36 protein-coding genes, 2 tRNA genes and 1 pseudogene are annotated in these 42,394 nt (G+C 53.5%); 13 read left to right on the top strand and 26 right to left on the bottom strand.

All coding sequences use genetic code 11. From position 1 onward, the window contains the following. Positions 1-579, top strand: a 579-nt coding sequence (locus G7Y52_RS09120) for a hypothetical protein (protein ID WP_165070713.1), incomplete at its 5' end; no start/stop codon positions are given. Here the strand turns inward: G7Y52_RS09120 and G7Y52_RS09115 are convergent. Next, a tRNA-Ser gene (locus G7Y52_RS09115) sits at positions 558-652 on the bottom strand. The genes G7Y52_RS09120 and G7Y52_RS09115 overlap by 22 nt on opposite strands. A gap of 278 nt (positions 653-930) precedes the next feature. Between G7Y52_RS09115 and G7Y52_RS09110 the strand changes: the two genes are divergently transcribed. Together G7Y52_RS09110 and G7Y52_RS09105 are read left to right on the top strand one after the other, a co-directional pair. Further along, positions 931-2,664 carry a glutamine--tRNA ligase/YqeY domain fusion protein gene (locus G7Y52_RS09110; RefSeq protein WP_165070709.1) on the top strand — a complete coding sequence of 578 codons (1,734 nt, stop codon included), beginning with the start codon at positions 931-933 and terminating at the stop codon, positions 2,662-2,664. Positions 2,665-2,812: 148 nt separating this feature from the next. Beyond that, positions 2,813-2,888, top strand: a tRNA-Lys gene (locus tag G7Y52_RS09105). 353 nt (positions 2,889-3,241) lie between these two features. Here the strand turns inward: G7Y52_RS09105 and G7Y52_RS09100 are convergent. From G7Y52_RS09100 to G7Y52_RS15300, 5 genes are all read right to left on the bottom strand, one after another. Further along, entirely contained in the window at positions 3,242-3,859 is a 618-nt protein-coding gene (locus G7Y52_RS09100; RefSeq protein ID WP_206215248.1) for a hypothetical protein, read from the bottom strand. Positions 3,860-3,876: 17 nt separating this feature from the next. Next, positions 3,877-4,605, bottom strand: coding sequence for a hypothetical protein (locus G7Y52_RS09095; protein WP_206215247.1), 729 nt, complete (start codon positions 4,603-4,605; stop codon positions 3,877-3,879). Between the two features lie 317 nt (positions 4,606-4,922). Then, positions 4,923-5,075, bottom strand: a complete 153-nt coding sequence (locus G7Y52_RS14975; protein ID WP_206215246.1) for a hypothetical protein — start codon at positions 5,073-5,075, stop codon at positions 4,923-4,925. Between the two features lie 74 nt (positions 5,076-5,149). Continuing rightward, positions 5,150-6,964: a hypothetical protein gene (locus G7Y52_RS09090; RefSeq protein WP_165070702.1), complete on the bottom strand. Its 1,815-nt coding sequence runs from the start codon at positions 6,962-6,964 to the stop codon at positions 5,150-5,152. An 85-nt stretch (positions 6,965-7,049) separates the two neighbouring features. After that, entirely contained in the window at positions 7,050-8,033 is a 984-nt protein-coding gene (locus G7Y52_RS15300; protein ID WP_241159683.1) for a class I SAM-dependent methyltransferase, read from the bottom strand. Positions 8,034-8,105: 72 nt separating this feature from the next. Here G7Y52_RS15300 and G7Y52_RS15295 point away from each other — a divergent pair, with 72 nt between their 5' ends. After that, entirely contained in the window at positions 8,106-8,660 is a 555-nt protein-coding gene (locus G7Y52_RS15295) for a hypothetical protein (RefSeq protein WP_241159682.1), read from the top strand. Here G7Y52_RS15295 and G7Y52_RS09080 read toward each other — a convergent pair. The 15 genes from G7Y52_RS09080 to G7Y52_RS09010 all read right to left on the bottom strand — a co-directional run bounded on the left by G7Y52_RS09080 (position 8,633) and on the right by G7Y52_RS09010 (position 28,761). Then, positions 8,633-10,480 (bottom strand): cobalamin-dependent protein, encoded by a 1,848-nt coding sequence (locus tag G7Y52_RS09080; protein WP_165070697.1) that lies wholly within the window; start codon positions 10,478-10,480, stop codon positions 8,633-8,635. The genes G7Y52_RS15295 and G7Y52_RS09080 overlap by 28 nt on opposite strands. Continuing rightward, on the bottom strand, positions 10,477-11,601 hold the full coding sequence (wecB, locus tag G7Y52_RS09075; protein WP_165070695.1) for a UDP-N-acetylglucosamine 2-epimerase (non-hydrolyzing): 1,125 nt from the start codon (positions 11,599-11,601) through the stop codon (positions 10,477-10,479). The genes G7Y52_RS09080 and wecB overlap by 4 nt, the downstream gene beginning before the upstream one ends. 2 nt (positions 11,602-11,603) lie before the next feature. Continuing rightward, positions 11,604-12,932, bottom strand: a complete 1,329-nt coding sequence (locus G7Y52_RS09070; protein WP_206215245.1) for a radical SAM/SPASM domain-containing protein — start codon at positions 12,930-12,932, stop codon at positions 11,604-11,606. Between the two features lie 106 nt (positions 12,933-13,038). Then, positions 13,039-16,494 carry a heparinase II/III family protein gene (locus G7Y52_RS09065; protein WP_165070690.1) on the bottom strand — a complete coding sequence of 1,152 codons (3,456 nt, stop codon included), beginning with the start codon at positions 16,492-16,494 and terminating at the stop codon, positions 13,039-13,041. Next, the gene (locus tag G7Y52_RS09060) at positions 16,482-18,083 is read right to left on the bottom strand and encodes a methyltransferase domain-containing protein (RefSeq protein WP_165070687.1); all 1,602 of its coding nucleotides are present in this window, start codon (positions 18,081-18,083) and stop codon (positions 16,482-16,484) included. Before G7Y52_RS09060 ends, G7Y52_RS09065 begins: the two co-directional genes overlap by 13 nt. Position 18,084: 1 nt before the next feature. Further along, positions 18,085-19,374: a glycosyltransferase family 2 protein gene (locus G7Y52_RS09055; RefSeq protein WP_165070685.1), complete on the bottom strand. Its 1,290-nt coding sequence runs from the start codon at positions 19,372-19,374 to the stop codon at positions 18,085-18,087. A gap of 4 nt (positions 19,375-19,378) precedes the next feature. After that, a complete protein-coding gene (locus tag G7Y52_RS09050) occupies positions 19,379-20,038 on the bottom strand; it encodes a transferase (RefSeq protein ID WP_241159681.1) in 660 nt (219 codons plus the stop codon). After that, entirely contained in the window at positions 20,038-20,790 is a 753-nt protein-coding gene (locus G7Y52_RS09045; RefSeq protein ID WP_241159680.1) for an SDR family oxidoreductase, read from the bottom strand. Before G7Y52_RS09045 ends, G7Y52_RS09050 begins: the two co-directional genes overlap by 1 nt. Then, positions 20,787-21,008 carry a phosphopantetheine-binding protein gene (locus tag G7Y52_RS09040; protein ID WP_165070682.1) on the bottom strand — a complete coding sequence of 74 codons (222 nt, stop codon included), beginning with the start codon at positions 21,006-21,008 and terminating at the stop codon, positions 20,787-20,789. Before G7Y52_RS09040 ends, G7Y52_RS09045 begins: the two co-directional genes overlap by 4 nt. Beyond that, positions 21,008-22,114, bottom strand: a complete 1,107-nt coding sequence (locus G7Y52_RS09035) for a ketoacyl-ACP synthase III (RefSeq protein WP_165070679.1) — start codon at positions 22,112-22,114, stop codon at positions 21,008-21,010. The genes G7Y52_RS09040 and G7Y52_RS09035 overlap by 1 nt, the downstream gene beginning before the upstream one ends. Positions 22,115-22,164: 50 nt before the next feature. Next, positions 22,165-23,412, bottom strand: a complete 1,248-nt coding sequence (locus G7Y52_RS09030) for a glycosyltransferase family 4 protein (protein ID WP_165070677.1) — start codon at positions 23,410-23,412, stop codon at positions 22,165-22,167. Next, positions 23,405-24,283 carry a hypothetical protein gene (locus G7Y52_RS09025; RefSeq protein ID WP_165070675.1) on the bottom strand — a complete coding sequence of 293 codons (879 nt, stop codon included), beginning with the start codon at positions 24,281-24,283 and terminating at the stop codon, positions 23,405-23,407. Before G7Y52_RS09025 ends, G7Y52_RS09030 begins: the two co-directional genes overlap by 8 nt. 3 nt (positions 24,284-24,286) lie before the next feature. Beyond that, entirely contained in the window at positions 24,287-25,576 is a 1,290-nt protein-coding gene (gene wecC, locus G7Y52_RS09020; RefSeq protein WP_206215244.1) for a UDP-N-acetyl-D-mannosamine dehydrogenase, read from the bottom strand. 11 nt (positions 25,577-25,587) lie between these two features. After that, positions 25,588-27,603 carry a glycosyltransferase family 2 protein gene (locus G7Y52_RS09015; RefSeq protein ID WP_165070672.1) on the bottom strand — a complete coding sequence of 672 codons (2,016 nt, stop codon included), beginning with the start codon at positions 27,601-27,603 and terminating at the stop codon, positions 25,588-25,590. Positions 27,604-27,648: 45 nt separating this feature from the next. Further along, on the bottom strand, positions 27,649-28,761 hold the full coding sequence (locus G7Y52_RS09010) for a DegT/DnrJ/EryC1/StrS family aminotransferase (RefSeq protein ID WP_165070670.1): 1,113 nt from the start codon (positions 28,759-28,761) through the stop codon (positions 27,649-27,651). A gap of 945 nt (positions 28,762-29,706) precedes the next feature. Between G7Y52_RS09010 and G7Y52_RS09005 the strand changes: the two genes are divergently transcribed. Next, positions 29,707-30,729 carry a DUF1848 domain-containing protein gene (locus tag G7Y52_RS09005; RefSeq protein WP_165070667.1) on the top strand — a complete coding sequence of 341 codons (1,023 nt, stop codon included), beginning with the start codon at positions 29,707-29,709 and terminating at the stop codon, positions 30,727-30,729. Between the two features lie 323 nt (positions 30,730-31,052). Next, positions 31,053-31,712 (top strand): YigZ family protein, encoded by a 660-nt coding sequence (locus G7Y52_RS08995; protein WP_165070665.1) that lies wholly within the window; start codon positions 31,053-31,055, stop codon positions 31,710-31,712. A 65-nt stretch (positions 31,713-31,777) separates the two neighbouring features. Here the strand turns inward: G7Y52_RS08995 and G7Y52_RS08990 are convergent, their stop codons facing one another. Then, on the bottom strand, positions 31,778-32,860 hold the full coding sequence (locus G7Y52_RS08990) for an efflux RND transporter periplasmic adaptor subunit (protein WP_165070662.1): 1,083 nt from the start codon (positions 32,858-32,860) through the stop codon (positions 31,778-31,780). 534 nt (positions 32,861-33,394) lie between these two features. Here G7Y52_RS08990 and speA point away from each other — a divergent pair. Further along, entirely contained in the window at positions 33,395-35,311 is a 1,917-nt protein-coding gene (speA, locus tag G7Y52_RS08985) for a biosynthetic arginine decarboxylase (protein ID WP_165070659.1), read from the top strand. A gap of 2 nt (positions 35,312-35,313) precedes the next feature. On the opposite strand, the gene G7Y52_RS08980 is transcribed toward speA, so the two are convergent. Beyond that, positions 35,314-36,297, bottom strand: coding sequence for an ABC transporter ATP-binding protein (locus G7Y52_RS08980; protein ID WP_277424300.1), 984 nt, complete (start codon positions 36,295-36,297; stop codon positions 35,314-35,316). Beyond that, positions 36,291-37,427 (bottom strand): nicotinate-nucleotide--dimethylbenzimidazole phosphoribosyltransferase, encoded by a 1,137-nt coding sequence (gene cobT, locus G7Y52_RS08975; RefSeq protein WP_165070653.1) that lies wholly within the window; start codon positions 37,425-37,427, stop codon positions 36,291-36,293. The genes G7Y52_RS08980 and cobT overlap by 7 nt, the downstream gene beginning before the upstream one ends. A gap of 354 nt (positions 37,428-37,781) precedes the next feature. On the opposite strand from cobT, the gene G7Y52_RS08970 reads away from it, so the two are divergent. The 5 genes from G7Y52_RS08970 to G7Y52_RS08950 all read left to right on the top strand — a co-directional run bounded on the left by G7Y52_RS08970 (position 37,782) and on the right by G7Y52_RS08950 (position 41,392). Next, the gene (locus G7Y52_RS08970) at positions 37,782-39,167 is read left to right on the top strand and encodes a trypsin-like peptidase domain-containing protein (protein ID WP_165070649.1); all 1,386 of its coding nucleotides are present in this window, start codon (positions 37,782-37,784) and stop codon (positions 39,165-39,167) included. A gap of 210 nt (positions 39,168-39,377) precedes the next feature. Further along, positions 39,378-39,566, top strand: coding sequence for a ferredoxin (locus G7Y52_RS08965; RefSeq protein ID WP_165070646.1), 189 nt, complete (start codon positions 39,378-39,380; stop codon positions 39,564-39,566). Positions 39,567-39,700: 134 nt separating this feature from the next. Next, positions 39,701-40,369, top strand: coding sequence for a YkgJ family cysteine cluster protein (locus G7Y52_RS08960; protein ID WP_165070644.1), 669 nt, complete (start codon positions 39,701-39,703; stop codon positions 40,367-40,369). A 10-nt stretch (positions 40,370-40,379) separates the two neighbouring features. Then, entirely contained in the window at positions 40,380-40,772 is a 393-nt protein-coding gene (locus G7Y52_RS08955) for a hypothetical protein (RefSeq protein ID WP_165070640.1), read from the top strand. Further along, entirely contained in the window at positions 40,769-41,392 is a 624-nt protein-coding gene (locus tag G7Y52_RS08950) for a tetratricopeptide repeat protein (RefSeq protein WP_165070636.1), read from the top strand. The genes G7Y52_RS08955 and G7Y52_RS08950 overlap by 4 nt, the downstream gene beginning before the upstream one ends. A 164-nt stretch (positions 41,393-41,556) precedes the next feature. Here the strand turns inward: G7Y52_RS08950 and G7Y52_RS15505 are convergent, their stop codons facing one another. Next, a complete protein-coding gene (locus G7Y52_RS15505) occupies positions 41,557-41,826 on the bottom strand; it encodes an aldo/keto reductase (protein ID WP_206215243.1) in 270 nt (89 codons plus the stop codon). Beyond that, positions 41,721-42,110, bottom strand: a complete 390-nt coding sequence (locus tag G7Y52_RS15500) for an aldo/keto reductase (RefSeq protein ID WP_165070622.1) — start codon at positions 42,108-42,110, stop codon at positions 41,721-41,723. Before G7Y52_RS15500 ends, G7Y52_RS15505 begins: the two co-directional genes overlap by 106 nt. Before the next feature lie 66 nt (positions 42,111-42,176). Between G7Y52_RS15500 and G7Y52_RS14970 the strand changes: the two are divergent. Then, positions 42,177-42,394, top strand: a pseudogene (locus tag G7Y52_RS14970) (LysR family transcriptional regulator); the annotation flags it as partial.

Raw genomic sequence — 42,394 nt, 5'->3', positions numbered from 1 at the left:
GGTTATGGCCGCACGAGGCGTAACAGTACGGCTTTGCAGCGCTCCGCGAAGGTCGGCAGCCGTATCGCGCTCGGCGCGGCCCGTGGCAATGGCATACCGGAAAATGAGAGAGCAGATGCCGCGTACACGATAAGCCTGATCAAGAGCGCCGCGAATTTCAATTTTGCGAAGAACAGCCAGCAATTCAGGGGGAGTGATTTCAGCAATAGGACGATCGCCAAGATACGGGAAGATATTTTGGGCAATCCGCTCCATCACGTCCCTGGCGTAATTTGCTGTCCAGACAAAAATCTGGTTGGCGTGCCATTCCCGTGCACAGCCTCAAAGGAAGAGGCCATTGCCGTCAAAAAGTTTTTGCGGCGTATCAAGGGGCTTAACCGCACGAATGGCGGTATCGGCAAGGGACATGGGGGTATTCTCCTGGCAAGGGATTCATATACCCCTAAAACTGGTGGATATCTATGGCGTTTACTCCTCTCGGTCGGACAGTCCATTTCGCCTCATCCCTTGCCAGGAAAGACTTTTTGGACTGTACCGAACCAAGATGGAGTGAAATCTGGCGGAGAGGGAGGGATTTGAACCCTCGATACAGGTTTAAGCCCGTATACTCGCTTAGCAGGCGAGCTCCTTCGGCCGGCTCGGACACCTCTCCGCATGATCCGGCGCATATATGCCGCCAGATCGTGAAGACGCACGTTAGCTCAGACCGGCATCGCTGTCAACCCGCCAGGCCTGCATTGACCGCAGGTGCGACTTGGCGTATTTTTTCAGATTATCATTACCGCAACAGCCGGGCAGTGCGGCGCTACACGCGGATCGCCCGCAAGGAATGTGCTTTCTCCCTGACGCGCCGCAGAGGGCCGCATGGCGATCTTTCGGCTGATGCCTCGCAATCTGCGCCGCAATCGGCGTAATGGAATGGAGCGGAATATGTCTTCAAACACAGCCCCTGATGCGCTCCCGAACGACACTGCAACCCCGGCCAGGGAGGCGGCCAGGCCCGGCCTGGACTTCATCCGGGCCCGTATCCGGGAAGACAACGCGTCAGGCCGTTTCGGCGGGCAGGTGCATACGCGTTTCCCGCCGGAACCCAACGGCTATCTGCATCTCGGGCACGCCAAGTCCATTTGCCTTAATTTCGGCGTGGCCCGGGAATTCAGCGGGCTGTGCAATCTGCGCTTTGACGACACCAATCCCGTCAAGGAAGAAAGCGAGTACGTGGAATCCATCCGCGAAGATGTGCGCTGGCTGGGCGGGGAGTGGCAGAATCGCGAATTTTACGCCTCCGATTATTTTGAAAAACTTTACCAGTACGCCGAGCAGTTGATCCGCATGGGCAAGGCCTATGTGGACGATCTTACGGCGGACGAGATCCGCGAGTACCGCGGCACGCTCACCCAGGCAGGGCGCGAGAGCCCGTACCGCAACCGCAGCGTGGAGGAAAACCTGGATCTCTTCCGCCGTATGCGCGCCGGAGAGTTCCCGGACGGAGCGCGGGTGCTGCGCGCCAAAATCGACATGGCCTCGCCCAATCTGGTCATGCGCGATCCCACGCTTTACCGCATCCGTCATGCCGAGCATCACCGCACGGGCAATGCCTGGTGCATCTACCCTATGTACGATTACACCCACTGCCTGTCCGATTCGCTGGAGGGCATCACGCATTCGCTCTGCACCCTGGAGTTCGTAAACAACCGCGAGCTGTACGACTGGGTGCTGAACGCCCTGGGCCTGTATCATCCGCAGCAGATCGAGTTCGCCCGCCTTAATCTGACCTATACCGTGCTTTCCAAGCGCAAGCTGATCCAACTGGTCAGGGAGGGGCACGTTACGGGCTGGGACGACCCGCGTATGCCCACGCTGAGCGGCCTGCGCCGCAGGGGCGTGCCGCCCGAAGCGCTGCGAGAGTTCTGCGCCAGAGTGGGACTGGCCCGGGTCAATTCCACGGTGGAGTATTCCATGCTGGAATTCTGCATCCGCGAATACCTGAATGCTCATGCGCCGCGCGTCATGGCCGTGCTCGATCCGATCAAGGTGGTCATTGAAAATTATCCCGAACATCAGGTGGAAGAGTTCGAGATGCCCTACCATCCCGAGGATGCCTCCCACGGCAGCCGCAAGGTGCCCTTTTCGCGCGAGTTGTATATTGAGCGGGACGACTTCCGGCTGGAGCCGCCCAAAAAATTCCACCGGCTTTCGCCCGGAGCGGAAGTGCGTTTGCGCTACGCCTATTTCATCACCTGCCGCGAGGCCGTGCTGGACGAGGCAGGCAACGTCCTGGAGCTGCGCTGCGAGTATGACCCCCAAAGCCGGGGCGGCCAGAGCCCTGACGGCCGCAAGGTCAAGGGCACGATCCACTGGGTTTCGGCGGCGCACGCCATCCCGGCGGAAGTGCGCCTCTACGATCAGCTCTTTGCCGTGGAGAATCCCAACGCCGTGCCCGAGGGCAAGACCTTTCTGGACTACCTGAATCCCGACTCCTTGCGCGTGGTGCAAGGCCTGCTGGAACCGGCCCTGACCGAAAGCAAGCCCGGCGATCGCGTGCAGTTCGAGCGCCTGGGGTATTTCTGCAAAGACAAGGACAGCACAACGGAGCTGCCGGTGTTCAACCGCACGGCCACGTTGCGCGACACATGGGCCAAGCTGGAAAAAAAGGGCGCTTAGAGCCTTTCCTGTGAAAATGCTCCCGCGCCGCGCGCGGATAACGGCCCGCGCCGCGCGGGCTTGCGGCCCAGGGCTGAAAAACCAGGCGCGGACCCGGGGATACGGCCTTGACAATCTTGCCGCTTGCCGCTATTTTGTCGGTCTCAACGGGTCGTTAACTCAGTAGGTAGAGTATCTGCCTTTTAAGCAGAGAGTCGCAGGTTCGATCCCCGCACGACCCACCAGTTTTTCAAGCCCTTACGGCGACAGCCGTGGGGGCTTTTCTCTTGGGCACATGCCATTGGGCACACAGCGGAACTCCGGGAGGGCGTTGACCGCGGCCCGCTTTTGGCTGTCCATGACGCACTGGTAGTCGTCGGCGTCGGTCTTTTTATGGATGCGATTTTCATAGAGCAGATTACCTTTGACTTTTTATGAAAGTCAAAGGTGGCATTCAGGTGAAAAACGCGGTTTTCGCCTGAATGTACGCCGCGTTGCGGCGGCTGCCGCTTTCGCGTCAGCAGAGCATTTTCAAAGGTAATCTGCTCTGGATTCGCTATGGTTCGTTGACACCCTCCATTCAGAAACAATCCCCACTTTACCCCTTGGGCATGGCCCTGTTAAGTTGTTGCAAATTACGTTCGAGGGTCATAACCCAGATAAGTTTTTGGGCAGTGGTGTTTATATTTGAAATTTTTCTTGTCGAAAGAGAATGGGTATACGTTACATCAAGCATATTTTTGAAAGTTGCAAGAAGAGTATTGCGCTCAAACAAATTCCAGGCGCAACTTTTTGAAGAGCACATTTCCAACAGTTCTTCTCCGCGCCCCATTTCCCAACAGGTTGGATAGGCTATATAGAAGTCTTCGATTTCATCACTTTTCAATTCATGAAAAAATGGCGCTTCTTTCCATGCCGGCAGAAATGAGCCCACAACATCGCGCACAAAATAAGAATGTAGTTTTGATTCTATACGTTGATTGAATCCATTGAGAGCATAGGGGTATACTGTGAGCGGAGTTTTATGATCAAAAGCGCCGTTGGCTCCGGGCCATTGGCGGTTGAGGCAAAGATCAAAACAGAGAAAGTCGAGATGATAAAATCCATCCAGGCCTGCTGCATGAGATTTTTTTACGACATTCCGGCGGATGTTTTCCCTGGCCTGCTGCCCGCAAAAGTCTGTCACCCCAAAGCTTTTAACTGATATGGTATCCACTAAGCCTTCAAGCCGTTTCAGTGAAGGCCGCATCCCCTGACCGGTTCTTTCCCAGGCCTGTTCCTGCGCAAAGAGTTGAGGCGTATAATAACAGTTATGCGCGACCTCGCCCTGATCACCACAGACATACAAAATCCCGAGTCAATATCTGAAATAGCCAGAGGCCAGCTAAAGAAAAGCTTGACGGAAATATTGCTGTTCTGAGTGCGCAAAAAATCATCGGCAATCTCAAGCAGGCTGCCCCGCGCGGCATACCAGGCCTGAATCTCCTGCCGCCTGTTTTGATGCTTGACCTGGGCATCCACCTGAGCCAGTTTCAGAAGCTGCCGGGCCAGTTCGGCATCTTTGGCAGGGGGGCTGCACAGGGCAATCTCACAATCCAGATCCGCGGCGAACAGAGCCGCGGCAACTATGCGTGAATCACGCCCCCCGGAAAGGTTCAGCCGGAGAGTGGACGTATTGAAAAAGCGGAGTTCTTCCACCCAGCGGCGTATGGCGGCATGGGCTTTTTCCAGCGCATCCGGTTCCACTTCCCTCCGAATCAGGCCGTCAGCCGCGGGGCTCAGTGCTGCAGTCGTCATTGTGCCTGAGAGGCTATCAACCTCAAGAAAGGAACCGGGGGCAACGAGATGCAGGTTTTTATAGCCGGTACCGCTCCCGCTGAACATGCCGCAAGCCGCCATGTCGGCAAGGGATTCTTCATCCAGCTGAGCTGGTATGCCCGCAAACATGAGGGCCGCTGCCATCTTGTTTGACCAGACCGTACCAAAGGCCGTTTTGTATTCATAAAGCCGCCCAAAGCCGCGCCAGTCATTACACAAGGTCAGTTTATGCTCCTGACAATCCAACTGACACAGAACTTGCGGCGGCGCCAGGTCAAAAAGCGTCTGAGGCGACTTGCGCAAAAGTTGCAGCAACTGAGGCAGGTACTCGCCACTTCGCAGTGCCTGCCTGTCGGCAAAAGCACTTGCCCCAAATGGTAGCTAGGCGGAAGTACTTAATTTATTTGGATCTTTGTAAATCAAAGGGATAGTGAAGGAGTTACGCCTGCAGTCTGCAAACGCTAGACCGCAATGCCGTCTGAGACAAGCTGAACGCCAAACCGATCCGCGTCATCAAGATGCAGAAAACGGAAAATCGCCTGCAAACGCTCTTCCACAGATGCTCTGGACAGGGGATATTGAGCTGCCCAGGCAATAGAGACAGGCATCAGCATGGCTCAGAACCTCCGGATTTACGCAATAGCAAATAGTATCAAATCAACAACACTACAATGACTTTCAATAGTACTTATGAACTAAAAGTACTAATTACTTCATTAATCTCTTTTAACTCTTGCATGAAGGCCACCATCCACACATGGCGCTGCGCACAACGATTGCAAAGCTCGCGAAAAGCAGTTTCGCGGGGAGTAAGTTTTGATGATAATTTTTGCTGCCAGAGATATGCAGATTCAAGTACCTGCTTCTTTTCAAAAAATTTCCATAGCTCAGGGTGGGAATCATATATCTCCAACAAGTCTTTCCCTCGCCCTAATTCCCACCATGTAGGACGACGTACATGAAAATCATGACGTTTCTCTTCAGGAAACTCATGAAAAAATGGAACATCACGCCATTGAGGCATTACAAAAGATATTATTTCTTTTACAAAAATTGAATCTATTTTTGATTTTAATGATTGACTAAAACCATAACGTACATATGGATATACTGTTAATGGTGTTTTTATGTCATACGCTCCAACTGATCCAGCGGAATTACGATTAAGATAGATATCAAGCCTCATAAAATCAAGAATATAGAACGAATTTTCAAACCCAGCAATTGCTGACTTAGCAATAAGTGGATTTATAAGATTTATACGTGATATATTCCTTGTTGATTCTGTCACTCCGTATGCATTTGTTGTGTGAAAATCAAATACTTCAGATAATCTTTCATCTATAGACATATTATTTAATATTTCATTATCATACTGATAAGTATGAGTTATTTCACCCTGCGGCCCACCTGCAATAAAAGTTCTCTTTGGGAGATATTGACTATCAACAGGATAATTTAAAAATGTATGAATGCATACATCGTGATTATTTGCGCGTAGAATCATAGATGCATGGTATAATAAAGAATGTTCATCTTTATACGAAGATGCTTTTTTCTGGCGAGAGTCTTCACGAACAAACGGGACAGTTCGTCCAGCCAGATTCACAAGACGTTCTGCCAAATCAGCATCCAAAGCAGGAGGAAAACAAGTGCGGAATTTTACTTCGAGATTGGAAGCCAACGCATACGCCGCAACCACTCGGCTGTCTCTGCCACCGGAAAGATCTATTGTTTTGGGGCCGGAGGTCATAACGTCCAAATCCTGCCACCAGCCTAATAACGCATCAGCAGATTCTTCAACAGCTGAAGCAGGCAGAGGCTCTACGGCAACTCCCCCGGTATCAGAGCTGAATCGCCTGCGCTCAATCAAACCTGAGCTTAGATCAGCCTGTAACCATGTTCCCGGCAGTACATAATTCATATTGGAAAAGCCGGTGCTTCCGCCATAAAACAGACTATTTGCAGCAAATCCGGCCCATGCTGTCTCATCCATAGCGGCACAGGTGGCCGCCAACATGGGGGCAGCCGCCATTTTATTGGTCCAAACTATACCGAATGGACTGGTATATTCATAAAGCCTGCCGAAGCCTCGATAATCATTAAAGATGCACAGAACATTTTTTTCGAGGTCGCAGTCTGCCCAAACCTGGGGAGGGGCAAGATGACAAATATGTTGTGGAGAAGAAGCAAGTTTATCCACCATTTCAGGCAAATAACGTCCGCTGTGCATATCTTCGATCTTCATTTGCCGAGGTACTCCAAAAGGCAGATATGCAGACACCGTTAATCGTTTATCCTGCTGACAGGCGAAAGGAACTGTCCAAGCATTTTTTACTTGATCAATAAAGATGAGCCCTCCTCTTTGCCCCAGTAAATACTGTATTTTGAAATTAGAATTATCCAATCTGAAAAATGATAATATTTTTTCTAAACGATATTTTACAATATCATGATCAATATGTTCATATGATATGAATCCAATATAAATAGGGATTACCATAAATGACCTCCTTACCATCTGACAGGTATGAAATGCCTGTGGATATATTGAATTTTACATCAATATATATTCACAGCAACTTATTTTATATTGGCTTATATATCATGAGATTTATAAAATCCTTTTCCAAGTCTCCTTTAGGATAGCGCCCAAGCTTTTCCAGAAAACATTGGTAGAAATCTTCATCAAAGGGCCTCCTGGAATACGTGCATTTGAGTATCTCAAAGCCAAGCTCGTGAATTTTTTCCAGATAATGCAGGTGGGTGAGCTTATTGACCCAGGCAGGAGTGACACCCTGTCGACCATCTCTCTCCCGATAAAAACGGGTAAAAACAGCATCTTCAAACAGCAGATGCGGCCAAGGGAAAAAGACCTCACGGTAACGGTGTGAGGCCATTGGCCCCCGGTACAGGTTGGCTGAGAGATAAATCTTTCCACCAGGCTTGAGCAATTCAAACATGACCTCCAGCATAGCCAGAGGATTTTGCACATGCTCAAGCACTGCAAAAGAAACAATGTAGTCAAAACTTTCCGGGGAAAAGGGGGATTGTTCTGTCAGATCCACTTCCACAAAACGGACATGATCACATTGCCGGTCAGGCCATTCAGGGTAGGGATGTGCATCCACGCCAGTTACGCGGCAGGAGTGCCGCTCTGACAGGCGAACCGCGGTTTCTCCCCGTCCACAACCAATTTCCAGACAATCCGCGCCTTCCATAGCGCCAAAATGCTTTTGCAGGTAGTCCACCCGTTTGTCAGCCTGCGCAAAAAGGCTTTGCGGGGATATTTCACGCGGCTGGGGCACAAGCGGTTTGTCGGCATATATCTCATTCAGCGTCGTGAACAGGTAGCGGTCATAGACAAAAGGCGCCCAGAGTCCTTTGGCTGCCAGTTTTTTGGTCAGTTCATTTTGGGCAGTTTTCTGCCTTTGGCGCAGATACGGGGCAATGTTATCTTTGCCGCCCTGCAACGCAGCAACTTTTGTGGCGCGTTTTCCGGCCACGGCCTTTTGCTGGATCTGGATAATTCCCTTTTCCGCCAGTTCCAGCAGCAATGAGGCATCAGGCATCTGTCCGGGTTCGGAGAGATCACAGACACAGCGCAGGTAGGCGTCTTCGACCTCCAGCAGCAGGATGGAGAAATGCCTGCCGATTTTGGCCGCAAAATTACCGGGCAGAAAGGTTTGCTCATGATCCGGGTGGGGGTGCAGGCCCAGGGGTACGGTTATGGCTATTCTCCCGCCGGGGGCCAGCAGTTCCGCAATATGGGCAAGATGTTTGTCCAGCGCGGCATCGGGCAGATGCTCCAGATACTCTCCGGCCAAAATGGCATCAAAGCGCTGATCCGGTTTATATTCCAAAAAATCCAGACACAGCAGCTCTATTCTTTGCCGCGCGTCTGGATCGGCACTTTTCAGGTTTTCCCGCGCCCAGGCGATGGCCTCTGCATCAAGGTCAAGGCCCGTCACCGCAAAGCCCTTATGCCCCAACAGCCAGGGAACCAGCCCTTGAGAGCAACCTATATCCAGGACCCGGCCTGTTGCCTGATCGCAGAGCCAGTTGGCGCGGCGGCGTGTGGCTTCCTGGCTGTATTCGTTGAGCCTTTGGCCCAAATAAACTTCAAAGCTGCGATCCATACAGTAGTATCCTCTTTCGCAAAAAATGATTGTTATGACATAACAATACTGCATGAATGAATTTTCTCAAAACCAACTCTGTACTGGCGTAAAAGCTTTTTCTTGGCAGGCATCGGATCTCCTAAAAAAACCATAAAATTTACATTTTCAAAATTCTCATTTTGAAAAAACTCTTCTGTTGCGATGATTGGAGTTCCATCAATACTTTTTTTATAGGGCATTCGATCTTTATCAACAAGAATAGCTTCAGGCTTACATATTGAAAAAAAATCTTTATTTTTTTGATAGCAGTCACCTGCTCCATAGTATACCCAAGGTCCAGTTATTTTTTTCAGTTCCTGATAATACGAGAGCTGTTTTATTTTAAGCAACTGCTCGAATGTATTTTCAAGATAAATATTTTCATCCATTTTTTCTTTTTTTGATTTTTCTCTATCTAAAAAAGATGCTATATGATTTGAAAATTCATCCTTAGTGAAAAATCGACAATATTCCATTAAAATGGCACGAAAGTGCCATTCCTCAGCTGGCATAGGATTTACTACTACATTTGGACGTTTTTTAATAATAGGGCTTCCAGGATGAGGGGAGAGTCGAATATTCCCAATAACAACAGCATTACGATATTCCATCGATACTGGTAATTCACGAATGAGATCCAGAGTTTGTTCCAGATCTTCCCAACTTTCATAACAATTTCCACCAATGAACTGCGCAGTAAATGGAATAAAGTTATAAAAAAGACGTTGGGAGTAGGCGAGAAGCAAAGAAAAACGAGCTTTTCTTTCATATATCTGCTGCAATAAATCAGAAGAGCCTGTCTGAAAGCCAATTCCAGTCCAGCTCAGCCCTGAATCGATAACTAAATCCATGAGATCTGGATTTTGAATCATTTGTTCATAGTTAAGATAAGCCCAAAACGCTTTATTAACGTATTTTTTATATAATGTAAAAAAATGTTCCGCTTTTTCTCTCGATAGAGACCAATATTCATCGCAAAATCCAATACATTTTATGGAATCTGGTAATTTTCTACATTCTTCAATGACATCTTCAATATTCCTGTTTCGACGTACATACGCCTTTTTTCCATCATTACGATATAAAGATTTCCAATGCCCACCAGAACAATATGTACATTTTCCAGGGCAACCTCTTCCCAAAAAAGTTCGATACGTATTGGAAAGTAGCATTGGATCTTCATAGCGGTGCAACTGCCCATTCTGAATCCAACTGAAATGTTCATGCCCCGAAAGAGGAGCTGGATAACGCGATAAATCTTTTTGCTGATTACTCAGTTGGTTTCTATGACCTCCATGCGCTCTATTCCAACTGGTATTTTCAATAGTATATATACTTGTTACCTCTCTCTCTCTCTCTCTCTCTCTCTCTCTCTCTTCATATTCAAGAGACTGAACAAGCTTGAGAAGGGCCTCTTCTCCATCACCACGCACTACCACATCAAAACCAGCGTCAAGATACAGGTTTGGTTCAAGAGTCGGCCCAAATCCTCCAGCCACCAGCAAGGCTTTTGGCGCGGCTTTCTTGAAAATCTTGATTATGGAATTTGCGAGAAAGTTAAATGTGGAACGAGCGCTAAACCCTAAAATTTTGGGATCTTCCATACTGACAGCTTGTTCCAATGCCTTCCAATCCTCAGCAACAAAAGGATGGTACATGCTTTTATGCTCGAGAAGATTCCCAGCCGAATACTGCTGATAACCTATAAATTTTTCTTGTGGAACTTTAGATTTTATATCTTGATTATCATCTAATAGAATATTATGTGTAGAAATATTATTACTTTGCAGCCATGAAGCTAAAAGGCGTGTCCCTAAATATTCAAATTCATAGGCATTAACAAAGACAACAGTACTCATTGTTCAGTGGCTCCATATCTTGTATAATATTCAATCAGCGTAACTATTCTTTCCGCTGCCTTGCCATCGCCGTAAGGGTTAAAAAAATGCGTAGAAATCTTTGAAGGACTCTGCAAAATACTGCAAGCTTCCCTCACAATCATTTCATAATCAGCCCCCACCAGCCTGGCTAATCCAAGTTCCAGACCTTCCCTGCGCTCTGTTTCATAGCGCAAAACAAGAACCGGCAGGCCGAAGCTGGGAGCTTCTTCCTGAATACCGCCGCTGTCGCTTAAGGCCAGAACCGCATTTTGCATCACGCATACCAGCTCCGGATAGCTCAGAGGTTCTGTAAGGATGATGGTATCCCGCCCGGAAAGCGCGGCGTGAACGGCCTGCTTCACATTGGGATTGGGATGTACCGGCAGGATAAAGCGGCAGGCCGGATACAGCCTGCTGAGCGTATCCACCGCTCGCAGTATCTGTTCCAGCCTGGGGCCGTGATTTTCCCGCCGGTGTACCGTGACCAGAACCAATGGCAGCGTGAGATCCACCCTTGCTTCCAGCCTTTGCCTTGCTTCTGCCAGGGCCGTATCTGTCAGGCAGTTCAGGGCGTCAATAACGGTATTTCCGGTAACGTGAATGTTGTCAGGCGGGATATGTTCCGCCAGCAAAGCCTGTTGTGCCGCAGTGGTGGGAGCAAAATGCAGGGCCGCAATGCGGGCCAGCATCTGGCGCAACGCTTCTTCCGGGAAGGGTTCGCCAAGATGATATGAGCGCAGCCCCGCCTCCACATGGAAGACAGGCAGCCGCCGGTAAAAGGCGGCTAACGCTCCGCAGAAAGCGCTCATGGTATCACCCTGGACAAGAAGCCCGTCGGGACTGCTCGCGGCCAGAAAGGTATCCAGCCCGGTTAAAAGCCTGCTCTGCAAGGCGGCAAGCCCCTGATTGGGGCGCATGACATCCAGCTTGACATCCGCATTCAGGCCAAACCAGGCCAGCGTTTCCCCACAAAGCTGATCATGCTGGCCGGTATTGCAGACAAGGGGCTGCAAGCCGCTCTGGCCTTCCAGCTTCTGAATCACCGGGGCCAGCTTGATGGCCTCCGGCCTGGTGCCCACAACGACCGCGATCCTTTGCATGGTCAATCCTGAAAAAACGGCTTCACCGGCGCCACAATGTGGGCATTGGCCGGACAGATGATCAGCCTGGAGGGTTTGTAAAAGGAATATTTTTCCTTCAGCGTTTGCAGGATTTTGGGGCTGGCCTCTTGCATGGCAAAAATGACCAGGGGTAAGGGTTCTGTGAGCGCAGGCAAAAAGACATCAGGGCGGTAAACAGGGATGCCGTCGATTTCTTTTTGCTCAGTCGCGTTGGGAGTATCCATGAGCATTGCCACGGGCTCGCAGTCCACAAAAAAGCTCTTGTAAGCGCGGTAGGCTTCTCCCCCTCCCCAGAAAATGACCTTCTGGCCGCGCACTTCTCTGGCCTGCCATGCGGCCATGCGGGCCAGCTCGTCCCGTTCGGCATACGTTGCATATACTTGGCATGAATTACATACAGGTATCTTCTCAGGTTGCATTTGCCACCATGCCCGATAGAAAGATTTATAGGTATCTCCTGTAAATATTTCTTCAAGACTCATTGTTTTCAGGTTACCAAAAATTATTTCATTACGCATCATGCAACAAGGAATAACATCAAGATTATATAAGATATTTAATGCTCTGGATCTATTCCCCCAAACAACATCACACGGGAAAGGCAAATGCCAAGCTGCATACCCATTGAGAGGTTGTGGAATACTCCACGGGAAACACTGTCTTGGGTCAAAATTTTTTATTCCTGCATTTTCCATTTTTCTTTTAAATATATTAAATTTATTTTCCGCCTCTTTAATATTAAAGAGACTACCATAATTCTTGAAATACCTAAATACAATTTTATCAGACATACTTTTTGGCAAGTTTTCAATAACAGAAATATTTTCCTCGAGGTTTGAAAAGTTGTCAGAGCCATGGACTTTTTTATAATCGTCATTTGTATAGGCATAGCATGAAATATATAAGCTATCGAGTCCTGCATGGAATAATTCCCTGATATACTCTTCGCCACGTGATATATTAAAAGTTGTAGTAATTTGTAATTTACATTTTGGCCAGGATTTTTTTACCATCTGAACCCTTTCAGGCAAATCTTTTAGCATAAATACTTCACCAGAACCAAATGATACTTCTTCTGAATATCCAGGAAACATATCAAGTATAAAAGACAAATCACTTTTATCCATAGAGACATTCTGATGTTCTGCTGATGCACGAGAACAGAATATACATTTATTATGACATTTTCTTGTTTGCTCTAAAGTTATTGCTGTAAAGCGTTTATAAACAGAAATCTGACCATAATTTGGCAACGGAAAGTTCATCATGCCCTCCAGTATTATTATCAAGGTGACAAATGTATAAATCAAATTATACGTTCATCAACGTATACTTTATTTCTTATTTTTACAACTTTTTTATTGCGATAAAATTATATTTACTAATACAATTTATGTCATTTGATTGTCTAATAATTTATAATAAAATACTTTCATGTATGTTATTTGCAAATCTCAAATGTATAGAACCATTTTTATCTGAAGAGCAAACGCATGATCCGATGAGTGAAAATATTGTCATAAAGCTTGTTGATATAGTTTTTGTAGTTTGATGTATACCTACTGCGATAGCAGGATCCAGCCATCGAATACTTTTGATTGCTTGCCAGCCCTGAAGGCGTGGTAAAAATTCACCTTTGTGCATAGTTATCTGGCCGGAAGCAAAATTGTGACAATGCAGTTGCCGGCTGTCAGGCAGTTTCAGACAAAGAGAATTTTCTGAATGTGAAAGTAAATCCAGGCTTGCATCAAAATGAAACCACTGCGAGAATTTTGTTGTCTGCCCACACTGATCCGGCAGTAACGGCTCAAGCTCGTCCAAAACCAGCAGCCATCGGCCGGGAGAAAAAATGAGTCTGCGTCTTTGCCGGAAGCCCTCCGGTCTGTTCCAAAGCCCTTCCAGCAGCCAATGCTTTTCCGACAGCTGCCGGCCGCTGAGTGGCAGAACGCCCCAGGGCTGAACACGTCGGGACCAGGTTTCGCCATTGATTTCCACGACATTATGCGCATGGGTGGATTCAGCATAAACACGGTTGGGAACAGAATAGTAAAAGCCTTTGTCCCATAGTGGGCCACTTTCTATCATGCCTTCCAGGCCGTACTGCATCCCGGAATCTACCAGAAGGTGTTGTTTCCCCTCGCTCCAGATGAAGCTGAGTTCGTCACAATGCTTGTGAATCAGGGAATGAAAGGCCGCAGTCACGGTCAGGCAGGACGTGTTTTCGCAAGAAGCATTGTCTTTGCGTATCCGCAAAAAAGCATAGCCCGAATTGTGAAGTATGGAGAGTGGGGGCAAGGCTGCGCATTGCTTGCGGGCCCTGGCGACTTCATCTGCAATGACTTGAGCGAGATATGGACTTGTGTCGCCAAAGGGGGCGAGAGTTCCATCAGGGAGAATAAAGCAGGCACACACTGTACGCATTTTATCCAAAAGGTTCTCCAGTACTCCTGCCTCCTGCCCGGCCCGGGTCAAAAAGATTTTCATTCGTTCCAGAATCGGCAATATGTGTACATGATACTCCGGCGAATGTTCCCGAACAACATTGTCAGCAGTGATCATGACTCCAAGCAGTTTTTCCAGCCTGAGCATGACCAGCTCAGGAATGGTTTCGCTTCCCCGAAGGCTCGGAAAACTGGCGGCAAAGCTTAAAAGGCCAAGAAGCTGCAAGAGGCCATGGTTGTACCTGTCTGTAAAAAAATGATCCGCGCAAAGCAGCAGAAAGTGATCCAGAGCACTGCGGAAAAGTTTTTCAAGCAGCCTGCTGTCATATTGGGGCAAGGGGAAAACCCGCAGCAGGGTATATGCCATGAAATTGAGGCGGACAGCCACGGCAGTATCATGCCAAACCATCCAATATGTGTGACGATCCATGCTGATGGATTGGGTATAAAAGCCATATCTGTCAATCCATCTCTCCAGTTCAGAAGCTATATGCCGTAATTGCAGGCTATCACTATGGGCAGGATCTTTCTCCAGTTCCGGCAACAAATAGTAGAACGCCTGAGAATTGTAGGGGTGCAAATCCGCGGGATACGCAGGGGGAAAGTCTCCTTTTTTGGGGCCGTCGGACGGTATTGGCGCAACTTGTTTAAAATGCAAGGCAAAAATAGCCTCTTTCAGCCACGTCAGGTCGACAAAAGAAACGGATTGGCGAAACTGTCGCCAGCTTTTAAATTCTGGCAGAAATTTTGAGAGAGGATCATGTTGCGCATCATGGAAAATACGCCCGGCATTTGAGCGGAGAATGGAAATCGTGAAAAGCTCTGCCGGTTCTTTTTTCACGCCAGCAGTGACAGGGGCGGCGCCCTTTTTGGGCGTGCCGGCCAGCCAGCGGACAGGCAGGCCTGTCGCCTTGTCTTCAGTTATGAACACGCGGGTATGAAAATACGGCGCAAAGCTTTGTTCCCAGTCCCTGCGTCCAAATTCACGAAATTTGCCTACCCCATATTTTTGCAGTATCTCCGCGCCATACCAGGCGGACTGGCTGGCCTGGTCAGATACTTTATAGCCAAACTCCCTGTCCAGCAGAGGCTCGGTATTGAGCAACACGCCGCCGGGGCGCAGAACACGGACAATTTCCTGAAGCGCCGCATCAAGATGGCGCACATTTCGGAATACCCCGCTGACCAGAACAAGGTCAAAAGAGTTGTCCGCTATCTGAGGCATACTTTGAATATCAGCCACAAGGGCGCCGCGATCCGGGAGGGCATCCAAAGAGGTCACACGGCAGCCGTGCATACGCCGCAAGAGAAGACCTTCAGCCCATCCCGGACCGATATGCAAAATATCCTTGTTATGGAAAAGCTGAGGGCCAAAAGCTCCGGCATACACCAAGTCTACAAGGGAACGCTGCCTTTCCACAGATCCACAAAAGGGGCACAGGCGTTTGAGACCGCCATTAAAATCCTTGAAATGACTTGCAGGTTCATAACAAACAGGGCAAACGTTTTCCTGCACGTTGGCAGAGACAACTTCATAGGAACCAAAATTCTGTTGATTTTCTTGCGCAATTTGAGCGAGGGAGACTATCTCAAAATCTTCTTTGAGCATAGCCAGTAAGGATTGAAAAAGATGTACTGTCTCGTCTGCCGGGAGAGTGAACATGCCATGCAGGTCCATCTTCCAGAAAGACCAGGAATGCATGATTAAGGTGGCTACAGCACCATCTCCGTGCCTTGTGAACCAGCTTTCCAGAAATTTTTTATGTCTCTTCAGGTTTTCTTCCGGATCAGGAGTAAGAAAGCAGCGGTGATTGAAATTCCAGGGAATCAGCGGGCCGGCATTTTGGAAATAAGGGATAAAGGGCACGGGGATTTCCAGCAGGTCATTGACAAAGCGGAACGGGCCACGCAGCCCCAGGCGAAGTGGGGCGCGCTTGCAAGACAGCGAATAGCTGGCATCCAGGATAATCCCTGCCTGTTGCAGAGCATCCAGATAGGGAGTGCTCAACTCGTAGCCCCGGCTGCGGTGAGCCAAAGGACGTGAGCCGGTGACCCGTATATGGCAATCAGCAAGGTACTCTACCATGTTGCTAGCCTGAGCAGGCGTAGCGTTGCCAATGCGTACAGCATCAGGATCGTCCGTGCCGAACAGGCTTGTATACAGATATTCAGGATGGCAATGCGGCTCCAGATCATGACCGCGGCGAAAGATTTCACGCCCCACATCAAGCAAATCCTCGCCATAGGCTTCCGCTTCCGGGTAATCCAGAAAAAAAGTCAGAGGAACGCCACAGTTGTCGGCAATATCCATCATTTTGCCGATACCATGCTCACGACCATGCTGCCTGCCCCAGATCAGACGCTCAACATGTTTGTCCAAAGCGCGAGGTTTATGCGCTTCCACATCCACGGTAATGGCTATGCGCCGCATTGTCTGTTCCTTTTGTTTCTGGGCGTGCAGGCTAACCACCAGGCCGGAGAGCCGGTAGCCTGATCATTGACCTTGAACAGGCGCGTATAAAAATACGGCTCAAAACTCTTTGCCCAATCTTTACGGCCAAAGCGGCGGAAGTCGCCAATATCGAATTGCTCCAGCTTCTCCTTGCCGTACCAGGATATCTGTTCCGCAATATCGGTAATTTCACGGCCATAGTCGGCATTTTCAAGGCAATCCGAACAGATCAGCAAGCCTCCCGGACGCAAAACCCGGTGAATTTCGGCCAATGCCCTGTCAAAATGGCGCACATGCCGGAAAACTTCACTGGCCAGAACAATGTCATAAGAGTTGTCTTGCACTTCCGGCATGGCCGATATATTTGCCGTCAGATCACAGCCGGGCTGAATATTCAGGGTGGTCACGCGACATTCCCGCATCCTGCGGAGCAAGAGCGTTTCAGGCCAGCCCGGAGCAATGTGCAAAATATCCTTGCCGGTAAAGACATGCGGCCCCAATGCCCCGGCATAAACCAAATCCACAAGAGTACGCTGTCGCTCCACAGAACTGCAAAAGGCGCAACGGCGTTTGGCGCCTCCGTTATAGTCCTGAAAATGACTGACAGGCTCACAGCAGACAGGGCAATGACCATCCTGTTCCCGCGCGCTTACCTTTTCGAGCTCGGCAGGGGCCTCATCTTCGGCCAGACGGGAAAGGGGGATTATTTCAAAATTTTTCTGAAGCATGGTCAGCATGGCCTCAAAGCTCTCCAGGCCACGATCTTCAGGAATGCTGAAAAATCCCTGCGCGTCCATTTTCCAGAATGACCAGGAATGCATGATCAGCGCGGCAACAGCGTCATCCCCATGCCGCCGGAACCAGGTATCCAGAAAGGTTTTGTGCCGGGCGGCATTTTCACTTGCCGAGCCTTGCAGGAAGCCAGAGAAGTTGAAATTCCAGGCAACCAGATGATTGCTTTTGGTAAAATAGGGAATAAACGGCACGGGGATTTCCCGCAGGCCGTTTTCCCAGAGAAATGGCCCGCGCAAACCGATGCGGAAGGGATTTTCCGGGCAACGTAATGAGTAGCTGGCATCAATGACAATGCCAGACCTCTTCAAGGCTTCAAGATAATCAGGGCCTATGAGATATGCCCCACTGCGATATGCAAGGGGTTTTTGCCCGCAGATGCTCTCATGCCTGTTGACCAGCCAGTCCACGATCTTCAGGGATTGATGCAGGTTGGCCCTGGGTAAGCGCAGAGACCACGGGTCATCCAGCCCGAAAAGAGACTTTACAATATATTCCAGATGACAATGCGGCTCCAGATCATGGCCCCGGCGACGGATTTCCCGCCCCACATCCAGCAGTTCCCCGCCGTAGAGTTCCACTTCCGGGTAGTCCAGAAAAAAGGTCATGGTCACGCCGTGCCTGTCGGCAATATCCATCATGGTCTGGATGCCTGCCTCACGGCCCTGTTGCCGCCCCCAGATCAGACGGTTGACGTGATCCCTGGCGGCGCGGATGGGGTGCGCCTCCACATCCACGGTCAGGGCCACACGGCGTTTGGGTTTTGCGTCGCTCATTTCAGTTCGCCTTTTTGGTAATATCTATATCCGGAGCCATGACCGCCGTGATGGCCCGCGCCAGTTGGGCATTGGCCAGAAGCAGGGCAAGGAGCAGTCTGTCGGAATTCTTCGCTGTGGAAACAAAATGGCAAAAGTCGGCATCGGCCAGGCCGCGGCCAAGGTGTATCCCGCACTGGGCAAGGCGGCGGCAGGTTTTGGCTCCAAAATCTCCGCACAGCCATTCTTGCGTGGTCACAAGCAGAGAATCCAGCGCGGGCCAGGCGGGATCATGGGGCAAGAGATCACTCACGCCGTACAGGCGGCCTATATCCTCAGCCCAGCCGCACAGCCGCGCGCTGTTGGCCGCAAGGGAACGGCACAGAGCATGAAGCAGCTCTTTCTGACTGATATTGGCCAGAACATTTTGCGCCAGCCAGTCATGGGGATCGGCCTGTTTTGCGCGCAGGGGCTTGAGTTCTGCCTCGGCCATCAGGGAAAGATGCCCGGATTGGATGATGAGACGCCGTTTGCAATAGGCGCGGAACGCCTCCAGCTGATCCGGCGCGCCCTCCTTTACAGTTTGGTCAAGCGTCTGCTCCAGAAGCAAGAGGGCATCCACCTGCCGGGCATACAGCCAGGCAGGACGATGGGCACGCATCCGGTATTCGTAAATCAGTTCATTACAGGCCGTGTACGATTCCGCGTACAGCAGGAAAAGCAGACCGAGAAATTTTACGTCAAAATAGCGTATTTCCAGATCTGGAGCTGCTGCCAGCACCGCCTTGACCAGGCGGGCTGAGAAAAACTTGTTACAAAGTGTGCCGGGGGGATAGGCATGGGCAAGAAAGGCGGCAAAAATATCCTTTCCCCGCAGGCGTTCAGCTACCGGCTCCGTCCAGATCAAGGGCTTTTGCAGGCTGCTTCCGGGCAGCACCCCACAGGCCTTGCAGTGCAGAATATCGGGCCTTTCCCGCTCCATAATGGTCAGGGCAGCGGAGACATCGGCATTGGGAGGGATACGGTCATCGGCGTCCACACACCAGACAACCGGCGCAGTGGCTCTGGCCAGCCCTTTCAGGCGTGAGCCATAGGAATAGAGCTGCCTTGTGTTGCGAACAAGCTCAACAGGCTGGCCAGACTGACGACTCCAGGCTGCAACACGGGCAACGCTGTCATCTTCCGAAGCGTCGTCAACCACCACAATCTGCATGAAAATGCGCTGTGTCGCCAGACTGTCCAGCATCTGGCAGACGCAATGCCCGGCGTTACGCATGGGCATGACCACCGAAAGTCGCGGTGTACCAGACACTGGCTCAGCCTTCCCTTTTTACCGGCGCATAGCGTTTTTCTATCAGTGCGGGGTTGCCGGTCATCAGGCAGTGATCCCTGCAACCCTTGTACACAACAGCGCCCGGCCCGAAAACATTCCAGTTGCCTACTTTGGCGTGTTCCAAAAGAATGCTCTGAGGCGCAAACTGATTGGCGGAACCAATGCGGACACCACCGGAAATGGCGGTATGAAGATTGAAGGTATTTCCGTTTTCAATAGTCACATCATGACCGACAGTGATACCGCCGTTGAAAAAATTGGCATTACCTATGCGTGCATTGGCCTGAACAGAGCAATCACGTTGAAAGATATTGCCCTCCCCAACAGTGGCGGACGGGCAGATATAGACATTAGGATGTTTCAGAGTATATAATTTTGCATTATGTTCTTTGATCCAGTCGTAGACATCCATACGCAGGGCAGGCTTGCCTATGCCGATCACGAAAAGATCATCCGGCTCAACCTGATACGCTTCGGAATCCCCCAAAGAGAAATGCGCCAGCTCGCAGAGCTGCCCTGCATATCCTTTCCAGGCCAGAAAGCCCTTGAAAGCAGGCGTACTGCTATCCGCCTCCTGCATTGTGCGCAAAAGCCAGTAACATTCCCGCGCTGCGCAGGAATTGCCGATGATAACCACACCCATCAGTAGCACCCGCCTCCAAGAACAAAATTCTGACCGGTGATCCAGCGGGCTTTTTCCGAGAGAAGAAAGACAGCCATTTCAGCCACATCTTCCGGTTCGCCAAATCCCAGAGGATAGCGGCCCTCCTCTCTGGCGGCATAGCTTTCGCCCATGCTCTTTGTGGCTGCGTCCAGCATGGGGGTGCGTATCCAGCCGGGCGCAAGGCAGTGTACGCGCAAGCCTTTGGCCGCCATTTCCTGACTGACCGATTTCATGGCAGTGGCCAGCGCGGCCTTGGCTGCCCCGTAAACGCAATGTCCTTTTTCAGGATAGACAGCAGATGCCGAGGAAAGAAAGAGCATGGCTCCTCCTTTCAGAAAATTGCGCCTGTCCGCAAAACCCCTGGCGAGCTGCATGGGAGCAAAGAAATTCAGATCATGGTGTCGTTTGGCCTCTGCCAGCTCAAAACAGGCGATGCTGTCCAAACGCCCTTCACCGGCGGCATGAATCAGGCCCCAGAGCCTGCCGTATTTCTGCCGCAAAGCGGCAACCCATTGCGGCAGGGATTCAAGTTCTGCCAGCAAGTCTTTCGTTTCATTGTGCCAATGCGCAGGGCTTGCGCATTTTGCCTGCGCCTCCCGCAGGCGAGCCTCATTGCGACCGCAGGCTATGACACTGGCCCCACGCGCATTGCAGAGCATGGCGCAAGCCCGGCCTATGCCGGAACTTGCCCCGGTAACAAGGATATACTGCTCCCGTGAGAACAGGTTCATGCCTTCCTCGCCAAAGAGAGCAAATCCTGTACTGTGCGGCATTTGGCGATGTCGCCTGAAGAAAGCTGGATGCCCAACTTCCGGTCAAAAAAAGCCGCCATGCCGAATTGTGCCAGGGAATCCCATTCTTCAAGATCGGTCAGCACTGTCCCGGCATCCAAGGGGGTATCGCATTGCAATACGTCCTGCCATTCCAGCAAAAGTTCTTGAGTTTCCATCAGTTTTCTTCCTTGCCGGTAAAAATTTTCTGCCAGTGGGCCAGATAGTCGGCAGTATATGTTTCTGACGGACTGCCCTGATAATCCGTGACAGGCCCCACGTTCAGGCCAGTCATTGGAACAAGGCAGGAAGCCCATGAAAGCCCGACGCCAAAACCGCAGAGGAGCATCTGCCCGTGTTCCTGCCTGCTTCCGCCCAGGCGGTCACAAATGCTTGCCGGAATGGAGGCACAGGCCAGATTGCCGTAACGACTGAAGGTTTCGCTCCAGACTTTTGAAGAGGGAAAGCCCGCCTTCTCGGCAACGCTTTCTATTATCTGGCCGTTGGCCTGATGCAGGAAGAGATAATCAACCTGTTCGGGGCTGACCCTGGCGGATGCCATAAAATCTTTGAGATGGGCAGGCACCACCTGCACGCTGAAATCAAAAATCTTGCGCCCATTCATATAGGGCTGGAGCATTCGCCAGGGATGCCCGTCCGGGTCAAGCATATCCTCATACAGTTCGGCATCCCTTTCCCGATCCAGAGAAGGAGGCCGTCTGGCGCGCCCGGCAGGCACGATAATCAGCTCATGCCCGCTGCCGTCTGTGCCGAGAGAAAAGGACATTTTCGGCGCGGAAGAATCATGCAGCAGCAGGGAGGCAGTACCGCAGTCGCCAAAGATGGGACTGACCACCCTGTTGGCGGGATTACGCGGAGGGAGGGCATCTCCCACCAGGAGCAGCACCTTTTTGCAGGCAGAAGAGGAAAGCAGGCTTGCCGCCATCCAGAGGCCATACACATAGCCGGAACAGCCCTGACTGAGATCAAGGGCCGCACATTCTTTTGACAAGCCCAGCCTGTCCTGCAAAATGCAGGCTGTGGCGGGCATCTGGTAATCCGGCGTCTGGCTCAGAAAAAGCAGGGCATCAATCTCTTCCCGCTGAATGTCGTTGCTCTCCAGCAACTCTGTCGCTGCCTGAAAGCACAGGTCCGAAGCGGTTACACCTTCCGGGCAGATACGACGGGTATTCAGGCCGATGGCCTTGCGCAGGCGTTCAACCTTCTTGCGATTGCCGCCATAGTATTCCAGCTCATCCATGATGGAGATTTCGTTGGAAGGCACACAGGAGTTTACCGCGGCCAGGCGAACAGAGGAAAATGTGCAGAACACCGTTACCCCTCCAGCAATCCTTCATAGACGCGCAAAATACGCTCACTGACCTTGTGCCAGTCTCGTTGCGCCAAAACCCAGGCACGTCCCCTGTCGGCAAGGCGTTGCCGCAAGTCGGGCCTGGCGAGCAGTGTCTCCAGCTTCTCCACCAGATCGGGCAGATTGCCGGATTCAAACACAAGCCCTGTCTCACCGTCCCGCACGATCTCGGTTAAAGCCGCCACGTTGGACGCCAGAACCGTTTTGCCCATAGCCATTGCTTCCAGCGGCTTCAGGGGGGGGACACAGCGACAGACTTTTGCCGGAACGCGGGGAAAGGGCATGATGTCGATCAGCGAATAATAGCGTTTGACATCTTCAAAGGGGACGCGACCGGTAAAGATAACGGACGGATGGCTGCCTCGGGCCTGGTGCAGGGCTTTCATTCGTTTCAGGTTGTCGGCGCCGTCCCCGACCATGAGCAGAGAAACCGGGAAGCCGCGCCAGTTGAGTTCCAGAACGGCATCCATGAGGCTGTCCAGCCCTTCATAGGCAGTAAAGGAGCCGATAAAGCCGACAACCACACGGTCTTGCAGACCGTATTTTTCCAGAAGCTCCTGATCCGGCGGCAATGGGGTGAAGCGTTCCACATCCACGGCATTGGGCAAAACCGTTATCTTGTTCTCCGGCAGGCCTTCGGCAACCAGTTCGGCCTTGAGAGCTTCGGAAATGGCGAAAACGGCATCCGCCAGCTGCCCGGTTTGCACCTCCAGCCTTTGCCTGCGTCGGAACGGCTCTGTCCAGGGGAACCAGGTATTGCGCACGGCTGCGGAATAGTGCCACATCCCCCGGTACTCGTAAATGCCTTTCACGCCCGCTTTTTTTGCCGCCAGCATGGCAGGCAGGCCGTTTTCCATGTCGGATGCCGCATGGATGATGCTTGCACGGCAACGCCCGGCCACAGTGGCGATCAGGGACGACGCCTGTTGCCGGTACTCCTCGCCAAACTCGCCCATGCCGACGGGATAGAGGGGCAGACGATGGTAGGTGACGTTTTCCACGGTATCGCTCAGGCGCACCTCTTGCGGCCCTGTCCAGGAAGTCAGGGGATAACCGGGCCGTGTGCAGACCTTGAGGCGCACTCCGTGCCGCAACAGATGGCTGGCTATGGCATGAGAACGCACCCCGTAGCCTGAAGGAGTAAGCGGCAGGGATGAGCTGAGCAGCATGAGTACCCCTGCGTCATTGTGTTGTGCCGACCAGTCAGACACGGTTTCTCCTTCCATTCTGCTCCTGCCAGAACTTGCCGTACAGCTCCAGATAACGCTTGAGCGAATCATTCAGTTGCAGCCATGATCGTTGCCGTTGGAACAGATAGTCTTCCAGAGGCAGATTTGAGTATTCCTGCGCACTCAAGGCAACCTGAGCCTGAGGAACATAGCGTTGACAGTCAAAATCCGGTGTATGACCAAAAAGGCGGATGGAGAAATCCAATGCTCCGTAGCCGCCTGTCAGACTTTCATCAAAGCCGCCCAAGGCAAAAAAGGTGTCCGCTGCCACAGCCATGTTTTCATCCAGATCAACCGGCCAGCAGCCGGTATCGTCGGCAAGCGCAAAACTGCCGGTGACCTGGCAGGCACAGGCATCAAGATCCGGAATGGACAATTTCCCCCTTGCGGCCAGCATCGTGGGGTGCGCCTGAAACATATCCCGGTATGCCGTCAGCAATCCTCTTTCAGGCTCCCCGCGCAGGAAGATGATAATCTTCCCTGTTGCGAAGGCTGCGCCAAGATTCAAAGCTGTGTACCAGGGCGCGGCATTGGAAAGTATGCAATGGATATTCGTGCCGGAATTGAGCGACAGCAAGGCAGGGATGTCACATTCAGATTCTGGAATATCTATCTGTACACTCTGGAAAGGAATCCCCTCTCCCTTGAGTGTTGCAAATCCTTCATAGGGAGCATCGGGTAAAGGACGGCGACGGATACTGACAACGCTGATGGGAGCATCTTCTGTTGAGGAAAGTATGCCGCCTTGCAGCCAGTATTGCGCGCCATATATCCGGCCAAGCCATCCCCGCCTGGTCATTGATGTTTCCAGAAATTTCAGCAAAGGAGTATCTGGAGTAACCTTACCTGCCATGTATCACTTCCTGCCCGCTCTGGCGTCATGGCTTGCCGCCTGTTTGCCTCGCCAAAGGCCGCAGGCGTCAATAACGGTTTTTTGTACAAGTCTGTCCGCAGCAATGTTGATGAATGGCGTGTGTTTGACCAGAGCCACAATGATGTCCCCGTCTTGCAGGCAGTCCTCCACATCCGCCTTCCGGACATTGGGCCTGTTCCTCAAGGATGGGGGGAGAGCCTGGATGTAAGGTTCACAGATGAGCAGATTCACGTTTGCTTCAGCCAGGGCCTCGGCAATGGCCAGAGCCGGGCTTTCCCGCAGATCGTCTATATCCGGCTTGAAGCTCAGGCCAAGGCAGACCACTGTGGGATTGCTCTGTTCCGCAACAGCTTCCAACGTCCGGGCAATAATCGCCTTCGGCTTGGAGTCGTTCACTTCCCGCGCCAGACGAAGCAAACGTGCTGTTTGCGGCGCGGAATCCACCAGAAACCAGGGATCGACCGCTATGCAGTGCCCGCCCACACCCGCGCCGGGCTGTAAAATGTTCACGCGGGGATGCCGGTTGGCAAGCTCAATGACTTCCCAGACGTTCAGATCAAGTTCCTGACACAGCATGGACAGTTCATTGGCAAAGGCAATATTGACATCCCGAAAAGAGTTCTCGGTCAGCTTGATCATCTCTGCCGTGCGCGAGTCTGTGCCCTGTACCGAACCGCTGACAAAGCGTTTGTAAAACTCCACGCCTTTACGGGTCGATTTCTGATCAATGCCGCCGACAATACGGTCATTTTCCACCAGCTCGTGCAGAATGCGGCCAGGTAAAACCCGTTCCGGGCAATGGGCCACATACACCGGTTCAGAATTGCCGGGACAATCTTGCCCGATCCGTAACTCCGGTCTCATGTCAGCCAATAATCCCGCCATTCTTTCTGTTGTGCCGACGGGGACTGTTGATTCCAGAATGACAAGATTGCCGCTGCGCAAAAAAGGGGCAATACAGGCAGCGGCAGATTCTACATAACTGAGATCAGGCTTATGCTTGTCTTTGAAAGGCGTAGGCACGCAGATAATAAATATCTCTGCTTCTCTGGGCTTGGTATCCACTGTGAGATAACCGGACTTCAAAGCCGATTTTACCATAACATCCAGTGCCGGTTCATAAATAAGGCACTTTCCATGCCGCAGACTCTGGATAAGATTGTCATTGGCATCCATTCCGGCCACACAAAATCCTTTTGTGGCCAGCAGGCTGGCTGTCGGCAAGCCTATATATCCCAATCCAAGGATACATACATCAGGTATTGTATTCATTATTTGTTGCTTCATTGATTTGTTCCAGCCTGATTTTTTCCGACAATTTTCAATGATTGTAAAAAATGCCGGGCAAAATCAGGGAACTTCTGGCAGGCTTCATTGAGAAATGCGTCATCTCCTTTTTCCGCACTGAGTTTGAAAAAGTCTGCAAAGACACCATTGGCAAGGGCAGCCAATCTTATGAAATATCGACCATTGAAATGGTCATTCACAGCCTGATAGGTGGCAAGTTCCGCCATACCATGCTTTCTGCGGTGCTCAAGAGACGAAATAAATGAATCAGCGTAGGCAGCTTTTTTATGTCGGCGATATACGGACATGACTTCCGGAATAAAACCGATTCTCCCTGTTTCAGCATGAAGCAGATGCCAGTACCAATCTCCCGGGCACAAGTCGTGCCTGAACCACTCCGGCAAACCGTCTTTGAAACGCCAGCGATATACGGCAGAGTTTGTCTGAATCATATTTCCTTGAAATAAATCTGCAAGATGATATTCCTCATGCACGCCACGAGGCAACATTGATAATGGAGGATAAATAAAGTTATCCTCTTCTCCACCTTCAAATTCAACAGAAACAGGATGAAAACAGAGAGAGCAGCGAGGATGGTTTTTTAAAAAGTCAACTTGTTTTTGCAGCTTACGCGGGTCTGTAAAATAATCATCACCATCACATAATGCAGCGTATTCACTTCTGCAACGAATGAATAAGTCATATATATTACTATAAATTTGGTGATAATTATGTAGAAGTACTGGAATTATGGAAGGATATTTTTCAGCATAGGAATTGATGATGTGTGGAGTATCGTCTTCAGAGTAATGATCAAGAACCAGATGGCGAACCGGAAAGTCGGTCTTTTGTTTCAGCACACTCTCAATACACTCGCCGATATATTTTTCATGGTTGCGCGTCATGGTCAGAACTGTGAGAACAGGTTGTTCTCGTATATCTGAAATGACCGTATAGTTCTGCCTTTGTGTCTTCATCAAGGCTTGCTGCAGTGCCTGCTGATCCTTGGAAAGAAATTCCTGATCATTGGCAAAACGCTTCAGCAATACGTTCCGCTCGGTTTGCGAAAGAGCCTCGGCAAATGCCTCCAATCTTTCGGGCAAGAGCGGTGCAGAAGCATCTGTTTCCGATACTGTTCCGTACCAATCCGGCGCATCCAGAGAATGCTCCGGGAGATTGAGAAGTTGCTCAAGCCGCTTTTGATCCTCAGCCCCTTTTTGAAGCAATGTTTGGCGATACACCAAGGGCGTGACAGGTTCCGGCCCCCAGTCTTGATCCAGCTTTTGTAAAGCTGTCATATAAGCACGATCATCAAGCTTGGGCCAGTCGTTATGTCGTACCTGTCGGGCTTCCAACAGGCGTAGCGCTGTAGCTGTGTTGGTGAATCCATAGAATGGCAGAGGGGCGGTCGGTAGCAGGTTTTCATCTATGCCAAGTGCTGCAAACACTTTCCGGCTTATATCGGCTATACTGGTTGACGAGACCTGATCATAAAGATTTGGAATAAGAATTGTATTTCCCTGCCCCCATTCTTCTTGGGTCATAAGTATCAAATGTGCCATTCTACGGGCATAATTTATATATTTTTGAGCTAATAAAGCATCTACTCCCGAGGGTGTCGCCTGCCACCATTTTTCCATTGTCAAGGAAGATTTTCCTATAACAATGACAGGGCGAACTGTGTGTTGATCGGAAGATATATATTTTCTGATAAAAGTAAAAAATTGTTTTTGAATACTTAAATCAACAGCTTGTCCTAAAAAAATAACACTATATCCACTAGTAAGATAGTCCCTGACAGCAGCTACTTTCTCTTCAAGTTCTTGAGATAATATTTTACCTCCTGTTTTATAATAAAAATCCAAAGCTATTTTTAGAAAATCTTCATATTCGCTATCAATGGGGGCTAAATATATATTTTTCGTTGCAAGAATATCTCTATTTTTATAAAAATTTTCATAATTCCAATTAGATGAAAGACTATGATCCATAATTAAATAAATATTTGCCATACAATTACCCCTTTATCCAGACTATAGAGCACCAGTATGTATTATCTACGATCTATGAAGTTCATAGTTAATGCTTGCCGCTATACGATAAATATATTCGTTAGAAAGGTCGCTGTATCCAGGCAGGCAGAGTACCCGCCGCGCCACATCCTCAGCCACAGGGCAGGATATCCGCCATTCCTCTTTCAGGTAGGGCAATGTGTTCAGCGCCGGGTAAAAGTAACGGCGGGGGATAATATTTTGTACGGACAAAGCCGTTTCCACGCGAACACGACTTTCTTCATCCGGCAGAAGAATCGGATAATATGCGTTATTCCATTCCAAGCCTTCACAAACGGACGGATACTTCAAGGGCAAGCCGTCCAAAGCTTGATCATAAATGGCGTACAGCTCTTTGCGTCGCGCTATCTCCTCATCCGTTCCGGGCAAAAGGGATAGGCCAAGGGCGGCATGAAGCTCGCTCATTTTGGCGTTGATCCCCAGACTATAGTGATCGTCGTTGATGTGGCCAAAGGCACGGGCAAGCGACAACGCCTTATGCGCTTCAGCATTGTGTGAAACTACGCAACCACCTTCTGCGGTATGGAAAATCTTTGTCGCATGAAAGCTGCATATGCTGTAGTCGCCGTAATCCAGAAGGCTTTTTCCCTTATATTTTGAACCAAATGCCTGTGCGGCATCATAAATGACGGTTTGACCATATTCTTTACAGATGGATTCCAGAGCTTCAACATCACAGGCAAGGCCATAAATATGAACAGGCAGCACACCGGCAATATCTGGTTCTTTTTTAAGTCGATTACGAAGTAAATCAGGCGAAAGGCAAAGGCTGTCAGGATCAATATCTATAAAAACAGGCTCACAGCCAATCCAAAGCAAGGCTGACAGCGTAGCCACATAGGTATATGGAGTAACTGCAACTTTTTTCCCTGCCAGTCCCGCACATTGCAAAGCCAGCATGAGTGCAGTCATTCCGTTATTGCAGGCAAGAAGATGAGGAATACCAAGATATGCGCTCAATGAATATTCAAGTTTTCGGACATAATTTCCATTATTGGTAATCCATGCAGATTTAAAAATATCTCTACATTGCCTGAAGAAAAAATCTTCATCAGGCATTCGCGATTTTGTAATATATATTTTATCGTCATTATTCATTGCTAGAGTACACTTATTGCATCTGTTGTCTAGAAAAAAAAGCAGCCTCATAGACCTGCCCTTTGGGCAGCTTCCGGCTTGAGTCATACGATTCCTTGTCAACAGGCGTATGCTTGATTTTTTAATACCCGGAAAGGGCCGTTTGTCAAGATAACCGCTCTGCAAGAAAATTAGCCCCCCGCCTTTCAAAAAAATTTCGTAATAATTTTAATATGTTAAAATTATCATTTCGTCTGTTTTGCCACAATCACCAACAATACGCCTGTTAAAAATGGTGAACGTATGCCCAAGGAATGCCCATCCGATCCAGTTCCGTCCAAATCCGATCCCTGCGTACTCTGATTCACTTTTTTCTTCAGTCCAAAACGGTAATCTTTCACTCTTTCAGAATGTCCAGATTCCTGCTGTATGGAGGTATCTGCATGAATCCTGATTGTGTGAAGTTTTCACATGGGGGGCTTGGCATTTTTTCTGGACTTTTCTTTACTGCTGTCAGAGAGGCAGGCGCTTACGCTTTGCGCGGCTGCGACCAGTGAGGATTGCCCCGGGTGGGCATAGCGCATGGTTGTTCTTGGATCGCTGTGCCTCAGAAACCTTTGCACCTCGTAAAGAGAATGGCCTCTGTTGCCCAGAAGGCTGGCAGCTGAAGCCTGGACGCGAAATGATGGCAGCGCCGTGATTGAAAATGGATATTTTCAATCAAAAAATGCTCTAAAGATAATAAAAATGTTAGGGAGCATTTTATTGAAAAAATGATCCCCTCTTACTATACTCAAGTCCAAAAAGAACACTTATTAATAGAAATGCATCTTGATAAAGTAAAATAATACCTTGCACGAATATATGGCGACTGATCAAGTTTGAACTTGTATACTCATTCTCGGTTGTCAAAACCTCTCCCGCTGCCAGGTCTATTGTCTGTTTTCTTCAGGGAGGCGAGGGCTAATGAAAAGGCCAGAAACCTTTGTTGATACGCCGTCTGGGAGGCAGGCCGCCATTGCCCCTCTCGTCATCTCTGCCAGCAGGGCTACGGACATTCCGGCCTTTCACGCGGAATGGTTCATGAACAGGCTCAAGGCCGGGTACTGTGTGTGGGAAAATCCGTTCAACACCCATCAGAGGCAATACGTTTCCTTTGAGAAGTGCAGGGCTTTTGTGTTTTGGAGCAAGAACCCCGTCGCGCTGATACCCTGTCTGCCGAGGGTGAGCGAGCGGGGCTATCAATTCTATTTCCAGTACACGCTCAACGACTACGCTGAGACCGGGATTGAACCTTGCCTGCCCAGGCTTGCGCAGCGCATTGAGCTGTTCAAGCGGCTTTCCGAAAAGATCGGTCGGCATCGTGTCATCTGGCGTTTCGATCCTGTCATCCTTGGCGGCGGTCTGACTGTAGAGAACACTCTCGACAGGCTTTACGCGATCGGACGAGAGATAGCCCCCTACACGGAAAAACTCGTATTCAGCTTTGTGGACTGGTACAAAAAAACAGAGAGGGGACTCGGTAAGATAGACAAGAGCTTTCGTGCGCCGAGCAACGACGAAATGCTTGCTCTCGCCAAGGGGCTTGTGGAGGTTGAACGCGCCTTGCCGAGCCGCCTGAAGCTTGCGACCTGCGCCGAGACACTCGATTTGGACGCCCTTGGCATTGCACATAACAAATGCATCGATCCAGATCTGCTCTTGCGGCTATGCCCGGATTGTGCGGAATTCCAGAAGACTGCCAGCAAACCGACGCGAACGGCGAGCCAGGGCTCTCTCTTGGATATCCCTTCCCTTTCTCAGGTACAGCTTGTCACGAAGAGCGCCAAGGACAACGGCCAGAGGAATCTGTGCGGCTGCGCTCCCAGCAAAGACATCGGCACATACAATACCTGCCTGCATTTTTGTGCCTACTGCTATGCGAACCAATCACAGAATGCCGTACTATCCAGGATGCAAACGGTGGATCAATACAGAGAAAAATTATAATTATTTTCAAGTCTGTAACTGGAAAAGGTTACAGGCTTGTTTTTTTGTGTGAAACATGGTATCTTTAGAGCGTTTTGCTCATGAAAGCAGCTAAACGCTCTACTACTTGCGCATCGCAAACTCGCGGGCGACCCGGAAGGCATTGTCTACCGCGCAACCTATACCAGCAGGAAAGCATTTGCCCAAAAGCCCGGCCTTGCGGTTTCAACAGCGCGCGCCTTTTCCACGGCGATCCTTTTTTTGCTTCGCGAAGGCGGCTCTTCACGCCTTCACCGCATCCGTCAAGCCGTCCGCGAGTTCTGCCCGGAGGAAAACAACAAGCCATGTCCGTAACGCGCTATCCCGTTCCGGCCGTGGGGCCTGATCAGCCCCATTGCACGGAGCTTTTGATCCGCCGCAGCCGCTTCCTGGCACAATGCGCTCATACGCCCGGCCCTGAGGCGGCGCGCGCTTTTGTGGAATCCGTGCGCCGCGCCAGAGCGGACGCTACGCATAACTGTTGGGCTTTTGCCGCGGGCCCGCCCGGGCAAACCGCGCGGATTGGCTTTTCCGACGACGGCGAACCCCACGGCACGGCCGGACGGCCCATGCTGCAAGTCCTGCTGCATTGCGGCATCGGGGAAATATGCGTGGTGGTGACGCGCTGGTTCGGCGGGATCAAGCTGGGCACCGGCGGTCTGGTGCGGGCCTATCAGGATTCGGTGCGCGAAAATCTCGCGTCCCTTGCAGTGGCTGAGAAGGTGCCTTTGGCCCATCTTGCGCTGAGCCTGGAGTACACGCATCTGGACGGCCTGCGCCGCCTTTTGCCAGCTCACGAGGCGCGGCTTACGGCCGAGGACTATCAGGCCGCCGCGCATCTGCGCCTCAGTCTGCCGCAAGAGCGCGTTCCGGCCTTTGAAAAGGCCCTGGCCCGGCTGACCAACGGCGCGGCAAGCTGCCGCGCTCTGGATCAGGCCGCCTTTTTGGAGAATGACGCGCCTTGAAAAGGGATCGTTTCCAGGAGCGTCAGCGTTGGCGAGGGCGCGCAATGGCCGCAGCACCCATGCTGCTACTGGAGGATTTCCACCGTCAAACCCGGCGCCAGGCGCACCTGACCGTCCACCACCACCCGGTCGCCCTCGCGCAATTCTCCTTCCAGCACGCTCCTGCCCTGATGCTCAAAAAGCACCTTGACCGCCCGGTAGACAGCGCGATTTTCAGCGTCCACCAGATAGACATAGGCCCCTTCGCGGCCGGAGAGCACTGCGTGGCTGGGCACGGTCAAGGCATTGGCGGCCAGGCCAAGGGGCAACTGCACCTGCACGAACTGGCCGGGCCAGAGGCGGCGATCCGCATTCTCAAAGGTTCCGCGCAGGCGAATGGTGCCGGTGCGCGTGTCCACCGTATTGTCCACCAGGGTGAGGCGGCCGGTTTCGGCTCTGCCGCCGGCGGGCGCGGCCGTGACAGGCACGTCTTCCTGCCGCATGCGTTCCAGAATCACGGGCAAATGCGCCTCGGGCACGGAAAAAGTCACATAAATGGGCGTCAGCGTGTCAATGGTCACAACCGGCGTGTCATCCGTATCTTTCACCATATTGCCCTTGTCCACATTGAGCGCGCCGACTCTGCCGCTGATGGGAGCCGTGACCGTGCAGTACGAAAGCTCAAGGGCCGCGCTTTCCACAGCCGCTTTGTCCGACTGCACCGTGGCTTTGAGGGCAGCGGCCTGAGTGGCGGTCTGCTCATAGGCCTCGCGGCTCACATAACCGCTGCCCACCAGCTTGCCGTAACGCCGCATGTCGTCGTTGGCCTTGGCCAACTGGGCCTGCGACTTGGCAAGCAAACCGCGCTTTTCGCGCAACGCGGCTTCAAAGGGGCGCGGGTCAATGCCGATCAGGGGCTGGCCTTCGCGCACCTCCTGCCCCTCGGTAAAGTGGACTTGCCGGATTTCGCCTGTGACCCTGGGTTTGACGGCCACGCTGGCCGAGGCTTTGACATTGCCCACCGCATGCAGCAGGCGAGGCACGTCGGCCCGGGTCACGGGCTGGACATGCACCGGAGCCGGGGGAGCTCCGGCCCCTGCGTGATCTTCGCCCGAACAGGCGGCCAGCAGGGGCAGGAGGAGAAAACAGCAGCGCAAAAGATACTTCATGCCTGTCCTTGACAACCTTTTTTTCGTGAGGCGGCGCAGTGTGCGAGCATGCCTGCTCCGCGCAACGGCCCGCCGGGCCCGCGGCAAAACGCGCGGGCATCAGGCCGGCTGCGGTCAAGTATGTCGTATGCAATGCGCTGTTGCCAAGCATAAATTTCAGCGGATGCGCAGAGGATAACTACCCGGGCTCACCTGCGCCTCAGGCCGCGCAGGCTTGCAGACAGGGAGCGAAGCGAAGCCGTATATCTCCAGGAACAGGAACGCCGGATGCCGTCGGAACCCGGCCTGACAAAACCCTCTTCGCGGCTGCCGTCCGTGCCGTGGCGCGGGGCGCGCGAGACATTCACGTTTTCAATGGAAATGATATTACAACCATCTGAAATTAAAAATGAATTTTTTAGAAAATCATCGAAAAGGTGAATGTCTCCAGCGCGCGAACGCATTGACTTTGGGCGCTTTCGCGGCATAGTATGCCGGGCTTTGGGACGGTTCCCGTTTTTTTCCCGCCGGGCGGCGGCAGGCAAGGAGAACACATTGGCCAAAAACCGGGCTTTGCAGCAATGGCGGGTGGAAGACTCCATGGAGCTTTACGGCATCCGCAACTGGGGCGCAGGCTACTTCAGCATTTCCGAGGCGGGCGAGGTGGTCATCTGCCCGCAGGGGCCCAAGGGCCCCCAGATTCCCATCCCGGAAATCATCGCCGGGCTGCATGAGCGCGGTTACGACATGCCCGTGCTTCTGCGGGTGGAAAATATTCTGGATTCGCGCATTGCCAGCATCCACGAATCCTTTCGCAAGGCCATCAAAAATCTCGGTTATACCGGCGAATACCGCGGCGTTTTTCCCATCAAGGTCAATCAGCAGCAACAGGTGGTGGAAAAAATCGCCCAGTTCGGCGCGCGCTATCACCACGGCCTGGAAGTGGGCTCCAAGGCCGAGCTGATCGCGGCCGTCTCCCTGATGCGCGACACGGAAGCCTGCATTGTCTGCAACGGCTACAAGGACGAGGAGTTCATCGACCTGGGCCTCCAGGCCCTGCGCCTGGGCTTCAATCTCTTTTTCGTTCTGGAAATGCCCGGCGAGCTGGAAATGCTCCTGGAACGCAGCAAGGCTCTCGGGGTGCGGCCCAACATCGGCGTGCGCGCCAAGCTGGCGGTCAAGGCAGGCGGTCACTGGACCGATTCCGGCGGCGAGCGCTCCACCTTCGGTCTTTCCCCGGCCCAGATTGTGGATGTGGTGGACAGGCTCAAGGCCTGCGACATGCTCGACTGCTTCCGTCTGCTGCATTATCACCTGGGTTCGCAGGTTTCCAACATTCGCGACATCCGCACCGGCGTCATGGAAGGCGCGCGCCTTTACCAGGGCCTTGTGCAGGAGGGCGCGCCCATGGGCTATCTGGATCTGGGCGGCGGCCTGGCCGTGGATTACGACGGCTCGCACACCAATTATGTGTCTTCGCGCAACTACAGTCTGGACGAATACTGCGCGGACGTGGTGGAAGCGATCATGAGCATCCTGGACGAGCAGCGGGTGCCGCACCCGCACATTATCACCGAATCCGGGCGGGCGACCGTGGCCTACTATTCGGTGCTGCTCTTCAATATTCTGGATGTCAGCGCGGTGGAGGAAGTGCAACTGCCCGACGAGCTGCCCCAGGACGCGCCGGAGCCGGTGCGCAATCTGCGCGAGGTGCTCTCCGGCATTTCTCTGCGCAACCTGCAGGAATGCTACAACGACGCCATTTACTACCGCGACGAGATGCGCCAGCTCTTTTCCACCGGCCGGGTCACCTTGCGCCAGCGCACCCTGGCCGAACGCTTTTTCTGGGCCATCATCATGCGCATCGCCCAGGAAAAGACGCGGCTGAAAAACGTGCCGCGCGATCTGGCCGACATCGACGTGAGCCTTGCGGATATCTATTACGGCAACTTCAGCGTGTTTCAATCCCTGCCCGACTCCTGGGCCATTGATCAGCTCTTTCCGATCATGCCCGTGCACCGGCTCAAGGAATTTCCCTCGCGCCAGGGCATCATCTCGGACATTACCTGCGATTCCGACGGCCGCATCGATCACTTCATCGATCCCCAGGGCATGAAGCCCACTCTGGATCTGCATCCGCTGCGCGACGGGGAGGAATACTATCTCGGCGCATTTCTGGTGGGAGCCTACCAGGAAACCCTGGGCGACCTGCATAATCTGATGGGCGACACCAATGTGGTTTCGATCCGCGCGGCGGACGACGGCAGCTATGAATATGTGCGCGAAATCCGCGGCGACTCCGTGGCCGACATCCTGACCTATGTGGAGTACGAGCCGCGCCGCATTCTGGAGGATCTGCGCAGCACGGCCGAGCAGGCGGTGCGCCGGGGGCGCATCTCGCCCAGCGATCGCTTCGCGATCATGCAGGCCTTTGAAGACGGCTTGCGCGGCTATACCTACTTTGAGAGATAACCTCAGGCCAGATGGCAGCGCGCCCGCCAGCCCGGGGCCAGCTCTTTCCATGCCGGAGGCTCGCGGCGGCAGATGCCCACGGCTTTGGGGCAGCGCGGGTGAAAACGGCAGCCCGGCGGCGGGTTGAGGGGGCTGGGCAGCTCGCCTTCCAGCGGCGGCGGCAAAAGCTCCCCTTCTTTCCGCAATGCGCCCGTGGGCATGGAGGCCAGCAATGCCTGGCTGTAGGGATGGGCCGCGCCCGCAAAAAGCTGCTCGCGCGCGGCTTCCTCCACAATCTGCCCCAGGTACATGACCAGAATGCGCCTGCACATAAAGCCCACCACCGCCAGATCGTGCGAAATAAAAAGATAGGCCGGGCCGAAACGCTCCTGCGCGTCCCGCAGCAGGTTAAGCACCTGGGCCTGCACCGAGGCGTCCAGAGCTGAAACCGGCTCGTCGCAGATCACCACCTCAGGCCGGGTGATCAGGGCGCGCGCCACGGCAATGCGTTGGCGCTGGCCCCCGGAAAACTCATGCGGATAGCGCCCTCCCAGGCCATCCAGGCCCACAGTGGCCAGCATTTCCTCAGCCCGTCTGCGCTGCTCGGCGCGGGGCACGCCCTGGGCGGCCAAAGGCTCCGCCACGGCCGCGCGCGCGGACATGCGCGGGTTGAGAGAAGAAAAGGGATCCTGAAAGACCATCTGAATCCGTCCCGCTGCCCAACTCCGGGCCCCGGCCAAAGGCAAGGCGCGGCCTTCCAGCAGGACCTGCCCGGACGATGGCGCCAACAGGCCGCAGGCCAGCCGCCCCAGCGTGGACTTGCCGCAACCGGACTCGCCCACCAGGCCCAGACTTTCTCCGGCAGAGACATCCAGGCTGACGCGATCCACGGCAATCAGACGCCGTTGCTCGCCGAGCCAGCCCCGCCGCACGCCAAAAGCGCGTGAAACATCCTTCAGGGCCAGGAGCGGCCCTTCCGGCTTTTCAACGCCTCCGGGCATCAGCATGCCGTGCCCGGCCCCGCGCCGGCCTCAACAGCGCTTGCGCCGTGCCTCGGCGTGGAGGACGACACGCCCGCGGCCGCGAACGTGGCCATTTCATTAAAGACGGCCGCCGCGCTGCGCAAAAGCTGATAGGCCAGGGCCGCGCCCGTGCCCTCGCCCAGACGCATGCCCAGATCCAGCAGGGGCTGCCCCTCGCCGGGGCGTGCGCCTTGCAGATGCGCCAGGGCCCGGCTGTGCCCCGGCTCTGCCGAAGCGTGGGAAAGCACGGCGTAGTCCGCCAGGGCCGGGCAAAGGGCCAGAGCCGCCGCATAGGCCGCGCTGCTGATGAAGCCGTCCACCAGCACGGGCAGCCGCCGCGCTGCCGCGCCAAGCATGACGCCGCTCATGATCGCCAGTTCAAAGCCGCCCACCGCGGCCAGCACGCCTGGAGGATCGCCGGCCTCCAGCAAAGCCGCGTTCACGGCCAGGGCCTGCCGGACAATCCCGGCCTTGTGACGGACCATGGCAGGATCGGAGCCCGCGCCGGGGCCCGCCACATCCTCGGGCTCAAGACCCAGCAAAGCGCAGTACACGGCCGTGGCGGCCGTGGAATTGGCAATGCCCATTTCCCCCACGCCCAGGCAGCGGCAGCCCTGATCAGCGGCCTCCACGGCCAGCGCAGCGCCCATCTGAAGGCCTTTCAGGCAGCTCTCGCGGCTCATGGCCGGGCCCTGGCTGATATCCGCCGTGCCGTCGCCCAGACGACGATCCAGAAGCATTTCATGCGCGGGAAACGGCCCGCCCGCGCATCCGGCGTCCACTACGCGCAACTCCATCCCCGCCGTCCGACAGAGCACATTGACGGCAGCCCCGCCGGTCAAAAAATTTTGCACCATCTGACGGGTCACGGCCTGGGGAAAGGGTGAAACGCCCTGCGCGGCAACCCCGTGATCCCCGGCGACGGTCAGCATCAGGGCAGGGCTCACTGAAAGCGGCAAGCTCCCCTGCCCGATAGCGAAAAGACGCCGGGCCAGCTCCTCAAGACGCCCCAGGCTGCCACGCGGTTTGGTCAGATCGTCCAGATGCGCCTGGGCCGCCGCCAAATCCTCCGGCCGCAGAGGCTCAATGCGCAGGCCCGGCAAAACGTTTTCCATGTTTTCCTTGGACTGAATATTTTTCTTGTGCATTTCCGCTTCTTAGCGTTTCCGCGGAGCAGGCGCAAGGATCTTTACAAACGAAAAAAAATAATTACTTATTTGTTTACTCTGTTGTCTGTCAGGACAGTCCGGCAGCGGCCATACGCCGCCTCCGCTCCTTCCAGAGCGCTTTGCTCATGAAAGTAGCTAAACGCGCTGGCAGGGCGAAGCCATGCCCGCCCGCGCGCGTCAGCCGTTGGCGGCTGTGCCGCCTTACGGATGACGACAGCAGAGCCAGGCGCAGGGGAAATTTACTTTCGCTGTTACGCGCCGGAGCGAGCGTTTCAAAAGCAATATTTCTAAAGGCAGATCATGCGCAATTTCGCTTTCGCCAACAATTTCGGCAAAACCGTCCTTTTTCTTTTCTGTCTCTGGGCCGCGCAGGCCTGGCTCCCACTTGCGGAAAGCCGGGCCGCGCCCGCGCCCGACAGCCCGCGTATGACGCCTGTGGTCCGGGCCGTGCAGGCCGTGGCTCCGGCGGTGGTCAACATCACCAGCACGCATGTTATTGAAGGGCGTCGCCTTTCGTCCCTGGAGCGTTTTTTCGGGCCGGGCTTTGGCCCCGGCTTTCCGGGATTTGACGGCTTTCCCGGCAGGCAAGCCCGGCGGCAAAAGCGCGTCAGCCTGGGTTCCGGCGTCATTGTGGACGGCCAAAAAGGCCTGGTGCTGACCAATGCCCATGTCATTGCCGGCGGCGACGAAGTCATGGTTCACCTGCTGGACGGGCGCGAGTTTCCGGCCACGGTCAAAGGCGCCGAGCCTGATTTCGACATCGCGGTGCTTGAGATCAGGGGCGCGCGCCAGTTGCCCGCGGTTCGCCTGGGAGATTCCGGCGATATTCTGCCCGGCGAGACAGTGATCGCCATCGGCAATCCTTTCGGTTTCACGCATACGGTCACAACCGGCGTGGTCTCCGCCCTGGGCCGCACCATCCGCAATGAAGGCGGCCTGTTCACGGATCTGATCCAGACCGACGCGGCCATCAATCCGGGCAACAGCGGCGGCCCGCTGTTGAATATCGAGGGCGGGCTCATCGGCATCAACACGGCTGTGGACGCGCGCGCCGAGGGCATCGGTTTTGCCATTCCCATCAACAAGGCCCGCCGGGTCATGGAAGATCTCATGGGCCGGGGCCGGGTGGCTCCGCTCTGGCTGGGCATCGCCGCCGAGGATCTGGACAGTCGCATGGCCATGGCCCTGGGCCGCAGGGAAGCGCGCGGCCTGCTGGTCAGCACGGTTTTTGAAGGAACCCCGGCGGCACGGGCCGGCATTGCGCCCGGCGACATTATTGAAAGCATCAATGCCGCCCCGGTGCGGGATCGGCGCGATTACATCAACGTGCTGCGCAACCAGACCGGCGGCGAAACTCTGCGCGTGGCCCTGCGGCGCGGCGAAAAAAGCCTGACGCTCAATCTGACCCCCGCGCCTTTTGACGACGAGAGGGCACGCGCGCTTATGGAGCGGCGCTGGGGCCTTACGCTGGGCCCGGGCAGCCGGGGCCTTGTGATTCAAAGCGTGCGCCGCGACGGACCGGCCGCCTTTTTGCGCAAAGGCGATGTCATTGCCGCCGTGGGCGCAACACGAGTGGACACCCTGCAGGATCTGTTGCAGGCTTTTCGCCGGGAACGCCTTGCGGGCCAGGTGCTTCTGCAGATCGTGCGCGACGGGCGAGGCTATTACGCGCGCCTGGTGTTGTAAGCCGTCTTTCTCTTGTCACTGCGCAAAAAATGCTTATTTCCCACGTGCCCGGCTCCTGCCGCAACGGGCCGCCCGCAACTGTTCCCCGAGCGTTGGGCAAAATCGCGGCAGACACTTGACAGGGCCGGGGGCTGAAGCTATCCATTTCACAAGCGGCGACCGGCCGTTTTTGTCACCAGACAAGACACATGCTAATCTTGGGAGGAAACAATGGGCTATAATGTGAATGTTGACGCCGACAAGTGCGTGGGCTGTGGCGAATGCGTGGATGTTTGCCCCGTGGAGGTCTACGAGATCAAGGACGGCAAGTCCGAACCCGTCAATGCCGAAGAATGTCTCGGCTGTGAATCCTGCGTGGAAGTCTGCGAGGCCAGCGCCATCACTGTCGAAGAAAACTAAACAACGGGCATCTGCCCACGCGGCATTCCGCTGTTGACCCGTTTATGCCGCTGTTTCGTGATTCCACAGTGCCGTCGGACGCGCACACGCCCGGCGGCACTTTCATAATCCGCCCGCGTTGTCGCAGGAAAGTCATGATCCCTGATCTGAGTGCCGTTTTTTCCAGGTATGAAAGCCTGCGGGCTGAGGCCGACACCCTGTTTGCACGGGTGCGCGAGGCCCAGCCCCATTGTGTGACCTGCAAGGAAGGGTGCAGCGACTGCTGCCATGCCCTGTTTGACCTTTCTCTGGTGGAGGCCATGTATCTGAACCGGGCCTTCAGCCGGACCTTTGAGCACGGCCCCGAGCGCTCGGCCATCCTGAGCCGCGCTGCCGAGACCGACCGCCGCCTGACGCGCCTGAAACGCGATCTCTTCCGGGCCGAAAAAGACGGGGAAAGCCCGGAGGCCATTATGGCCCGGGCCGCGCAGATCAAGTTGCGCTGCCCCTTGCTCGGCGACGATCGGCGCTGCCTGCTTTATGAAAGCAGGCCTGTTACCTGTCGCATTTACGGAGTGCCCACTGCCATTGCCGGCCAGGGGCATGTCTGCGGGTTTTCGGCCTTTGAAAAAGGCAAGCCCTACCCCACTGTGCATTTGGACAAAATGCAGGCCCGGCTGGAGGATCTGAGCCGGGAACTGGCAAAAACCGTGCAATCGCGCTTCACGGAGCTGCACGAGGTCTATGTGCCCCTTTCCATGGCTCTGCTCACCACATACGATGAAACCTACCTGGGCATCGGCCCGGCCAAGCCCGAAGCATAGGAGCCCTCGCATGCCCGGCCTGATTCCCGCCGCCGTTTTTTGCGACAGCACCCCGCAGGAGCTCACTGAGGAGCAGGAAAAGCTCAAGCGCGAAATCTATGAAAAAATGAATCCGCGCCGCCGTAAATTTGTGGATCGCCTGGGCTACGAGAACTGGGATCCGTTCCAGAAGCCCAATGATCCCCTTGACATCCGCATGGACGTCAGCAAGCGCACCGCGCAGCAACTGATCAACGAATTTCTGCGCGAGGCCGCCCAAAAAGGCCCGTACAGCAATGAGTACGGCAAAGGCGCTCTGGAATGCGCCCTGGGCGCGGTCAAGAGGGATGAAAAATACCTGGGCATTTTTGATTTTTGCCTCTGGTATCACGATCTTCTGAAAAAAGAGGGGCACATCGAATGAAAGAACAGTACGACGACATTGACGAATATATTGCGGATCTCAAAAGCGAGATCGCGACCAATGACAAATGCGCCAACCACTATTACAATCTTGGTCTGGCGATGCTCTCCAAGCGCGATTTTGTGGCCGCGGAGGAAGCCCTGCTCAATGCCGTGCGCAATTCGCCGCATCTGGCCGAGGCCTATGTGCAACTGGGCGGCATCTGCCTTGAGCGCGGCGATCTGGACGGCTGCCTGCGCTATAATGAAGAAGCCGCCAATTGCCGGGCCAAGTTCCCCATACCCTGGAGCAACATAGCCTTTGTGCATTTGCAGCGCGGCCAGCCCGACAAGGCCATTGCGGCCCTGCACAAGGCGCTCAAGTGGGACCCCAACTTTGTCCAGGCCAAGAACGCCCTGGCCACGGCCTATTTTATGAAGGGCGAGTTCAAGGCTTGCGAGGAAACCTGCAAGGAAATCATCAAGCAGGAACCGGGCTTTGCCCCTGCCTGGAACAACCTGGCCCTGGCCTATTTTGAAGGGCAGGAGTACGCCAAAGCTGCGGAAGCCGCGGACAAGGCTCAGGAACTGGGCTTTGAAGTGCCCCAGGGCTTTCTTGAGGAGTTGAAACCGCACCGCTAGAGCAGATTGCTTTTGAAACGCTCGCTCCGGCGCGTAACGACGCAAGTACATTTAGCCTGCGCCTGTCTCTGCTGTCGTCATCCGTAAGGCGGACAGCCGCCAACGGCTGACGCGCGCGGCGGGCAGGGCTTCGCCCTGCCAGAGCGTTTTGCTGATGAAAGTAGCTAAACGCTCTCATTATCCACCAGCTTCGCGTGGCTTTCAGGGTAACGCGCGCCGGATTGGTAAAGCTGGCGAAACACATGCGTTTCAACCTGATTGATCGCGGGTATGACGCTGCAATGGTTGAGCAGATCGAGATACCGTTCTCCCAGAAAGTTGGAAACGCCTATGGTCCGCAGTTTTCCTTCTTTATACGCGGTTTCCATAGCCCGGTAGATTTCATGCACATCGCCCGCAGGCTCATGAATAAGCAGAAGGTCAACAGGCCCCATGCTGAGTGCACGCAGCGATCCATCAATGGATTGCAGCGTATCCCCGTAACCACGGCACCCCACAGCTTGGTGGTGATGAAAAGCTCTTCGCGGGGAATGCCGGATGCTGCGCAAGCCTTCCCCACTTCACGCTCGTTGCCGTAACACTGCGCCGTATCAATGGAACGGCAGCCCACACCCAGGGCGTCGGCGACACAGCGTTCCGTAATCCGCGCCGGAATCCGGCAGGTGCCGTAGCCCAGGAGCGGCATCACCACGCCATTGTTGAGCGTCACATATTCCATACCGTATAATTCCTTTCCCTGGAGTGGAGAATGGGGGTCACGTTACTCAAGCGCACAAATCATGGCGTGGAACTGACCCCGGCGGGCCGGTCCCTCTATGAGGACGCGAAACGAATCATGGCGGCATCGGAAGAGGCGGTTCGGCGGGCACGCCGCATAGCGGGAACCGGGCAGGGCATTATCAGGCTCGGCACATCCTTTTTGCGGCCGTGTAAACCGTTGCTTGATGTATGGGCCGCTATTGATGCGGAACACGCGGATTTTCAGATCAGGATTATTCCCTT

Origin of the sequence: Desulfovibrio sp. ZJ200 (assembly GCF_011039095.1) — a bacterium.
Classification (GTDB): Bacteria; Desulfobacterota; Desulfovibrionia; order Desulfovibrionales; family Desulfovibrionaceae; genus Desulfovibrio.
Note: the sequence above shows the minus strand (reverse complement) of the source record. Positions and strands in the feature narration are given on the sequence as shown.

What these genes read in the sequence shown, in the direction of transcription:
- G7Y52_RS08950 (WP_165070636.1), top strand. Translation starts at nt 40,769, where the DNA reads ATGAAAGAACAGTACGACGACATTGACGAATATATTGCGGATCTCAAA.
- G7Y52_RS09045 (WP_241159680.1), bottom strand. Translation starts at nt 20,790, where the DNA reads ATGAACCTGTTCTCACGGGAGCAGTATATCCTTGTTACCGGGGCAAGT.
- G7Y52_RS09110 (WP_165070709.1), top strand. Translation starts at nt 931, where the DNA reads ATGTCTTCAAACACAGCCCCTGATGCGCTCCCGAACGACACTGCAACC.
- G7Y52_RS15295 (WP_241159682.1), top strand. Translation starts at nt 8,106, where the DNA reads ATGCCTGCCGATTTTGGCCGCAAAATTACCGGGCAGAAAGGTTTGCTC.
- G7Y52_RS15505 (WP_206215243.1), bottom strand. Translation starts at nt 41,826, where the DNA reads ATGGGGCCTGTTGACCTTCTGCTTATTCATGAGCCTGCGGGCGATGTG.
- G7Y52_RS15300 (WP_241159683.1), bottom strand. Translation starts at nt 8,033, where the DNA reads ATGCCTGATGCCTCATTGCTGCTGGAACTGGCGGAAAAGGGAATTATC.
- G7Y52_RS15500 (WP_165070622.1), bottom strand. Translation starts at nt 42,110, where the DNA reads ATGGAATATGTGACGCTCAACAATGGCGTGGTGATGCCGCTCCTGGGC.
- G7Y52_RS14975 (WP_206215246.1), bottom strand. Translation starts at nt 5,075, where the DNA reads ATGCTGATGCCTGTCTCTATTGCCTGGGCAGCTCAATATCCCCTGTCC.
- G7Y52_RS09005 (WP_165070667.1), top strand. Translation starts at nt 29,707, where the DNA reads ATGAAAAGGCCAGAAACCTTTGTTGATACGCCGTCTGGGAGGCAGGCC.
- G7Y52_RS09060 (WP_165070687.1), bottom strand. Translation starts at nt 18,083, where the DNA reads ATGAGCGACGCAAAACCCAAACGCCGTGTGGCCCTGACCGTGGATGTG.
- G7Y52_RS09065 (WP_165070690.1), bottom strand. Translation starts at nt 16,494, where the DNA reads ATGCGGCGCATAGCCATTACCGTGGATGTGGAAGCGCATAAACCTCGC.
- G7Y52_RS09040 (WP_165070682.1), bottom strand. Translation starts at nt 21,008, where the DNA reads ATGGAAACTCAAGAACTTTTGCTGGAATGGCAGGACGTATTGCAATGC.
- wecB (WP_165070695.1), bottom strand. Translation starts at nt 11,601, where the DNA reads ATGCAAAGGATCGCGGTCGTTGTGGGCACCAGGCCGGAGGCCATCAAG.
- G7Y52_RS09095 (WP_206215247.1), bottom strand. Translation starts at nt 4,605, where the DNA reads ATGGCAGCGGCCCTCATGTTTGCGGGCATACCAGCTCAGCTGGATGAA.
- G7Y52_RS08955 (WP_165070640.1), top strand. Translation starts at nt 40,380, where the DNA reads ATGCCCGGCCTGATTCCCGCCGCCGTTTTTTGCGACAGCACCCCGCAG.
- G7Y52_RS08990 (WP_165070662.1), bottom strand. Translation starts at nt 32,860, where the DNA reads ATGAAGTATCTTTTGCGCTGCTGTTTTCTCCTCCTGCCCCTGCTGGCC.
- G7Y52_RS08965 (WP_165070646.1), top strand. Translation starts at nt 39,378, where the DNA reads ATGGGCTATAATGTGAATGTTGACGCCGACAAGTGCGTGGGCTGTGGC.
- G7Y52_RS08970 (WP_165070649.1), top strand. Translation starts at nt 37,782, where the DNA reads ATGCGCAATTTCGCTTTCGCCAACAATTTCGGCAAAACCGTCCTTTTT.
- cobT (WP_165070653.1), bottom strand. Translation starts at nt 37,427, where the DNA reads ATGGAAAACGTTTTGCCGGGCCTGCGCATTGAGCCTCTGCGGCCGGAG.
- G7Y52_RS09050 (WP_241159681.1), bottom strand. Translation starts at nt 20,038, where the DNA reads ATGGGTGTGGTTATCATCGGCAATTCCTGCGCAGCGCGGGAATGTTAC.
- G7Y52_RS09010 (WP_165070670.1), bottom strand. Translation starts at nt 28,761, where the DNA reads ATGAATAATGACGATAAAATATATATTACAAAATCGCGAATGCCTGAT.
- G7Y52_RS08960 (WP_165070644.1), top strand. Translation starts at nt 39,701, where the DNA reads ATGATCCCTGATCTGAGTGCCGTTTTTTCCAGGTATGAAAGCCTGCGG.
- G7Y52_RS09025 (WP_165070675.1), bottom strand. Translation starts at nt 24,283, where the DNA reads ATGGCAGGTAAGGTTACTCCAGATACTCCTTTGCTGAAATTTCTGGAA.
- G7Y52_RS09080 (WP_165070697.1), bottom strand. Translation starts at nt 10,480, where the DNA reads ATGAGTACTGTTGTCTTTGTTAATGCCTATGAATTTGAATATTTAGGG.
- G7Y52_RS09015 (WP_165070672.1), bottom strand. Translation starts at nt 27,603, where the DNA reads ATGGCAAATATTTATTTAATTATGGATCATAGTCTTTCATCTAATTGG.
- G7Y52_RS09090 (WP_165070702.1), bottom strand. Translation starts at nt 6,964, where the DNA reads ATGGTAATCCCTATTTATATTGGATTCATATCATATGAACATATTGAT.
- wecC (WP_206215244.1), bottom strand. Translation starts at nt 25,576, where the DNA reads ATGAATACAATACCTGATGTATGTATCCTTGGATTGGGATATATAGGC.
- G7Y52_RS08980 (WP_277424300.1), bottom strand. Translation starts at nt 36,297, where the DNA reads ATGCTGATGCCCGGAGGCGTTGAAAAGCCGGAAGGGCCGCTCCTGGCC.
- G7Y52_RS08995 (WP_165070665.1), top strand. Translation starts at nt 31,053, where the DNA reads ATGTCCGTAACGCGCTATCCCGTTCCGGCCGTGGGGCCTGATCAGCCC.